Consider the following 56205-nt stretch of genomic DNA (forward strand, 5'->3'; position numbering starts at 1 on the left):
TCGGACCGGGCGCCGGCGAGCACGGCGGCGAAGTGGTCCACTCCGGCTCGCTGCAGGAACTGCTGGACAACACGCGTTCCATCACCGGTGACTACCTGTCGGGCCGGCGCCGGATCGAGCTGCCGGCCAAGCGCCGGAAGATGGACAAGAAGCGCCAAGTGAAGGTGGTCGGCGCCCGCGAAAACAATCTCCGGGGCATCGACGCGTCGTTCCCGCTGGGCATCTTCACCGCCGTCACCGGCGTCAGCGGCTCCGGGAAATCGACTCTGGTCAACGACATTCTGTACAAGGTGCTGGCCAACAAGCTCAACGGAGCCAAGCATGTTGCGGGCCGGCACACCAGGGTGGAAGGCGTGGACCAGCTGGACAAGGTCATCCACGTCGACCAGAGCCCGATTGGCCGCACGCCCCGGTCCAATCCGGCCACGTACACCGGTGTCTTCGACAACATCCGCAAGCTGTTCGCCGAGACCAACGAGGCGAAGCTCCGCGGCTACCTGCCCGGCAGGTTCTCGTTCAACGTCAAGGGCGGGCGGTGCGAGGCATGCTCCGGTGACGGCACGCTGAAGATCGAAATGAACTTCCTGCCGGACGTCTACGTTCCGTGCGAGGTCTGCCACGGTGCGCGGTACAACCGCGAGACGCTGGAAGTCCATTACAAGGGCAAGACGATCGCCGAAGTCCTGGACATGCCGATCGAGGAAGCAGCGGAATTCTTCGCCGCGTTCACCCCGATCGCCCGCCACTTGCGGACCTTGGTGGACGTCGGGCTCGGCTACGTCCGGCTCGGGCAGCCCGCCACCACGTTGTCCGGCGGGGAAGCCCAGCGCGTCAAGCTCGCCAGCGAGCTGCAGCGCCGCTCGAACGGGCGAAGCATCTACGTGTTGGACGAGCCGACCACCGGCCTGCATTTTGAGGACATCCGCAAGCTGCTGCAGGTGCTGCAGGGGCTGGTGGACAAGGGCAACACGGTGATCACCATCGAGCACAACCTCGACGTGATCAAGAGTGCCGACTGGGTTGTGGACCTGGGGCCCGAGGGCGGTTCCGGTGGCGGCCAGATCATCGCCAGCGGTACACCGGAGCAGGTAGCGGCGGCCGAGGGAAGCCACACCGGCCGTTTCCTGGCGGAGGCACTCGGCCACAAGTGAGCCTGCAGGATGGAATAAGATATTCCCCAGCAGGAATGGATTCCGGCGGATCCGCGGATCTGTGGGAAAATGCCCGGGTGACTCAATTGCCTGCGCTGGTACTTTTCGACCTCGACGGAACCCTGGTTGACCCCGCAGGTGCTATCACCACCGGAATAGCCGGCGCCCTCGCGGCGGCCGGACTGCCGGTCCCGCCGCAGAAAGGACTCGAGTCCCTGGTGGGGCCGCCGCTGGGCGAGTCCCTGCGCCGCGCCGGCGTCCCCGAGCACCGGCTCGGCGAGGTCATCGCGTTGTACAGAGCCGGCTACCGCCGGTCCGGCATGGCGGCAAGCCGCGTGTACCCGGGCATCACCGGACTGCTGGAGCGGCTCCTCTCCACCGGCGCGATCCTCGCTGTCGCCACCCAGAAGCCGACCGGACTGGCCCGGGACCTGCTGCGGCTGAAGGGCCTGGAGCAGTATTTTGCAGGAATTTACGGGGCCGAGGGCGACGATCCCGCACCGGCAGCGGGACCAGGACTGGGCAAGGTGCCGATCCTGCAGGCTGCGCTGGACGGCGTCACCGACGCGTTCGGCCCGGTGCTGATGGTGGGCGACCGTCTCTACGACGCGGCCGCGGCGCTCCAGCTCGGCATCCCCGCCATTGGGGTCGGCTGGGGATTCGCCGCCCCCGGGGAACTGGAAGCCGCGGGCGCCGCCGTCGTCGTGCACTCCGCCGAAGAACTTGAGGCCGCTATCGGGCGGCTGGCCGCCGAGCAGCCGGACGGTGTCCTGTCCGGACGCCGGGGACCGGCCGCATGAGGACGTTCGAAGCGACACGCGCCTCGTTCCGCGCCGGGTTGCGGCTCAGCTGCCGGCCGACGATTGAAGGCATTGGGAACTTTCCCGCCGCCGGGCCGGTGATTGTGGCGCCGAACCACCTGTCCTTCTTCGACAGCGTCATCATCCAGGCGATGATGCCGCGCAAAGTTGCCTTCTTCGCCAAAGCCGAATACTTCACCACCCGGGGCCCCAAGGGGGCCGCGATGCGGTGGTTCTTCCACAGCGTCGGCTCGATACCGGTGGAGCGGGGCGAACAGGCGGCCAGTGTGGCTGCGCTGCAGAGCGCTCTGGACGTACTGGAACGCAACGAGGCTTTCGGGATCTATCCTGAAGGAACACGGTCCCGTGACGGCAAGCTGTACCGGGGCCGGACCGGCGTGGGGTGGCTGGCCCTCACCACCGGGGCGCCGGTGCTGCCGGTAGGGCTGATCGGCACCGAACAGCTTCAGCCCGCCGGGAGGATGATGATCCGGCCGAACCACTTCACGGTACGGATCGGCAAGCCGTTGTACTTCCAGCGGACCGGGCCGGAGCACTCGCTGCCGGCGCGCCGGTCAGCCACCGACCAGATCATGGACGCGATTGCCGACCTGACCGGCCAGGAACGCTCGAACAGCTATAACAAAACGCCGTCGGCCTGACCGGCCGGACGGCATTAGGACCCAGGCGAGGAAGGGAGAGACCGGCCATGGCTAATCCTGTTTCCTACCGTCCGCGGACGGGGGAGATCCCGACCAATCCCGGCGTCTACCGCTTTCGGGACGAACACCGCCGCGTCATCTATGTCGGCAAGGCGAAAAACCTGCGGTCACGGCTCAACAGTTACTTCGCCAGCCCCAAGAACCTGCCGCCCAAGACCCACGCGATGGTGCATACTGCGGCTTCGGTGGAGTGGACGATCGTGGGCAGCGAATTGGAGGCCATCCAGCTCGAGTACACGTGGATCAAAGAGTTCACGCCGCGCTTCAACATCATGTTCAGGGACGACAAGTCCTATCCCTACCTTGCCGTGACCATGGGGGAGAAGTTCCCACGCGTGCAGGTGATGCGCGGCGAGCGGCGCAAGGGCGTCAAGTACTTCGGCCCGTACTACCCGGCAAAGGCGATCCGCGAGACCGTGGACACCCTGCTGCGGGTTTTCCCGGTCCGTACCTGCAGCACCGGCGTCTTCAACCGCGCCCAGCGCACCGGCCGGCCGTGCCTGCTCGGCTACATCGACAAGTGCTCGGCGCCGTGCGTGGGGCGGATCTCTCCCGAGGACCACAAGGCCCTGGCCGCCGAGTTCTGCGCGTTCATGGGCGGGGAAGCCGACCGGTTCATCCGGGCCCTGGAGAAGAAAATGGCCGCGGCGGTGGCGGAACTCGACTACGAAACGGCGGCGCGGCACCGGGACGATATCGCCGCGCTGCGCCGGGTCTTCGAACGCAATGCCGTGGTGCTCAGCGAAGACACGGACGCCGACGTGTTCGCCCTGGCCCAGGACGAACTGGAGGCGGCCGTCCAGGTCTTCCACGTCCGCGGCGGCAGGATCCGCGGCCAGCGCGGCTGGGTGGTGGAAAAGGTCGAGGACCAAAGCACCGCCGACCTGGCCGAACACCTGTTGCAACAGGTCTACGGGGACGCCGACGGGCCGGACCGGATCCCGCGCCAGGTCTTGCTGCCGCAGGAACCGGAGAACGCCGCCGAGCTGCAGGCCTGGCTCAGCGTACTCCGCGGCAGCAAGGTGCAGATCCACGTGCCGAAGCGCGGGGACAAGGCCGCCCTGGTGTCCACCGTGAGGGAGAACGCCGAGCAGGCGCTGGCCCTGCACAAGAGCCGCCGCGCCGGCGACATCACCACGCGCTCGGCGGGCCTCCAGCAGCTGCAGGAAGCCCTGGATTTGCCCGTAGCGCTGCTGCGGATCGAGTGCTACGACATCTCCCACGTGCAGGGAACCAACGTGGTGGCCTCCATGGTGGTGGTGGAAGACGGGCTGCCGAAGAAGTCCGACTACCGCCGCTTCGCGATCACCGGCGAGGCCGCCCGCGACGATACCTCGGCGATGTACGACGTGATCAGCCGGCGGTTCCGAAACTACCTGGCGGAACAAGGTCGTCAGGCCGTTCCGGCGGCAACGGGTGCAGGCGAAGCCCTCGGCGGTGGCGCGGGCATCGGCCCGGCAGGAGGAGCCGCCGCGGGGGCGTCCGGAGGCGGGCACCCCGCGCAGCCGCAAGCTGCCGCCGGCGGCGGGGACACCGCCGTCGTGCTTGAAGCGACGCTGACTCCCGCGCCCAAGACCAAGTTCGCCTACCCGCCCAACCTGGTGGTGGTGGACGGCGGGCCGCCCCAGGTGGCCGCCGCCTCCCGGGCGCTGGCGGACCTGGGCATTACCGACGTGTTCGTGGTCGGCCTGGCCAAGCGGCTGGAAGAAGTGTGGCTGCCCGACGACGATTTCCCCGTGATCCTGCCGCGCTCGTCCGAGGGGCTGTTCCTGCTGCAGCGCATCCGCGACGAGGCCCACCGGTTCGCGATTGCCTACCACCGGCAGAAGCGCGGCAAGGCCATGACGGTTTCGGTGCTGGACGGCATCCAGGGCCTGGGGCCGGCGAAACGCAAGGCGCTGCTGAAACATTTCGGCTCGGCGAAGAAACTCAAGGCGGCCAGCGTCGACGAGCTGCAGCAGGTGCCGGGCATCGGACCCGCCCTGGCGGCTTCGTTGAAGCGACAGCTGGCGGCCGGTGCCGCGGAGGAGCCCGCCCCGGCGGTGAATATGGCGACCGGCGAAATCATCGAATCTTAGTTAGGCTAGAGCTGGAATCGAGGAGTGGGGGTCGGGATGGATGGAATGACGATGACGGTGGACGAGGACTTGACGCCGGAAAAGCCGGTGGAATCCGAGCTCCTGGTGGTCACCGGCATGTCCGGCGCCGGCCGGACCACGGCGGCGCACGCCCTCGAGGACCATGGCTGGTACGTGGTGGACAACCTGCCGCCGCAGATGCTGGGCACGCTGGCCGAACTGGTTTCGCGGATGCCGCAGTCGCTGCCCAAGCTTGCCGTGGTGGTGGACGTTCGCAGCCAGAGCCTGTTCCGCGACATCCGCGAGGCGCTGCATGCCCTGGCGGCGAGCGGCATCCACTACCGGGTGCTCTTCCTGGACGCCTCCGGAGACGTCCTGGTCCGCCGCTTCGAACAGGGCCGGCGGCCGCACCCGCTGCAGGGCGATGGCCGCATTTCCGACGGCATCACCGCGGAACGGGAACTGTTGAGCAGCCTCAAGGACTCTGCCGACCTGGTGGTGGATACCACCGAGATGAATGTCCACGCCCTGGCCACCGCGATCACCGAACTCTTCACCGAATCCGGACCGATCGTCCTGCGCATCAACGTCGTCAGCTTCGGCTTCAAGTACGGGCTGCCGGTGGACGCCAACTTCGTCGCCGACGCCCGCTTCATTCCCAACCCGCACTGGGTCCCCGCGCTGCGCCCCCATACCGGGCTGGACGAGAAGGTCCGCGACTACGTGCTGGTGGACTCCGGCGCCGATGAGTTCGTCAACCGCTACGTGGACGCCCTGGAGCCCGTGCTGGAGGGCTACCGGCGCGAGAACAAGCACTACGGCACCATCGCCATCGGGTGCACCGGCGGCAAGCACCGGTCCGTTGCGGTCGCCGAGGAAATCGGGAAGCGGCTGGCCCAGTTGCCGAGCGTCAAGGTCACCGTCCAGCACCGGGACCTGGGGCGCGAATAGTGGCGATCCTGACCGGACCGATGCCGCTGGTTCCCGCCCCGGGTGCCTCCCGCAGCCGGACCGGGAAGAACGGCACGCCTCCCTCCGTCGTGGCTCTGGGCGGCGGGCACGGGCTCTCCGCCTCGCTGGGCGCGCTGCGGCTGCTCACCACGGAACTGACCGCCATCGTCACGGTGGCCGACGACGGCGGATCCTCCGGCCGCCTGCGCGAGGAATTCGGCGTGCTCCCGCCGGGGGACCTGCGGATGGCCCTCGCAGCGCTGTGCGATGACACCGACTGGGGCCGGACCTGGCGCGATGTGATGCAGCATCGCTTCAAGTCATCCCCGGGCGCCGAGCCGTCGCTGGACAACCACGCGCTCGGAAACCTGCTGATCGTCACCCTGTGGGAGTTGCTCGGCGACCCCGTTGCCGGCCTGAAGTGGGCCGGCGCGCTGCTGGGGGCCCGCGGGGAGGTGCTGCCGATGGCCACCGTGCCGCTGACCATCGAGGGCGACGTGCTGGTGGAGGGCGACGACGGCCGGCTGCGCACCGCGCTGATCTCCGGCCAGTCCCGGCTGGCAGCGGCCGGGCGGAACAGCCACGTCCACGACGTGCGCCTGCTGCCGGACGACGCCCCGGCCTGCGTCGAGGCGCTGAACGCCGTCGAGTATGCCGACTGGGTGATCCTTGGGCCCGGTTCCTGGTATACCTCGGTGCTGCCGCACCTGATGCTGAAGGAGATGCGCGAAGCGCTCTGCGACACCCCAGCGCGCCGCTGCCTGACCATGAACCTGTCGGTGGACACCAAGGAAACGTCCGGGATGACGGCGTCGGACCACCTGGCTGCCGTGAGGCGCTGTGCGCCCGGGATGCGTTTCGACGTGGTGTTGGCCGATCCGACCGTGATTGACGACAAGGGGCGTTTCGAGGATGCCGCGGCCGCGCTCGGTGCACGCGTTGTCTTCGGTAGAGTAGGGAGTTCAGGCGGACGCCCCGTACACGATCCGTTGAGACTGGCGAGTGCCTACCACGACATTTTCGGGGACAGCAAGGATTAGGTAAGGACAAGGTGCATGGCGCTGACCGCAGCAGTCAAGGATGAGCTCGCTCGCCTTGACATCAAGAAGTCCCAGGTCCGGAAGGCGGAGGTCTCGTCGACGCTCCGCTTCGCCGGCGGACTTCACATCATTTCCGGCCGCATAGTCATTGAGGCCGAAGTTGATCTGGCTGCGACCGCCCGGCGGCTGCGCACCGCAATCTCCGAAGTGTACGGCCACAGCGGCGACATCATCGTGGTCTCCGGCGGAGCCCTGCGCCGCGGGAACCGCTACGTCGTGCGCGTGGTCAAGGACGGGGAGTCCCTCGCCAGGCAGACCGGCCTGCTGGACGGCCGCGGCCGGCCGGTTCGGGGCCTGCCGTCCGTGGTTGTGAACGGTTCGGCCGCCGACGCCGAGGCGGTCTGGCGCGGCGCCTTCCTGGCGCACGGTTCGCTGACCGAACCCGGCCGCTCTTCGGCCCTGGAAGTCACCTGCCCCGGCCCGGAAGCCGCGCTGGCGCTGGTGGGTGCCGCGCGCCGGTTGGGCATCGCGGCCAAGGCCCGGGAAGTCCGTGGCGTGGACCGGGTCGTCATCCGCGACGGCGACAGCATCGCGGCGCTCTTGACCCGGATGGGCGCCCATGATGCCCTGATGGTGTGGGAAGAACGCCGGATGCGCAAGGAAGTGCGGGCCACCGCAAACCGGCTGGCCAATTTCGACGACGCCAACCTGCGGCGCTCGGCCCAAGCCGCCGTCGCAGCGGGTGCGCGCGTGGAGCGTGCCCTCGAGATCCTCGACGACGAAGTGCCCGAGCACCTGCGGTATGCCGGTGAGCTCCGGGTGGCACACAAGCAGGCCTCCCTGGACGAGCTCGGACGTTTGGCGGACCCGCCGATGACCAAGGACGCCATCGCCGGCCGGATCCGCCGCCTGCTGGCCATGGCCGACACGCGGGCGCTGGAGCTCCGCATCCCGGGCACCGAGGCCAACGTGACGCCGGAGATGCTGGACGACTAGGCACGGCACGGCGGCATGCGGGGCATCGCCCGGTACCGGTCAACGACGACCGGCCCGGGTGCTGCCGGACGGACAAGCCCGTCCGGTTGGATCATCCGACCCGGCCGCAAACAGCGGCCGGGAGAAGACGGAGGGAACCATGAGAGAGCACGAACTGCCCGGGCTCAACTACGGTTACGCGGCCCCGGGGCCGCACCTCCCGGCGGGGATCATGGAGCCGCACCGCTCCAGGCACCACGCCGCCTACGGTACCGGCGCGGACACTGCGCCGGTACCGTCAACCGGGCCGACGTCGCCGCCCGCTTCGTCGCCGCCCACACCGGCGCTTCCGCGCTGACCACCCCCGGCCACGCAGGCCAAACAACATGGCACGGACCAGCGGGGGAGAGCCCGCCGGCCACGGCCCCATCCACGAGGTAGAGGCTCATGACTACTCGAGTTGGAATTAATGGATTTGGCCGGATCGGCCGCAGCTACTTCCGCGCCGCCCTGGCGCAAAACACGGACCTGGAAATCGTGGCGGTCAACGACCTGACCGATGCCCACACTCTGGCCCACCTGCTCAAATACGACAGCGTCCTGGGCGTGCTGAAGGAAACGGTTGAGGTGGATGCCGGCAACCTGATCGTCGGCGGCCGGAAGGTCAGCGTCCTGTCCGAAAAGGAACCGGCCGACCTGCCGTGGAGCGACCTCGGCGTCGAGATCGTGATCGAATCCACCGGCAGGTTCAACAAGGGCAGCGGCGCCCGCAAGCACATCGACGCCGGGGCGAAGAAAGTCCTGATCTCGGCCCCGGCCAAGGACGAGGACATCACCATTGTGATGGGCGTCAATGACAGTGAGTACGACGCCGGTAACCACCACCTGATCTCGAACGCCTCCTGCACCACGAACTGCCTGGCGCCGATGGCGAAGGTGCTGCACGAGACGTTCGGCATCGAGCACGGACTCATGACCACCATCCACGCCTATACCGCCGACCAGAACCTGCAGGACGGGCCGCACCGGGACTTGCGGCGCGCCCGGGCGGCGGCCATCAACCTCGTGCCGACATCGACCGGCGCAGCGAAGGCCATCGGGCAGGTCCTCCCGGAACTGCAGGGCAAGTTGGACGGCTTCGCGGTCCGTGTGCCGGTGCCGACCGGCTCGATGACCGACCTGACCGTTACCGTGTCCCGCGAAACCGATGTGGACGAGGTCAACGCGGCGTTCAAGGCGGCCGCCGGCGACCCGCACTGGGCCGGGATCATCGCGTATACCGAGGACCCCATCGTGTCCTCCGATATCGTCACAGACCCGGCCTCTTCGATCTTCGACTCGGGACTGACTAAGGTAATGGGTAATCAGGTGAAAGTTGTCGGCTGGTACGACAACGAGTGGGGCTACTCCAACCGCCTGGTGGACCTGACGGCTCTGATTGCCTCAAAGCTGTCCTAGGTCCGGCCCGTCCCGTCCTCCGCACGAAGGAAAAAATGACTGCACATTCTCTTGATGCCCTGCTGGCCGCCGGGGTCCGCGGACGCCGCGTGTTGGTCCGCTCGGACCTGAACGTCCCCCTGGAGGGTGAACTCCCGGAGCTGAAGGTGTCCGACGACGGGCGCATCCGGGCGTCCCTGCCGGTCATCTCCAAGCTCGCGGAAGCCGGAGCGCGGGTCATCGTGACGGCCCACCTCGGCCGCCCCAAGGGCGCACCCGAGGAGAAGTTCTCGCTGCGCCCCGCTGTCGCACGGCTGAAGGACCTGGCACCGGTCACGGTCAAGTTCGCCGCGGACACGGTGGGCCCGGCCGCCCGGGAGGCGGCCGCCGGCCTGCAGGACGGGGAAGTGCTGGTGGTGGAGAACGTGCGGTTCGATCCCAGGGAAACCAGCAAGGACGACGCCGACCGGGAGGCCTTTGCTGCCGAACTCGCCGCCCTGACCGGTGACGACGGAGCCTACGTGGACGACGCCTTCGGTGCCGTCCACCGCAAGCATGCTTCGGTCTTCGACATCGCCCGCCGGCTTCCGGCCTACCAGGGCGACCTGGTCCGCACGGAGCTGCAGGTCCTGAACAGGCTCACCGAGGCCCCGCAGCGGCCGTACGTGGTGGTCCTGGGCGGTTCCAAGGTCTCGGACAAGCTGGCCGTGATCGAGAACCTGCTGGGCAAGGCCGACTACCTGCTGGTCGGCGGCGGCATGGTTTTCACCTTCCTGGCGGCCCAGGGCTACAAGGTCGGCTCCAGCCTGCTGGAGCAGGACCAACTGGACACCGTCCGCGGCTACCTCGCACGTGCCAAGGAACTGGGCTGCACGTTCATCCTGCCGACCGACATCGTGGTCGCCGAGAAGTTCGCCGCCGATGCGGCCTGGGAAGTGGTTCCGGCGGACAACATCGAGGCGGCATCGTTCGGCTCCAGCGGCATCGGCCTGGACATCGGCCCGGAGTCGGCCGAAGCCTTCGCCCACCAGATCCACTCGGCGAACACCGTCTTCTGGAACGGCCCGATGGGCGTGTTTGAGTTCGCCGCGTTCGCCAACGGCACCCGCACGGTAGCCAAGGCCCTCACCGGGAGCGACGGCTTCACCGTCGTCGGCGGAGGCGATTCCGCCGCCGCGGTACGTGCCCTCGGCTTTGACGACGGCGCCTTCGGACACATTTCCACCGGCGGCGGCGCCAGCCTCGAATACCTTGAGGGCAAGGAACTGCCCGGCCTGGCAGCACTGGAGGACTGATCGCAGGCACCCCTCCCGCTTCGGGCGGCAGGGGCTGCCGGTACCGCCCAAGCCCGACGGCGCCGCCCCGCAGCGCAGCACGGCGTCCACCGCGACGCCCACAACAGATGGAGACCTCAGTGACCACCTCGACCAACGGCAAGTTCGACCGCACCCCGCTGATCGCCGGCAACTGGAAGATGAACATGGACCACGTCCAGGGCATCACCCTGTTGCAGAAACTGGCGTGGACGCTGAGCGATGCCCGGCACGACTATGCCCGGGTCGAGGTCGCCGTTTTCCCTCCGTTCACCGATCTGCGCGGCGTGCAGACGCTGGTCAACGGCGACGACCTGAAGCTTGTCTACGGCGCCCAGGACCTCTCGCCGCACGATGCCGGCGCCTACACCGGTGACATCTCCGGACAATTCCTGGCCAAGCTGGGCTGCCGGTACGTGCTGGTCGGGCATTCCGAGCGGCGCGAGATCCACGGCGAGGACGACGCGTTGCTGAACGGGAAGCTGAAGGCGGCCTACCGGCACAAGCTGACCCCGGTGCTGTGCGTCGGCGAAGGCCTCGCCGTGCGCCAGGCCGGGAACCACGTGGAGCACACGCTCGGTCAGCTGCGCGCGGATGTAGCAGGCCTGGAGGCCGGGCAGGCGGCCGGGTTGGTCATCGCCTACGAACCGGTGTGGGCGATCGGCACCGGGGAAGTGGCCGGCCCCGAGGATGCCCAGGAGATGTGCGCCGCCATCCGCGCGGAGATGGCCGTCCTCTTCGATGACAGCGTGGCAGCCGGGGTGCGTTTGCTCTACGGCGGCTCCGTGAAGGCGGCAAACGCGGCCGCGATCCTGAACGAGCGCGACGTGGACGGCGTGTTGGTCGGCGGCGCCAGTCTGGATGCAGGCGAATTTGCTAATATTGTCAGGTTCGAACACCACCTGCTGACAAAGTGATGTCTGCCCGCCACTGGGATATCCCGACAGCTGACGAAAGGCCACTGTGGAAGCTCTGAAGATCACGCTGCAAATCCTGCTCGGCATTACGAGCCTGCTGCTGACCCTCCTCATCCTGCTCCACAAGGGGCGCGGCGGCGGTATGTCCGACATGTTCGGCGGCGGCATGACCACCAGCCTGGGCTCGTCCGGCGTCGCGGAGCGCAACCTCAACCGGTTCACCGTCGTCCTGGGGCTTGTCTGGGGCGCGGTCATCGTGGCCCTCGGCCTCATGATGCGTTTCAGCGCGGAATCCTGACCGACGCTTCCGGCGCCCGGCTCCGCTGTCTGGGCCCGACGGACCGACGACTTCGGCCTACCCCTTAACCCATCGCTGTTCGACCCGTAGACTGGTGCCCGATGCAGGGGGCATCGATTCTTCTCAGCGGGGAGCAAACATGGTTGATCCGTCGAATTCTTTCCGCGCGGTACGGGTGGGTTCCGAGTCGGGTGCCGGGCTTGCGGGCTGGCAGGCCGTGACCGGGCGGACGGTAGTTCCGGTGACCAAGGTTCCCGTCACGTATTGGTGTCCGAAGGGACACCAGACCACACCGGTCTTCGCCAATCTGAGCGAAGCCGACATCCCGCCGTCGTGGGACTGCCCGCACTGCGGCCAGACCGCAGCCAGGGAACCGGGCGGGTACACCACCGAAGCCCGCAGCAGCGACGAGCCCTACAAGAGCCACCTCGAGTACGCGAAGGAACGGCGCAGCCCGGACGAGGCGGAGGCCGTCGTGGAACAGGCGCTCGAGAAGCTGCGGCGACGGCGTCGAGAGGCGCGCTAGCGGGCCGAACCCACCGGCAATGCCGGGCGCCGGAGGAACCGCTGTTAGCCGTCGCCTCTTTCGGCCGCGGACAGCAGCGCGTGCGGCAGCTTGGACGCGGCGTCCTGGTCCAGCAGCCACACGGTGCGCTTGCGCCCGCGCGCACCGGCGGCGGGAACCTGCACCGGGTTGGCGCCGGCCAGGGCCAGTCCCACGGCACCGGCCTTGTCCTGGCCGCCCACCACCAGCCAGACCTCGTCCGCCGAGTTGATCGCCGGCAGCGTCAGGGACACGCGCTCCGGCGGGGGTTTCGGCGCATCGGTCTCGCCGACCACCGAACGCTCTTCCTCGCGGATGCCGCCCATCTCGGGAAACAGCGATGCGATGTGGGCATCAGGACCGACGCCCAGCAACAGCACGTCGAATCTGGGCACCGGGCCGCTCGTGCCCTCTTCGGCCGCGGCCTGCCGCAGCGCGGCGGAATAGGCCGCGGCTGCAGCGTCCGGGTCGGCGTGTTCGCCGGCCGCGCCGAAGGGGTGCACCCGGTGCGGGTCCAGGGGGAGCGCGTCCAGCAGCGCTTCGCGGGCCTGCCGTTCGTTGCGGTCCTGGCTGTCCTGGGCGACGAACCGCTCGTCGCCCCACCAGATGTTGACCTTGGACCAATCGAAGCCGGCGGGGGCGTCGACGGCGGCGACCGCCTTTAACGTGTTGATGCCCAGGCTGCCGCCGGTGAGCACCACGGTGGCATCGCCGCGCTCGGCCTGGACCGCCGCCAGGCGCTCCACCAGCCTCCGGGCAGCCGAGCCGGCGACGGCGGCGGTGTCGGAATGGACTACGACGTGTGGGTCAGCGGTCACTGCGGCGCACGCTCCTCAAATTGGTCCGGGGCAATCCATGAATCAGCACCTCGCCGAACACTTCGTCCGGGTCCAGCCGGCGGAGTTCTTCGGCCAGGCATTCCTCCAGCGGACGGCGCGGCAGCGTAATGCGCTGCACCGGCAGGCCGGGCATGATGAGTTCGGCCACGGACGGGCCGGGACGCAGGATCCGGATGTCGCCGGTCGTCCGGGAGATGCGCACGCCCCGGATGCCGGTCCCCGCCGTGTCCTCCACGATGGTCACCGGCGCGTTCAGGGCCAGCGTCAGCCACGCCGCCAAGAGGACGGTGCTGGGGGAGTCGGAGGCGCCCTCCACGGCAACCGAGGTGACCGGGGCGGGTTCCAGTTGATCAAAGACGGCGGCCAACTGGACGCGCCAACTGGTCAACCGCGTCCAGGCCAGGTCCGTGTCCCCGGCGGTATAAGTCTCGCGCAGGCTGAACAGTGCCTGCTGCGGGTCGGGCTCCCTGTCGGAATCGGTGATGCGGCGGTGCGCAATCCGGCCGATGGACGTGCGCGAAGCATCCTTCGGCATGCCGTGCGGCCACCACGCGACGATCGGGGCATCGGGCAGCAGCAGGGCAGCCACGAGGGACTCGCTTTCGGCTGCCAGCTGGCCGTAGCCGTACAGCACCACCACTTCGGCTGCTCCGGCATCGCCGCCGACCCGGATTTGGGCATCCAGCCTGGTCTTCGCCTCCGACCCCGCATCGACCAGGGCAATGATCCGGCAGGGATGTTCCCGGCTGGCGGCGTTGGCGGCGAAGATGGCCTCTTCTTCGTAACCCAGCGAGGTCACGACCACCAGGGTCAGCACGCGCCCCAGGGCCACCACGCCGCCTTGCTCCCGCATGGCCACGATTTCCTTCGAGACCTTCGACGTGGTCGTGTCCTTGAGCTCTTTAATCACGGCCTTCTCCAAGTGCGTCCGTCACGGGCCAACAGCTCATCGGCCGACGCCGGTCCCCAGCTGCCGGGGGAGTACGGTTCCGGCCGGGTGCGGCTGTTGGCCCAGTACTCCTCGAACGGGTCAAGGATCTTCCAGGACAGTTCGACTTCCTGGTGGCGGGGGAACAGCGGCGGCTCGCCGAGCAGGACGTCCAGGATCAGCCGTTCGTACGCCTCCGGACTGGACTCGGTGAACGCGTGCCCGTAGCCGAAGTCCATGGTGACATCCCGGACTTCCATCTGCGTGCCGGGCACCTTGGAACCGAAGCGCATGGTGACCCCTTCGTCGGGCTGGACGCGGATCACCACCGCGTTCTGGCCGAAGTCGTCCTCATGATGGTTGGGGAACAACAGGTTGGGCGCGCGTTTGAACACCACCGCAATCTCTGTCACCCGGCGGCCCAGCCGCTTGCCGGCACGCAGGTAGAAGGGCACTCCGGACCAGCGCCTGGTGTGGATGTCCAGCCGCAGCGCCGCGTAGGTCTCGGTGACCGAGTCCGGGTTGAAGCCTTCTTCCTCCAGATAGCCGGCGACTCTCTCGCCGCCCTGCCACCCGCCGGTGTACTGGCCGCGGGCCGAATGGGCCGACAGGTCCTCGGGAAGCTTGACGGCGGCCAGCACCTTTTCCTTCTCCGTCCGCAGGTCCTCCGCGTCGAAGGAAATGGGTTCCTCCATGGCCGTCAGGGCAAGCAACTGGAGCAAGTGGTTCTGGATGACGTCGCGCGCCGCCCCGACGCCGTCGTAATAGCCTGCCCGGCCGCCGATGCCGATGTCCTCCGCCATGGTGATCTGCACGTGGTCCACGTAGTTGGCGTTCCAGAGCGGCTCGAACAGCTGGTTTGCGAAGCGCAGGGCCAGGATGTTCTGGACCGTCTCCTTGCCCAGATAGTGGTCGATCCTGAACACTGCGTCCGGCGGGAAGACCGATTCGACGATGTTGTTCAGTTCACGGGCGGACTGAAGGTCGTGCCCGAAGGGCTTCTCGATGACCACCCGCCGCCACGGCATGCCGTCTGCTTCATCGGTTGCCTGGGCCAGGCCGTGCGACGAGAGCATCTTGCACACCTGCTCGAAGGCGTTGGGCGGAATCGAGAGGTAGAAGGCGTGGTTGCCCTGGGTCCCGCGGTGCTCGTCCAGCTCTTCCAAGGTGCCGCGGAGCTGCTCAAAGGCGGCCTCGTCGTCGAAAGCGCCCTGGACGAACCGGATGCCGGCCGCCAGGTGCGTCCAGACGTCCTCGCGGAACGGGGTGCGGGCGTGCCGCTGCACGGATTCCTTCACCTGGGCGGCGAACTCGTCGTCGTCCCAGGGCCGGCGGGCGAAGCCGACCAGCGCGAAGCTGGGCGGCAGCAGCCCGCGGTTGGCCAGATCGTAGACCGCCGGCATGAGCTTCTTGCGGGCCAGGTCTCCGGTGACCCCGAACAGCACCAGGGAACAGGGCCCGGCAATGCGGTCAAGCCGGCGGTCGCGCGGGTCACGCAGTGGGTTGGCCGGACGTTGTCGTGCGGAAGGGGCCATTACTGCTTTCCAGCCAGTCGGGACACGGCGTCCATCACCTGGCGCACGCCGGCCGCCCGGTCGGCCAGATGCAGGCGCAGGACGGGGCGGCCGCCCTCCCGCAGGACGTTGGCGTCGCCGGCTGCCTGGGCATCGATGAGTTCGCCGAAGCTGAACTCGCGTCCGGGGATGGGGATGTCCGCCGCGGCCTCGCCGGTCAGCTGCAGGTAGACGCCAATGCCCGGTCCGCCCTTGTGGAACTGCCCGGTGGAATGCAGGAACCGCGGGCCCCAGCCGAAAGTCACGGGCCGTCCGGTCGCTTCGGCCAGCAGGGGCCGGATGCGTTCCAGCTCGGCCTGGCCAAAGCGGTCGAGGTAGGCCTGGACGCTCACATAGCCGTCCGGTCCCAGTTTGCCCAGCAGGTCGCGCAGCGCGTCGTCCAGCGACGCGCCCATGGCCAAGCCGCTGCCGCGCACCTGGACGGCGCCGTCGGTGAAATCGGGCAGCGCCGCCGCCGGACGTTCGTCCAGCAGCCCGCGTGCCGCGACCTTCGCCGCCTCGACATCCGGCTGGTCGAAGGGATTGATGCCCAGCAGGCGGCCGGCTACGGCCGTGGCGTACTCCCACAGCAGCAGTTGGCTGCCCAGGCTCCCGCCCACGGCAACCTCGTCGGCTCCGACCGTCACCTCGTGATCGGGGGAGACGAGCCGGACCACCAGCACGTCCTTGGCTCCGGAGACGGTCTCCGGGTCGCCGGCGTTGACCACCACCGGCAGCAGTCCGGTCCCCAGCTTGCCGGTGGACTCGGCGACCAACTGCTCGGCCCAGTCGGCGAAGCCGACGATGCCGGACCCTTCGTCGGCGATGGCTACCTTGTTGCGCAGCGGCTCGGTGCCGGCCAGCGCCGCGCCCAGGGCCAGGGCCATGTTGTCGGCGGAATCCTCGGAGAGCACCTCGGCGGCCTCTTCGGCGTCGTCAAGCAGCCGTTCGATGTCCACGCCGGCCAGTCCGGCGGGAACCAGGCCGAAGGCGGTCAGCGCGGAGTACCGCCCGCCGACGTTGGGGTCGGCGTTGAACACCGCCCGGTACCCGGCTTCCCGCGACGCCTCATCCAATGGGGAGCCGGGATCGGTGACCACGATGATCCGCGAAGCGGCATCCAAACCGGCGTCCGTGAAGGCCTGCTCGAAGACACGGCGCTGCGAATCGGTTTCCAGCGTGGAACCGGACTTGGACGACACGATGATGGCCGTGTCGGCAAGCCGTTCTGCCAGCGCGGCACCCACCTGCTGGGGATCCGTGCTGTCCAGCACGGTGAGCTCTACGCCGGCGGTGTTGGCGATCACTTCGGGCGCCAGGGAGGAGCCGCCCATCCCGGCCAGCACAAAGCGGGACACGCCCTCGGCCGTAAGCTCCTTGCGCAGCTCCAGGATCTCCGGGACCAGCGGCCGGGACAGCGCCGCGGCGTCCACCCAGCCGAGGCGGACGGCCGCCTCGGCTTCTGCCTCCGGGCCCCACAGGGTATTGTCCTGGGCCGCGATGCGGGACGCGACCCGGTCGTCCACCAGGGTAGCGATATGACGGCGGACGGCGGCCAGTGCGGCTCCCGACGCTTCGAAAGCCAGCGAACTCATGACTTCCGGGCTCCGGGCACCGACTCGAGGGCGTTTTGGACGGTCTCTCGCAACTCCTGCCAGCTGGCCACGAACTTCTCCAGGCCCTCGTCCTCGAGCAGCTCCACCACCTCGTTGTAGGAAATGCCGGCCTGCGCGATGTCGTCGAGCACCTTGTTGGCTTCCGCGTAGGTGCCGGTGATCCGGTCTCCCTCGACCTTGCCGTGGTCGGCGACGGCTTCCAGCGTCTGCTCCGGCATGGTGTTGACCACGTTCGGGGCGACGAGTTCGGTGACGTACAAGGTGTCCGGGTAGTCCGGGTTCTTCACGCCGGTGGAAGCCCACAGGGGCCGCTGCGGCCGGCCGCCGGCAGCCGCCAGCACCTGCCAGCGTTCGGTCGCGAACTGCTCCTCGTAGATCTGGTAGGCCAGGCGTGCGTTGGCGACGCCGGCCTTGCCCTTCAACGCGGCGGCCTCCTCGGTCCCGGCGGCGTCCAGGCGCTTGTCAATCTCGGAATCCACGCGGGAGACGAAGAACGAAGCCACCGAGTGGATGGTCGCCAGGTCCTTGCCGTTTTCCTTGGCCTGTTCCAGCCCCAGCATGAACGCGTTGATCACTTCGCGGTAGCGCTGCAGCGAGAAGATCAGGGTCACGTTGACGCTGATGCCGAGCGCGAGGGTCTCGGTGATGGCCTCCAAACCTTCGCTGGTGGCCGGGATCTTGATGAAGGCGTTGGTGCGGCCCACGGCCTTGTGCAGATGCTGGGCCTCGGCGGCCGTGCCGTGCGCGTCACGGGCCAGCCGGGGGTCCACCTCGATCGACACACGGCCGTCCACGCCTTCGGTATCGGCGGCGAGCGGGGAGAACAGGTCGCAGGCCTCGGCCACGTCGGAGGTCGTGATGGCGAAGACCGCCGAGTCCACGTCCGCGCCGTCGGCGGCCAGCTGCTGAACCTGCGCCTCGTAGCTGCGGCCGTCCTGCAGGGCCGCCGCGAAGATGGAGGGATTGGTCGTGACGCCCACCACGTTCTTTTCGTCGATCAGGGCCTTCAGGGTTCCGGAGTTGATCCGCTGGCGCGAAAGGTCGTCGAGCCAGATGGAAACGCCGGCGTCGGAGAGTGCCTGGGTATTCGCGTTGGACATTGCGTCCTCCTTAGGAATTGGTGGTCTGGGAGAGAGAGTCGCGGGCGGCCTCGACAACAGCCTCGGCCGTGAGTCCGAACTCGCGGAACAGGGTCTTGTAGTCCGCGGAGGCGCCGTAGTGCTCCAGGGACACGCTGCGGCCGGCGTCGCCGACCAAACCGTCCCAGCACTGCGCAATGCCGGCCTCCACCGACACGCGGGCCTTGATGCCGGCCGGAAGCACCGACTCGCGGTAGGCGGCGTCCTGCCGGTTGAACCACTCGAGGCAGGGAACGGAAACCACGCGGGTGGCGATCCCGTCGGCCTGCAGCGTTTCGCGGGCCTGGACGGCCAGCTGCACTTCGGAACCGGTGGCGAGCAGGATCACCTGCGGGGTCGTGTCCGAGCCGCCGGACTGCGCCTCGGCCAGCACGTACGCCCCCTTGGCCACGTTGTCGGCGGAGGCGAAACCGCCTTCGCCGCGCTCGTAGACCGGCAGGTTCTGCCGGGTGAGCACAATGCCGGCCGGGTTGCTGTGGTTCTCCAGCATCGTCTTCCAGGCCTGCGCCACCTCATTGGCATCGGCCGGGCGGACGACGTCGAGGCCCGGGATCGCGCGCAGGCTCGCCAGCTGTTCCACCGGCTGGTGGGTGGGTCCGTCTTCACCCAGGCCGATGGAATCGTGCGTCCACACGTAGATGGAGGGAACGCCCATCAGGGCGCCCAGCCGGATGGCCGGCCGCTGGTAGTCGCTGAAGATCAGGAACGTGCCCGAGAAGGCGCGGGTGTTGGAGCTGAGCACAATGCCGTTGACGATGGCGGCGGCGGCATGCTCGCGGATGCCGAAGTGCAGCACCCTGCCGTACGGCCCGCCGGACCACATGTCGGTCTGCCGCGACTCGGGAACGAAAGACGGGGAGCCTTCGATCGTGGTGTTGTTGGATTCGGCCAGGTCCGCCGAACCGCCCCACAGCTCCGGCAGCACCGGGCCGATGGCGTTGAGCACCTTGCCGGAGGCGGCCCGGGTGGAGACGTCCTTGCCGGCCGGGAACTCGGGCAGCGCCGCCTCCCAGCCTTGCGGCAACTCGGAAGCCTGCACACGGTCCAGCAGTGCGGCGTTCTCCGGGTTGGCCTCGCGCCACGCCTGGTAGCCGGTCTCCCAGTCCGCGCGGGCCTGCTTGCCGCGCACGGCTACCTGCCGGGCGTGGTCCAGAACCTCCGGCTCGACGGCGAAGTGCTGCTCCGGATCGAAGCCGAGCACCTCCTTGACGGCAGCAACTTCCTCGGCGCCCAGGGCGGAGCCGTGGATCTTGCCGGTGTTCTGCTTCTTGGGGGCGGGCCAGCCGATGACGGTGCGCAGCGAGATGATCGAGGGCCGGGAGGTCTCGGCCTTTGCGGCTTTCAACGCCTCGAACAGGGCCGGGACGTCTTCGACGTACTCGCCGGTCCGGGTCCAGTCCACCCGCTGGGTGTGCCAGCCGTACGCTTCGTAGCGCTTGAGCACGTCTTCGGTGAAGGCGATGTCGGTGTCGTCTTCAATGGAGATCTTGTTGTCGTCGTAGAGCACCACCAGGTTGCCCAGCTCCTGGTGGCCGGCCAGGGAGGAGGCCTCCGAGGTGACGCCTTCCTGCAGATCGCCGTCGGACGCGATCACCCAGACGGTGTGGTCGAACGGGCTCTCGCCGGCGGCAGCATCGGCGTCGTACAGGCCGCGGGTGCGGCGCTGGGCATAGGCGAAGCCGACGGCGGAGGCGAGCCCCTGGCCCAGCGGTCCGGTGGTGATTTCAACGCCCGGGGTGTGCTTGTACTCCGGGTGGCCCGGCGTGAGCGATCCCCAGGTCCGCAGCGCCTTCAGGTCCTCCAGTTCCAGGCCGTAGCCGGAGAGGAACAGCTGGATGTACAGCGTCAGCGAGGTGTGGCCGGGGGAGAGGACGAACCGGTCGCGGCCCACCCAGTGCGGATCGGTCGGGTCGTGGCGCATGAACTGCTGGAAGATCAGGTACGCGGCCGGGGCCAGGCTCATGGCGGTGCCGGGGTGGCCGTTGCCGACCTTCTCCACTGCGTCGGCGGCGAGGACACGCACCGTGTCCACCGCCCGCTGGTCCAGCGATGTCCAGGACAATTCCTGATCTTCCATGTGTGGCACCGGGTGGGCCCCTTTCTGATACGTCCAGGTGGCAGCCGACGGTCCGGAAAACAGCCGCAGCCGCGGACCGAGTGGACCATTCGCCGTTGATACTGCCTCGAGCTTGTTGCGCCCCATCACCGCGGGTTGGCGCTTGTTCCCCACTCTATCCGTTGAGTCTGCAATGCGCAGGACGTGCTGCAGTGCCCGCAGTCACAGGCAGCCATTGTTTGACGGCCGCCGGAGCGGGCGGGCCTGCGCAGGTTTCGGCGGGGGCCGGCAAAACCGGTTTCTACGAGAGATAGAAGGAGTATGATGTAGGTGCACCTTGGCCCGTCCTTTAAGGCTGGGCGCTTTCGTGTGTCAGACGAACTCCAGCAGAACTGAGTGGTTTTTCCTTGAATATCCAGACCGTTCCGGACCAGGCGTTGGCCGTTCCGGCCAAGCCCGGCTTCTCGCGCAAGGCCAAGGCCTACATAGCGCTCACGAAGCCCCGCGTGATGGAACTTCTGCTGGTGACCACGCTGCCCACCATGATCTTCGCCCAGGGCGGCTTTCCCGACCTCTGGCTGATGGCTGCCACGATGGTCGGCGGTGCCCTGGCTGCCGGAGCGGCCGGATCCTTCAACTGCTACATCGACCGGGACATGGACAAGCTCATGCACCGGACCGAGAACCGCCCGCTCGTGACCGGGGAGCTGACTCCGCGCGAGGCGCTGGTGTTCTCCTGGGTGCTCGCCGTGGTGGCCGTGGCGCTCCTCTGGTTCGGGGCGAATCCGCTGGCCGGCATGCTGGGCGTCGGCGCGATCTTCTTCTACGTCGTGATCTACACGCTGATCCTTAAGCGCCGCACCTCCCAGAACATCGTCTGGGGCGGCGCCGCCGGGTGCTTCCCGGTGCTCATCGCCTGGGCTGCCGTGACCAACACGGTGGCGTGGCCGGCGGTGATCCTGTTCATGGTCATCTTCCTGTGGACGCCCCCGCACTACTGGCCGCTGTCCATGAAATACAGCGACGACTACAACGCCGCCAACGTGCCGATGCTGGGCGCCATCGCCAGCGCCCGGCAGGTTTCCGTGCAGGTCGTCCTCTACGCCTGGGCCACCTTGGTCTGCTCGCTGCTGCTGGCTCCGGTCGGCGGCGCCGGCTGGGTGTACACGATCGTGGCACTGCTCAGCGGTTCCTGGTTCGTCTACGAATCGCACCGGCTCTACGCGCTGACCAAGCGCGGAACCGAAAGCACCGCCGTCACGAACAAGAGCGCCATGCGCGTGTTCCACGGTTCCATCAGCTACCTGACGGTGCTGTTCCTTGCCCTGGCCCTGGACCCCTTTATCGGCGGTCCCGTCTTCGGCTAGGCGCCACCCGCCCGCGCCGGCTTGATCTTTTCGGCAGGCCCCGCCGTCGGGCTGTCCTGCCCGCGCTGCCCTAAGATTGCGGCATGAATCCCTTCCGCGGCCTGATTGCCTATCCGGTGACCCCCTTCCATGACGACGGCGGTGTCAACCTTCCCGAGCTGATTCGCCATATCGCCGCCGTGAGCGAGGCGCCCGTCGACGCGATAACGGTGCTCGGCAGTTCGGGCAACTTCGCCTATCTGGACCGCGCGGAGCGACGGGATGTCGTCATAGCGGCGGTGGAGGCGGCCAGGGCGGTCCGGCCCGGGCTGCCGGTGTGCGTCGGCGTGAGCGCGGTGGGCACCCGTGAACTCCTGCAGAACATCGACGACGCCAATGCTGCCGGCGCCGACGGCCTCCTGGTCTCCACGGTCTCCTACTATCCCCTGACGGACGAGGAAGTAGCCGCCCAGTGTGTTGCGGCGGCCCGGCAGTCCGGCCTCCCCGTCTGCCTGTACAGCAATCCCCGCACCACGCAGTTCAGCTTCAGCCTGGAGCTCGTGGCCGAACTGGCCGCGGAACCCCACATCGTGGCCGTGAAGGAATCGGCCCCCAATGCCGAAGTATTCCGCGAGCGATATGAAGAACTCCGCCGCCTGCTGCCGGTCGAAGCGGACGATTTCAGCCATGGCATGAGCGGTGACGCGCTGATCGCCGAGGCCGGCTTCGCCGCCGATGCCTGGCACGGCGGGCCGATCGCCGTGCTGCCGGCGCACTACCGGGTGCTGCGCGACGCCTTGCTGGCCGGCGATGAGGAAACTGCCGCCGCGGCACGCGCCGCGTTGGCTCCGCTCATGGCCTACTACGGCTCGCTGCGCCCGCTCAGCAATCTCTACTCGTTGGCCAGGGCCGCCGGGATCGACGCCGGTGATCCGCGGTTGCCGCTGCACCCCTTGCCCGGGAGCAGCCGCCGCGAACTCGCCCGCCTCCTCGAAGGCATCGAGGCGTTCCGCCCGGCTGATCGGGCCTCGGCGGGACAGTAGCGACAGCCCGCCGCCTGACCGGACTACAGCGGGAATTTGCCGGTGGAACGGTCCCAGACATTCGTGGCCGCGACGGTCAGCAGGGCGGAACCGAGCATGTGCAGCAGCACGAGGCCGACCGGCAGCCCGGTGAAGTGCTGCAGGTAGCCGATGCCGCCTTGGAGCAGGACCACGGCGGCCAGCCACCAGAGAGCGGTACGGAGTTGCGGGGAGGTGGCGTGGCGGTAGGCGAGCACCAGCGCCAGCACGATGGCCGCGACCAGCAGGTAGACCGGCACCACGTGGATCCGCGTCACCAGGTCCGCGCTGAAGTTGTGCCGCGGGGCACTGGCGTCACCGGCATGCGGGCCGGTGCCGGTCACGATCGTGCCCAGCACGATGGAGGCAGCAGAGGTAGCGGCGATGGTCCAGCCCAGGGTTGCCTGGATGCGCGGGACCGGAGCGACGGCGACGGCGGTGCCGCCGCGCAAGTACATTCCGGTGCGGTTCACCAGCAGCGTGGCGACAGCGACCAGTGCCGCCGAGGCCAGGAAGTGCAGGCTCACCACCCACGGATTCAGATCGGTCCACACGGTGATGCCTCCGATCAGGGCCTGCACCGGGATGACGCACAGCAGGGCCACCGCCAGGCCGAACAGGGTGCGGTGTGACCGGCGCATCCGCCACAGCGACACGAGCATGGCCACGGCGATGATGACCAGGATGAACGTCAGCGTTCGGTTGCCGAATTCGATCAGCCCGTGGATGCCCATCTCGGGCGTCGGCGTCATGGAACCGGGTACGCAGTTCGGCCACTCCGAGCAGCCCAGGCCGGACTTGGTCAGCCGCACGGCGCCGCCGGTGATGATGATGCCCATCTGCGATACAAGTGAGGCAATGGCCAGCCCGTGCACGGTCCGGTTGACCGAGACGGGCAGCCGATCCTGGAGGCCGCGGGACTTCGGGGTGGCGGTGGTCATTGACTTAGCTCCATTTGAACCAGCGGATGGCGGCAAGGCTGGCCACTACGGTCCAGGCCAGCAGCACGATTGATGCGGTGAGATTGAACTGCGCGTCGATCAGCGCGCTGCGCAGGGCGTCGCCCAAAGCAGTCGAGGGTAGCACATGGGCGGCCGGCTCGAAAACGTCGGGCCAGCTGGCCACCGGGAAGAGGATACCGCCGGCGGCCGCCAACAGCACCCACAGCAGGTTGGTGATCGCCAGCGTGGCTTCCGGCCGCACGGTCCCGGCGATCAAGAGACCAAGCGAGGTGAAAGCCGCGGCACCGAGCACCAGCTGCGCGGCTGCCGGCGCGATGCCGCCGAGTGCGGGCTGCCAGCCGAGGAACAGGAGGGCAGTCCCGCCCACCACCACGACTTGGATCACCATGATGGCCAGCACGGCGAGAATCTTTCCCAGGATCAGGCCGCCCTGTCCCAACGGAGTGGTGGACAGGAACCGCAGGACGCCATAGCGGCGGTCAAAGCCGGTGGCGATTCCCTGGCCTGTCAGGGCGGTGGATACCGTGCACAAGGCCAGGACGCCCGGGGCCGCCATGGCGATCCGGTTGTCCGTGAACGTGTCCAGCAGCGGTGTGACGGTCAAGCCGATGAGCGCCAGCAGCGGCAGGATGATCGCAATCAGCAACTGCTCGCCGTTGCGCAGCATGCCCAGGGTCTCGTAGCGGCCCTGGAGGGCGATCCTGCGGATCAAGGGGGCGGGCGCGCTCATCGCAGGTCCTTCCCGGAAATATCGAGGAAGACATCCTCCAGCGAACGCGGTGCCATGTGGATGGACGCCGGCATGACATTGTGGGCCGCCCACTCCGCCGCCAACGCGGCCAGCACCGCGGGGGTAATTTGGCCTGCCACCATGTAGCGGCCGGGAACGTTCTCGACGGCGGTGAACGGCTCGGGCAGGGCGAAGGACAGGCCCGGAGCGGCATCGAAGGTCAGCAGGCGTTCGACGCCGGCGCTCTCGTCCGTGGCCGCCGTGAGTTCGGCGACCGTGCCGTGCACTACCGTCCTGCCGGCATCGATGATGAAGACATAGTCGGCCAGCCGCTGGGCGTCGTCCATGAGATGCGTGGTGAGGATGATGCCCAGCCCCTCGGCCCGCAGTTCCTGGATCAGGTCGAACACCACGGCCCGGGACTGTGGGTCCAGTCCGGCGCTTGGTTCGTCCAGGAAAAGGATCTCCGGATCGCCGACCAAGGCGGCGGCCAGGGCGACCCGCTGCTTCTGGCCGCCCGAGAGCCTGCGGATGGGTGTGTTGGCGAATCCGTTGATGCCCAGCCGCTCCGCCAGCTCGTCCACGCTGCGGGGGTCCTGGTACATTCCGGCAACGTGCTGGAGCAGGGCCAGCGGCCGGATGGCCTGCGGCAGGCCGCCTTCCTGCAGCATGACGCCGACCCGGCTCCGGAGCTCCGCGCCCGCCTGGTAGGGGTCCTGACCGAGGAGCCGAACGGTGCCGCCGTTGGGACGCATGAGGCCCTGCGCGCAGGCTAAGGTGGTGGTCTTGCCCGCGCCGTTAGGTCCGAGCAAGGCCGTGACCTGCCCGGGGTAGGCGCGCAGATGGACCCCGTCGATGACGCGGACCATCTTGTTGTCCAGGGCCTCCACCGGTCCCAGATCTTTCACGAGTCCCTGGATATCCAGGCAGGGTTCGGAGGTAGGCACCCGAACATTCTACGGGACGTAGAGCGGTCCACGCAGGGATGCTCCGCTAAGGCGTGCCTTACTGGTAGGGCGGAATAGAATACGTCATGATTGTGTTGTGTATTCCATGACCAGTAGTGCTTCTTTGCGTGCCCAGGCACCGGAGTCCGAGGAGCGGACCCGGGACCGGGTGTTGAATGCCGTCTTGGAACACGGACCCGTCAGTGCCGCCGGGCTCGGCGAGATACTGGGCTTCACTCCCGCGGCCGTGCGGCGCCACTTGGATGCCCTCTCCCGCAAGGGCTTGATCGAGGTCAAGCTCACTGCGAATTCGGCCACCGGAGCCGGCCGGCCGGCCCGGAAGTACGTGCTGAGCCGGCAGGGCCAGACACGGCTCGGCAACGACTATCTGGATATCGCCCGTACCGCGTTGGCGGCCTTGGGCGAGGCTGCCGGCCGCGAGGCGGTTGCTGAGTTCGCGCGGAACCGCTACCGGGACATGGAAGAACGCTACCGTCCGGTAGTGGAGGCAGCAGGGCCCGGAATCGAAGAGCGGGCCAAGGCGCTGGCGGAGGCGCTGAGCGCCGACGGCTTCGTTGGCTCCACCAACGTGGTGGGATCCCAAGCGCCGCACAGCACCATGCTGGCCGTCCAGCTGTGCCAGGGGCACTGCCCGGTGCAGCAGCTGGCAGCAGACTTCCCCGACTTCTGCGACAGCGAAACTGAAGTTTTCTCCCGGCTGCTCGGGGTGGATGTCAGGCGACTGTCCACGCTGGCCAGCGGGGGACATGTTTGTACGACCCACATCCCGGTGGGTCGAACAAGGTCTGCGGTTCGACCCGTCGAACCGGCGACAGGCACGAGACGAGTATCCATCAATCTGCAAGAGAGGCCGTGATGACGGACCAAGTGGATCAGAGCATGAGGAACGCGGTCGGGACGACCGACGTAGCCGACACCACCATTTCCGAAATCCTGGAAAAGAACCCCGAGCTGCATGGCATCGGGACCTACGAATACGGCTGGTCCGACGCCGACACCGCCGGCGCCAACGCCCGCCGCGGTCTGAATGAAGAAGTGGTCCGCGACATCTCCGCCAAGAAGGGCGAGCCGCAGTGGATGCTGGATCTGCGTTTGAAGGGCTTGAAGTACTTCGACCGCAAGCCGATGCCCACCTGGGGCGCCGACCTGTCCGGCATTGACTTCGACAACATCAAGTACTTTGTCCGTTCCACGGAGAAGCAGGCCAAAACGTGGGAGGACCTGCCCGAGGACATCCGGGTCACCTACGAAAAGCTGGGCATCCCCGAGGCCGAGCGTGAACGCCTGGTCTCCGGTGTTGCCGCCCAGTACGAGTCCGAGGTGGTCTACCACCAGCTTCGCGAAGACCTGGAAGCCCAGGGCGTGATCTTCCTGGACACCGACACCGGCCTGAAGGAACACCCGGAGATCTTCCAGGAGTACTTCGGTTCGGTCATCCCGGTGGGCGACAACAAGTTCGCCTCGCTGAACACCGCCGTCTGGTCCGGCGGGTCCTTCGTCTACGTCCCGAAGGGCGTCCACGTGGACATCCCGCTGCAGGCCTACTTCCGGATCAACACCGAGAACATGGGCCAGTTCGAGCGCACGCTGATCATCGCCGACGAAGACTCCTACGTGCACTACATCGAGGGCTGCACGGCGCCGATTTACAGCTCCGACTCGCTGCACTCCGCCGTCGTCGAAATCATCGTGAAGAAGGGCGCGCGCGTCCGGTACACGACGATCCAGAACTGGTCCAACAACGTGTACAACCTGGTCACCAAGCGGGCCATCGCCCATGAGGGCGCCACCATGGAGTGGGTCGACGGCAACATCGGCTCCAAGGTCACCATGAAGTACCCGGCGGTCTACCTGACCGGCGAGCACGCCAAGGGCGAGACGCTGTCCATCGCCTTCGCCGGTGCGGGCCAGCACCAGGACACCGGCTCGAAGATGGTCCACATCGCGCCGAACACTTCCAGCGCGATCGTGGCCAAGTCCGTGGCCCGCGGCGGCGGCCGCTCGGCCTACCGAGGCCTGGTCCAGGTCCGCGAAGGCGCGAAGAACACCAAGAACAGCGTGGTTTGCGACGCCCTGCTGGTGGACACGATCTCGCGGTCGGACACGTACCCGTACATCGATGTCCGCGAGGACGACGTCACCATGGGCCACGAGGCGACCGTGTCCCGCGTCAGCGAAGAGCAGCTGTTCTACCTGATGACGCGCGGCATGGCCGAAGACGAAGCAATGGCCATGATCGTGCGCGGTTTCATCGAGCCGATCGCCCGCGAGCTGCCGATGGAATACGCCCTCGAGCTGAACCGCTTGATTGAACTGCAGATGGAAGGATCCGTAGGTTAATGACTGAGATCACTGAGAAGGCACGCATCGGTGCTCCGGCCATCGACGGATTCACGGAGGAAGGCGAAAATCTCTCCCCGGCCAACGCTGACGCAGGTCCGCTGGCCGGGGCCAGCGCCAAGAGCCACAGCCACGGAGGCGGCGTCGGTGTTCCGGACAGCTCCCGCGCCGGCCGCCTGACCTCGTACAAGGCAGAAGACTTCGGCCCGCTCACCGGACGGGAGGAAGACTGGCGGTTCACTCCGCTCAAGCGCCTGCGCGGCCTGCAGAGCGACGCGCTGACCGGTACCGCACCGGCCGTCACCGTCACCGGGCCCGAAGGCGCCGACCTGCCGGCCGGCGTCCTGGTCGAGACCGTGGGCCGGGGCGATGCACGCATCGGTGTTGCGGGCATCCCCGAGGACCGCGTCTCGGCTGCGGCCTGGGAGGCGTTCACCGAAGCGACCGTGGTGACCATTCCGGCCGAAGCCCAGCTGGATTCCGGCGTCGCCGTGGTCGTGGAAGGCAACAGCACCGAGCTGTCCGCGCAGCACCTGGTCATCGTGGCCGAAAAGTTCTCCAAGGCCGTCGTCGTGCTGGACCACAAGGGCAGCGCAACGGTCTCGCAAAACGTGGAGATCGATGTGCAGGACGGCGCCGAACTCACCGTCGTCTCGGTGCAGGAATGGGCCGACGACGCCGTTCACGCCTCCTCGCAGCAGGCCCGCGTGGGCCGCGACGCGAAGTTCAAGCATGTGACCGTCAGCCTGGGCGGCGACCTGGTCCGCGTCACGCCGTCCACCCGTTTCACTGCCACCGGCGGCGATGTGGAAATGTTCGGCCTCTACTTCGCCGACGCCGGACAGCACCTTGAGCACCGCCTGTTCGTGGACCACGCGATGCCGAACTGCAAGTCGCGGGTGCTGTACAAGGGCGCCCTGCAGGGCAAGAACGCGCACACCGTCTGGGTGGGCGACGTGCTGATCCGCAAGGAAGCCGAGGGCACCGACAGCTACGAGGCAAACCGGAACCTGGTGCTGACCGACGGCGCGCGCGCCGACTCGGTGCCGAACCTCGAAATCGAGACCGGACTGATCGAAGGTGCCGGCCACGCCAGCACCACCGGCCGCTTCGACGACGAGCACCTGTTCTACCTGATGGCGCGCGGCATCCCCCAAGACGTCGCCCGCCGCCTGGTGGTCCGCGGTTTCCTCAACGAGGTCATTCAGCAGATCCGGGTTCCCGCCCTCGAAGAGCGGCTCAACGCCGCACTGGAACGCGAGCTCGAGGCGGGCAACCTCTGATGAGCGGGACTCCGCGCGGCGAACTGGTGTGCCAGGCCTCTGACGTACAGGTCAATCAGGCAGTGCGCATCCTGATCGATGACTACCCGGTAGCCATCGTCAGGGACTCGGAAGGCGAACTCCACGCCATCGGAGACACCTGTTCGCACGCGGACGTTTCCCTCTCCGAAGGCGACGTCGAAGGCTGCGCGATCGAATGCTGGGGCCACGGCTCCCAGTTCGATCTGCGCACCGGCGAGCCGCTGAGCCTGCCGGCGTTCGAGCCCGTCCCGGTGTTCGCGCTGACGCTCGACGGCGACGGCGTCTACGTGGACGTCACGAACGTCCTCAACGGGGCGCCCGCCCCGGACCTCAACTAAAAACTTCAATTACGTGAACGGCGCCCGCTCCCACCGGGCGCAAAGGAGAAAGCAGACAGATGTCTACTCTTGAAATCAAGGACCTGCACGTCAGCATCGACACCGAGCAGGGCAGCAAGCAGATCCTCAAGGGCGTGTCCCTGACGATCAACACCGGCGAAATCCACGCCATCATGGGCCCGAACGGTTCCGGCAAGTCCACCCTGGCGGCCACCATCGCCGGGCACCCGCGCTACAACGTCGACTCCGGCTCCATCACCATGGACGGCGAAGATGTGCTGGCCATGAGCGTGGACGAGCGCGCCCGCGCCGGCCTGTTCCTGGCCATGCAGTACCCGGTCGAGGTACCCGGCGTGACCATGACCAACTTCCTGCGCACCGCCAAGACCGCCCTCGACGGCGAGGCCCCGAGCCTGCGTACCTGGACCAAGGACGTCAAGGAAGCGATGAGCCAGCTGCGCATCGACGCCGACTTCGCCCAGCGCAACGTGAACGAAGGCTTCTCCGGCGGCGAGAAGAAGCGCGTGGAGATCCTCCAGCTCGAACTTTTCAAGCCCAAGTTCGCCATCATGGACGAAACCGACTCCGGCCTGGACGTGGATGCGCTCAAGGTGGTCTCCGAAGGCCACAACCGGGTGCATGCCGGGGGCGCGATGGGCACCCTGCTCATCACCCACTACACGCGCATCCTGCGCTACATCAAGCCCGACTTCGTGCACGTCTTCGTGGATGGCCACATCGCCGAAGAGGGCGGCCCCGAACTGGCCGACCGTCTCGAAGAAGAGGGCTACGACCGCTACCTGACAGCAGCAAAGGCCTGATCATGACTGAAGCCAAAGCCCCGCAGACGTCCCTGGAGGACGTCGAGGAAGCGCTCAAGGACGTCATCGACCCGGAGCTGGGCGTCAACATCGTGGACCTCGGCCTGCTGTACGGGCTGAAGTACGCCGACGACGGTGCCCTGCTCATCGACATGACGCTGACCACCGCAGCCTGCCCGCTCACCGACGTCCTCGAGGAGCAGACCGGCCAGGCGCTGGACGGCGTGGTGGACGAGTGGCGCCTCAACTGGGTATGGATGCCGCCGTGGGGTCCGGAACGGATCACCGACGACGGCCGCGACCAGATGCGCGCCCTCGGCTTCAATATCTGAGCCCGGCGAAGCGACGACGGCGGACCGGTCACCTTCGGGTGGCCGGTCCGCTTCTGTGTTGGCACCGGCCCGCGGGGCTAGGATCATGTCATGGGAGTGTCGAGGGCGGCATTAAAGCGGCGGCGGGGACGCTATGACGAGGTCCACGTCGCTGCGGCCTACCACGGCCTGACTGCGCTGCTGGCCGTAGTGGGCCTCGTCGTCGGAATCACCGCCGTGCCGGCGGCGCCCGGCTATGCCGCCGCCGCCGCGCATGCCTGGTGGAACTACGCCAGCGCGCCGGGGGTGCAGGCCGCGCTGCTGGTCTTTGTGGTGAGCCTGACGCTGTTGATGGATTCGACCATGGCCGGGGGACGGCTCTGGCGGGCAGCCCGGACCGCCACCCTGGCGGCCATGCTGCTGGTCTTCCTGGCCCAGTTCACCCGGTTCCGCGGTTTTCCCGAAGCCGCCGGGCTGACCGCGGCAGGGGTGATGGCGGACCGGCTCCTGCATTACGTGCTGCCCGTGGTCGTCCTGACCGGCTGGCTCATCTTTGGTCCGCGGCCCCGCATCGGCGCCGGGGCGGTGACGCTCGGCCTGGCCTTCCCGGTTTTCTGGCTGCTCTGGACGGGGGTCAGGGGCGCCGCGACGGGCTGGCTGCCGTATGGTCAGGGGACGGCGGGGCCGGGGGAGTTGCTGATGACGGGGATCGGCCTGATCCTGGTCTGGCTGGGAGCGGGCATGGTCTTCCTGCTGCTGGACACAACGATGGGCCGCGAGCCCGACGGCTATCTGCCGGGATTCGGACCCGGCGATCCCGACGGCGGCAGGGCCGGGACCTCCGGGGGCGCACCGCCGTTCGCCCCAGGCATCCGCGAGACCGACCCGGTGGACCCGCGCGACCTGTAGCTTTCACAGCCTGCGTCAGGCGGGGCGGTCGAGGTCCGGGGCGGAGAAGGTGTCGCACCGGCCGGCGTCCCCGGTCCGGTAGCCGTGCAGGAACCAGCGCTGCCGTTGCTCGCTGGAGCCGTGCGTCCAGGTGTGGGGGTTGACCTGCCCCGCGGCGGCTTGCTGGATGCGGTCGTCGCCCACGGCGGCCGCGGCGGAGAGGGCGTCCTGCAGGTCCCGCTGGGTCAGCGGCTGCATGAACGGTTCTCCGGTCCTTTCGTCGATCTGCTCCGTGGCATTGCCCGCCCACACGCCGGCATAGCAGTCCGCCTGCAGTTCCACCCGGACTGCACCGGACTCGGGACCCTGGGGATCCTGCCGGGCGTAGCCGATGGCGCCGGTCAGGTTCTGGATGTGGTGCCCGAACTCGTGCGCCACCACATACTCCTCGGCCAGCGGCCCCCCGCTCCCACCAAAGCGGGTGGTCAGCTCGGTGAAAAAGGACGTGTCAAAGTACGCGGTCTGATCGGATGGACAATAAAACGGGCCCACCGCGCTGCTGGCCCTGCCGCAGCCGGTGCTGACGCCGCCGTCGAAAAGGACGGTCTGCGGGGCGGGATACTGCATGTTGTAGCGGGGGAGGTAGCCGGCCCAGAAATCGTTGAGGCTGTTGACGGTACCCACGATGCGGCAGTCGGTGCGCTCGTTGGCGTCGGCGCCGGTGCGGCACTCTTCCTGCAGGACGGAACCTCCTGCCTGCTGCTGTTCCTGGCCGCCGCCCACGCCGAAGCCCTCCAGCACTTCGGGCGGAACACCCAGCAGGCTGGCAATGAGGACCAACAGGCCGCCGCCGCCGATTGCGAGCTTGCCGCCCAGGCCGCCGCGGCGGTCCTGAACCTGTGACGTATCCAGCTGGGAGCCGCGGGAGAAACTCATTCGCCAAGGATAACCGTCCGATCATACCGGCGGAGGGGGTGGGGACGGCCTTTTGTTGCCGGTAGACTGGAAAGGTTGATTTCCGCCCGTCCCGTCTGGACGGCGCCCGGGTATCCCCTCTCCGCACCCCTTCGAAAGGCTTCCACTGTGATTACCGTCAACGATCTTGAGCTGCGTGCCGGGGCCCGTCTGCTCATGGAGGCGGTGTCCTTCCGTGTGGACAAGGGCGACAAGGTGGGGCTGGTGGGCCGCAACGGCGCCGGCAAGACCACGCTGACCCGCGTCCTGGCCGGAGAAGGCATGCCTGCCGCCGGGACTGTGGTGCGCACCGGTGAAATCGGTTACCTGCCCCAGGACCCCCGCACCCCCGACATGGAACAGCTGGCCCGCGACCGCATCCTCTCGGTGCGGGGCCTCGACGTGGTGACCCGCAAGCTGAGGGAAACGCAGTCGGAAATGGCCAGCACCGACGCCGACGTTCAGGCCAAGGCGATGCGACGCTATGACCGGCTGGAGGCCGAGTTCATCTCCGGCGGCGGCTACGCGGCCGAGGCCGAGGCCGCCGCCATTTCCTCCAACCTGGCCCTGCCGGAGCGGATCCTGAACCAGCCCCTGCGGACCCTGTCCGGCGGCCAGCGCCGCCGCGTCGAGCTGGCCCGGATCCTGTATTCCGGTGCGGACACCATGCTGCTCGATGAGCCGACAAACCACCTGGACGCCGACTCGATCAGCTGGCTGCGCGAGTTCCTGAAAAACCACCAGGGCGGCCTGATCGTGATCAGCCACGACACCGGGCTGCTGGAAGCGACCGTCAACAAGGTCTTCCACCTGGACGCCAACCGCGCCACCATCGACATCTACAACATGAACTGGAAGCGCTACCTGTCCCAGCGCGAGACCGACGAGCGGGCCCGCAAGCGTGAGCGCGCCAACGCCGAAAAGAAGGCCCAGGTTCTCATGGACCAGGCGAACAAGATGCGCGCCAAGGCCACCAAGGCGGTGGCGGCCCAGAACATGGCCAAGCGGGCGGAACGCTTGCTCAGCGGCTTGGATGAGGTGCGCGCACAGGACAAGGTGGCGGCGCTGCGCTTCCCCGATCCCGCACCCTGTGGCAAGACTCCGCTCACCGCCGAAGGCCTCAGCAAGTCATATGGCTCATTGGAGATCTTCACCGATGTGGACCTGGCCATCGACCGGGGCTCCCGCGTGGTGATCCTGGGGCTGAACGGCGCCGGCAAGACCACGCTGCTGCGCATGCTGGCCGGGGTGGACACCCCCGACACCGGCGATGTGCTGCCCGGCCACGGACTGAAGATCGGCTACTACGCGCAGGAACACGAGACGCTGGACGTGGACCGGACCGTGCTGGAGAACATGCGCACGGCCGCCCCCGACCTGCAGGATGCCGAGGTGCGGAACATCCTCGGTTCCTTCCTGTTCTCGGGGGACGACGTGAACAAGCCGGCGGGGGTGCTCTCCGGTGGCGAAAAGACCCGGCTCGCCCTGGCCACCATCGTCGCGTCATCGGCCAATGTGCTGCTGCTGGATGAGCCGACGAACAACCTCGACCCGGCCAGCCGGGCGGAAATCCTGGGCGCACTGCGCAACTACAGCGGCGCCGTCGTCATGGTGAGCCACGACGAAGGGGCGGTGGCCGCCCTGAACCCGGAGCGCGTCGTGCTGCTGCCGGACGGCGTCGAAGACCTCTGGAACGAGGACTACCTGGACCTGGTCACCTTGGCCTGATTCCGGGCGCGGCCTCGAACCGCAATTGCGCGGCGCTTAGACACCTCCCTCGTTCCTCGGTCGGCGATGCGCGCCTTGGCAATTCCGGTTCCGGCAGAGCCGTAACTAGTCGTCGCGGCTGAGCAGGGTGCCGTCGGTGCGGAACCCCTGGGCGTCCAGCAGGGCGTCTTCCTCTTCTTCGGCCGTCGGCCGCTTGCGCCGGCGTTTCGGGGCCGCGGCACGCGGTGCCGGATTCGCCTGGTGGTAACCGCTGAGCGCCTCCTCTTCCTCCGCGTACCGGCTCTGGTGCGCCTGCTGGCGTGCGGCATAGCCGTAGCCGACGAACAGCAGCACGCCGAAGGCGTACCACTGCATGGAGTACGACAGGTGCGGGCCTTCGTCGATGGCCGGCTTGGGGATCTGCACGGGTTGCACGGGAGCAGCGGGAGATTCCGCCGCCATCAGCCCGTAGCTGCCGGTATGGACGGGGTAGCCCAGTTCTGCCGCATAGGCGTCCAGTTGGATGGACGCGAGCTGGCCCTCCGGGGCCCCGCGGCTGACCGGGCCTTCGCCTGGCTTGACGCGGGCGACGACGGTGACGTCGCCGTCCGGGGCGGCGGGAATGGTGTCCGGGTGGCCGGCCTGGTTGTTGCCGATCGGGAGCCAGCCCCGGTTGATCACCACGGCGCTGCCGTCCTGGAGGCGCAACGGGACAAGCACCTCGTAGCCCGGCCGGCCGTTCAGGGGACGGTTCCGCACGATCCGCTGCCCGGCGTCGTCGTACTCGCCGGTGAGGACCACCGGCGTCCATTCCATCGAGTCATCGGCGGTGGCGAAGATGTCCGGCACCTCGCCGAACGGCACCGGGTCGGCGTCGTAATTGTTCTCCACCGCCGCGATGACGTCGCGGGCCTGGTCCCGGCGTTCCATCTGCCAGTTGCCCAGCACCACGCACAGCGCGGCCAGCAGGGCAACGATCAGCAGCCAGCCCAGCCACTTGCCGCTGAGCAGGAATCGGTAGGACATTCAGGCACCTTCCAAGGGGAGCGTTTCGCGCCAGAGGCTGCGCTGGATCAGATAGTCCTGCAGCCATTCCCGGTGACCGCCGCACGCGAGCCAGATTTTGCGGCGCTCGGGGGTATGGATTTTCGGGTTGTTCCACAGCAGCTGCCACTGCGCATCCTGGCGGCAGCCCTTCCGCGAACAGACGGGGGAGGCGGCCGCCGTCCCGCCGCCGAGCTGGTCCAAAAGGTTCACGCGGCCGCCTTCCGCCAGCGCCGCTTGGTGACGGGGCTCAGGTTTCCGGTGAATTCGGCCGGCTGGTCGTCCACGCGGGGATCCTCCGGCGGGGTAGCGTCCGCAACGGCGGGCCCGTCGGCCGCTGTCGCAGCCGGACCCGGCGGCTCGGATCGGTCGGAGGCGGGGCGGACGGGCGGGGAGGACGCGTTGGGGATGCCGGCCGATGCCGGCTCGGCGTCGTCGATAAGCTCCCCGCTGAGGACCTGGTCGGTGTCTGCCCCGGCGTTTGCCGTGCGGGCGGAGGGGGCCTCCAGCTCCGGCTGCGGCGCCTGGTCCAGCAAGGCGGTGCTGTGCTGCAGGTTCGATTTGTCGCTGCCGCCATTGGCGATGATCACGGCGATCCACGGCAGGAAGACGGCGCCGGCCACGAAGAACCAGCGGAACCAGCTGTCGATGAAGAAGAAGAGCAGCAAACAAGCCAGCCGGATACCCATGGCGAGCGTGTACTTGACCATGCGCCGGTGCATTTCATCGGTATGGCTTTCAGGGACGTCCGTAATGCTCAGGACTTCCGGCTTCTCGTCAGGCTGCTTGCTCATCACACTCCATCAGGGCTGTATCAATTCTCCCACGCTGGCCGGAATGTCTAAAGCCGCGCGACGATGACCGACCGACGGATATCCCGGGCTAGGATTCCATAGGAAAACAGCAGCTTGATGGAGGTAAGAGTGAGCAACGAACAGCAGTCCGGCCGAAGCGTGCTGGTCACCGGCGGCAACAGGGGAATCGGGCTTGCGATTGCCCGGGCCTTCGAAGCGAACGGCGACAAGGTGGCGATCACCTACCGCAGCGGCGAGGTTCCCGACGGACTCCTGGGCGTGAAGGCCGATGTGACCGATGCCGCGTCCGTGGACGCTGCCTTCACCGAAGTCGAGGCCGCCCACGGCCCCGTGGAGGTCCTGGTCGCCAACGCCGGCGTCACCCGTGACACGCTGCTGCTGCGGATGAGCGAAGAGGACTTCACCAGCGTGGTGGATACCAACCTGTCCGGCGCGTTCCGGGTGATCAAGCGCGCCTCCAAGGGCATGATCCGGCTGCGGAAGGGCCGCGTGGTGCTGATCTCCTCGGTGGTGGGTCTCTACGGGTCGCCGGGCCAGATCAACTATGCCGCGTCCAAGGCCGGCCTGGTGGGCATCGCCCGGTCGCTGACCCGCGAGCTCGGATCCCGCAACATCACCGCCAACGTCGTGGCTCCGGGCTTCGTCAACACGGAAATGACGGCAGTACTGCCGGAGGACACCCAGAAGAACTACCTGGCTTCCATCCCGGCCGGCCGCTTCGCCGAACCCGAAGAAGTTGCGAACGTGGTCCGCTGGATTGCCAGCGACGAAGCCGCCTACATCTCCGGCGCGGTGATTCCGGTGGACGGCGGACTGGGAATGGGCCACTAGGCAGGTCAGGCAGGTGTTCGGGCCTGCGTTTTGTGGGCTCTCTACAACGGATAAGGCTTCGGGGACTGGCAAGATGGAACCCGAAGCCTTTTCCGGTTGAGCGTTTCCTACAACGGGCCGACCGGACCACCACTCAGAACCTCGAGGAGCAGCCATGGGCGCACTGGACGGCAAAGCAGCAATCGTAACGGGATCATCGCGCGGCATCGGCGCCGAGGTGGCCAAGCTCCTGGCCGCCGAGGGAGCGTCGGTGGTGGTCAACTACCGCCAGAAGGCACCCCGCGCGAACAAGGTAGTGGCGCAGATCGAAGAAGCCGGCGGCCGCGCCGTCGCCGTTGCCGCCGATCTGACCGCGGCAGAGGGCTCGCAGGCACTGGTCGAAGCCGCCCGGCAGAACTTCGGCGGCGTCGATGTGCTGGTGCTCAACGCGTCCGGCGGCATGGAGTCCAGCATGGGCGAGGACTATGCCCTGCGCCTGAACCGCGACGCGCAGGTGAACATGCTCAAGGCGGCGGCCGAGGTGATGCCGGCAGGGTCCCGGGTGGTGTTTGTCACCAGCCACCAGGCCCACTTCATCCGTACCGTACCGACGATGCCGGAGTACGAGCCGGTGGCCCTGAGCAAGCGCGCCGGCGAAGACGCGCTGCGCGAACTGCTGCCGGAGCTGGACGCCAAGGGCATCTCGCTGGTGGTCGTATCCGGCGACATGATCGAAGGCACCGTGACCGCGACGCTGCTGGACCGTGCCCGCCCCGGCGCGATCGAGGCCCGCCGCGCAGAGGCCGGCAAGCTTTACTCGGTGGAAGAGTTCGGCGCGGAAGTGGCCAAGATGGTCACCGCCGACGTCCCCTCCGGCCACACGGAATACGTCGGCGGCGCCGAGTCCTTCCTGCAGGCGCAGGACTAAGAGGCCGCCGCGCCGGTTTGCCGGCCGGCGCCCGGCCCCACGCCCGGCCCGGCGCAGCGCCCGGACTACTCCCGAACCAGTCGGCGCGCCGCCTCAACAATATGTCGCGCGGAGATGCCCGCGGCGTCCAGCAGGTCGTGTGGCGCGCCGGACGTCGGCAAACCTTCCACGGCCAGCCGGACCAGTTTAAGGTCCGGTACCCGCGCCTGCGTCAGGGAACCGGCGACGGCTGACCCGAGCCCGCCTTCGGGATAGTGGTCCTCCACCGTGACGATCCGGCCTCCGGTGGCCCGGCACGCTGCCAGCAGCGTCTCCTGGTCGATGGGCTTGATCGAATAGAGGTCAATCACCCGCGCGGCGATGCCTTCGCCGGCGAGTTGGGCGGACGCGGCCAGGCACTCGTGCAGGGTGACGCCCGCGCCGACGAGGGCGACGGCGTCGTCGTCAGTGGCCCGGTGCACCTTCGCCCCGCCGATGGGGAACTCTTCGCCTTCTTCGTACAGCACGGGGTAGTCGCCCCGGGTTGCCCGGAGGTAGCAGATGCCGGAAGTGTCAGCCATGGTGCGGACCAACCGGGCGGCCGAGGGCGCGTCGGCGGGGTAGAGGACGGTCGAGGTGTGGATCGCCCGCATGGCGGCCAGGTCCTCCAGCGCCATCTGCGAAGGCCCGTCCTGGCCGATTTCGACACCGGCATGGGTTCCGACCAGGCGGATGTCCACCTCGGATACCCCCGCCATCCGAATGAAGTCGTAACCGCGGGAGACGAGGAACGCTGCAAAACTGGCGGCGAACGGCACATACCCGCGCACCGAGAGCCCCGCCGCGGCAGCCACCATCTGCTGTTCGGAGATGAACATTTCGAAGAAGCGTTCCGGTGCGGCCTTGCTGAATTCCCCGGCCTTGGTGGAGTTGCCCACCTCTCCATCGAGGACCACCACCTCGGGCCGGGCGGCGAGGGCAGCCACCGCGTCGCCGAAGGCGGTCCGGGTGGCGACGGAATCGCCCACCGTGTAGGCGGGAAGCTCGACGGCGGCCGTGGGGTCTGGCGTGATGGCAGGATCGCCGGGTTCCGGTGCAAGGGTGGCGATCCGGAGGTGCGTGGGGCCGCCCAGTGCGTCGATGGCGGGTCCGGCGACGTCCTCCGGCAGTGCCTTGCCGTGCCAGCCGTCCCTGTCCTCCACCGCGGGAACGCCTTTGCCCTTGACCGTGCGGGCCAGGATGACGCTGGGCCGATCGGTGGTGGCACGCGCCGTGGAGAAGGCTTCGTTGATGGCTGCCAGGTCGTGGCCGTCAATCGGCAGCGGTTGCGCGCCGAAGGCCCGGATCCGTGCGGCGTACCGGTCCAGGTCCCAGCCCAGTGCGGTCGGTCCGTTCTGGCCCAGCCGGTTCACATCCACGATCGCCGTCAGATTTCCCAGCCGGTAATAGGCGGCCTTGTCCAGCGCCTCCCACATGGATCCTTCGGTCATCTCGCTGTCCCCGCAGAGGACCCACGTCCGGTAGGGGAGCCGGTCCAAGTACTTGCCGGCCATGGCGATGCCGACGGCGACGGGCAGCCCCTGGCCGAGCGATCCGGTTGCCACGTCCACCCAGGGCAGGGCAGGCGTGGGATGTCCTTGCAGCCGGCCGCCGAACTGCCGGTACGCGTCGAGCAGTTCCGTTTCGTCAATCACTCCGGCGGCCCGGAACATGGCATAGAGCAGCGGCGAGGCGTGCCCCTTGGAGAAAACCAGATGGTCGTTCGCCGCCAGCTCCGGCCGCTGCCAGTCATAGCGCAGGTGGTTCGCCAAGAGCACCGCCATGAGGTCGGCCGCCGAGAGCGACGAGGTGGCGTGGCCGGAGTCGACCCGGGTGGTGGTCCGAATGGAGTCGACCCGCAGCTGCGCCGCCAGGCGGCGGCACGTCTCGGCCACGTCCGGATCCAGGCTTGTGGTCGTTGTGGAGTGCGTGCTCATCGCTGATTCTCCTTCACGGCAGGTTCCGGGAATCCTGCCCGTAGGCCGGCAGCCGGGACGCTGTCCGGGGGAGGTTCAACCGACCCTACTCCGGCACATGGCCCGGCGGTAGGGGCCTCGTCCGGCGAAAATCAACACGCCTAAGATTGCGGGTCCGGCCGCCGCGAAAGCGTCAGACGCCGGCGAAGTAGCGGGCCACATCCAGGTAGGGAATGTTGATGGCGGCGTCGGCGGCCGCCCGGACGGCAGGCTTGGCGTTGAACGCAACGCCCAGGCCGGCGGCGGCGAGCATGTCCAGGTCGTTGGCGCCGTCACCGATGGCAATGGTCTGCGCCAGGTCGATCGCCTCCGCCGCGGCCCATTCGCGCAACGCTGCCTCTTTCACCGCGCGGTCCACCACGTCGCCGTCCACCTTGCCGGTCAGCGTCTCCGCGTCGATGCCCAGGAGGTTGGCGCGGTGGTAGGTCAGCTTGAGCTCGGCGGCCAGCGGGTCCAGGATTTGGCTGAAGCCGCCGGAGACCACGGCTACCGCGTGGCCGGCGGCCAGGAAGGCCTCCACCAGTTCCCGGGCCCCGTCCGTCAGCCGCACCGCGGCACGGACGCGGTCGATCACGTCGAGGGGAAGGTCCTTCAGGGTTGCCACCCGGGCGTGCAGGCTCTCGGCAAAGTCCAGTTCGCCGCGCATTGCCGCTTCGGTCACGGCGGCAACCTCGTCCCGCTTGCCGGCATGCTCGGCGAGCAGTTCGATGACCTCCTGCTGGATGAGCGTGGAGTCCACGTCCATCAGCAGCAGCTTGCGCTGCGGCCCGGCCAGCGACGCATCCATCACGGCCGTGCCCAGGTCATCCGTGAGGACGGGGGCCAGCGCCGCCCTTAAGGCTGCGACGCCGTCGGAGGCACCGCCGTCGTACTCCACCGTCAGGACGGTGACCTGGAAACGGTCGTTGGCCGCGTTCTCCAGCTCGATGATGCTCCCGCCGGCTCCGGTGATCGCGGCCTGCACGGCAGCGAGATAGGCATCGGGGAGTTCCCGGCCGTAGGAGACGACACGGAGGAGCGAGGGCATGGTGATTCCGTTCTGCGCAAAGCTGGAGGGAGGGCCGGATCCATCATGGCAGGCTCCGGCGTCGCGTTTGGCGAATGCTACGCGTTTTAGCCTACTGTCTACTGATATGAGCGATGTACTTGAATTTGCCGGGGTCACTGTTGTCCGCGGGCGGAAAACCCTGCTCGACGGCATTGACTGGCAAGTCAAGGAGGGGGAGCGCTGGGTAGTGCTCGGCCCCAACGGGGCGGGCAAGACCACGCTGCTGCAGATCGCCGGCGCACGCCTGCACCCCACCCGCGGGATCGCTGGGATCCTGGACGAGACCATGGGCAAGGTCGACGTGTTCGAGCTGCGGCCGCGGATCGGCCTGGCCTCCTCCGCGCTGGCGGGCCAGATCCCTGAGCACGAGCAGGTGCTCAATGTGGTGGTCACCGCCGCCTACGGGGTGACCGGCCGCTGGCGCGAACAGTACGACAAGATGGACGAGCGCCGCGCCTTCCGGCTGCTGGATGCCTGGGGCATGTCCACCTTCATGAACCGCCCCTTCGCCACGCTGAGCGAGGGCGAACGCAAGCGCGTGCAGATCGCCCGGGCCCTGATGTCCGACCCTGAACTGCTGCTGCTGGACGAGCCGGGTGCCGGCCTGGACCTGGCCGGCCGCGAGGATCTGGTGCGGCGGCTGAGCGAACTGGCCCAGGACGAGGAAGCGCCGGCGCTGGTGCTGGTCACGCACCATTTGGAGGAAGTGCCGCCGGGCTTCACGCACGCCATGCTGCTGCGTGAAGGCGGGGTGGTGGCCCAGGGGCCCATCGCCGAGGTGCTGACCGAAGAGAACCTGAGCAGCGCCTTTGACATGCCGCTGAGCGTCAAGCACGACGGCGGCCGCTACACTGCCGTAGCCAAGCGCGCCTAAGCGGCGCCTGCCTCATGGATGTGCTGAACGCTGCCCTGATCGGGTTGGGCGGGCTGTGGGCCGGGACCATCAACAGCATTGTTGGCTCCGGAACGCTGGTCACGTTCCCCATTCTCGTGGCACTGGGCTATGCGCCGGTGACCGCGACCATTTCGAACGCGATGGGCCTGATAGCCGGCAACGTAGGCGGCGTCTACGGCTACCGGAGGGAACTGGCGGGACTGCGCCGCACCCTGTCCATCCTGCTTCCGGCCTCGCTGCTGGGCGGGATCACCGGTGCCTGGCTGCTGCTGCACCTGCCGGAGGAAGTCTTCGGCGTGGCGGCCCCGTTCCTGATCGTGGTGGCGCTGCTGTTCGTGGTGTTCCAACCGAAGCTCCAGGCCTGGGTGCGCGACCGCCAGGCCGCGCAGGCCCGCACCCGGCCGCGTCCGTGGCTGCTGCTGGGGCTGGTCTATTTTGCCGGCGTCTACGGCGGCTACTTCGTGGCCGCCCAGGGCGTGCTGCTGGTGGGAATCCTCGGGGTCTTCCTGCACGGCACCCTGCAGCAGGCCAACGCGGTGAAGAATGTGCTGGTGTTGGGCGTTAACATCATCGCCGCCATCTCCTACATGCTCTTCGCGTTCGACCGGATCGAATGGCCGGTGGTGCTGGTCATCGCCATCAGTTCGCTGATCGGCGCGCTGATCGGATCCGCGGTGGGACGCCGGCTGAAGCCGGTGGTGCTTCGCGGCGTTATTGTCACCCTTGGCCTGGTGGCGTTGTTTGTGCTGGTCAGGAACCTCTTCGCATGAACCTGGTGCGGCTGGACTCCGCCGACGACCCGCGGGTGGCCGACTACGCGCAGCTGACGGACACCGCGCTGCGCCGGCGCCGCGAGCCCGCCGAGGGCCTGTACATCGCGGAAAGCTCCAAGGTGCTGCGCCGGGCCATCGCCGCCGGCCACACCCCGCGGTCGTTCTTCCTGACCGACAAGTGGCTGGACGACCTGCGCGACGTCATCGGCCGGTTCCCCGACGTGCCGGTGTTCGTCGGGACGCCCGAGGTGCTGGAGGCGATCACCGGATTCCACCTGCACCGCGGGGCGATGGCCGCCATGCACCGGCCCGCGCCGCTGCCCGTCGAGGACGTGCTGGCCGGCGCCCGCCGGGTGGCAGTGCTGGAAGACATCGTGGACCACACCAACGTGGGCGCGATCTTCCGGTCCGCTGCCGCCATGGGCATGGACGCGGTGCTGCTCAGTCCACAGTGCGCCGACCCGTTGTACCGGCGCAGCATCCGGGTCTCCATGGGCACGGTCTTCCAGATTCCGTGGGCCCGGCTGCCGGAGTGGCCGGAGGGCGTCGCCGCGCTGCGCGAGGTCGGTTTCACGACGGCGGCGTTGGAGCTGACCGAGGACGCCATCACCTTGGATGAGTTGGAGCGGCGCAGCTACGACAGGCTGGCACTGGTGCTTGGCACCGAGGGTGCAGGCGTGAAACAGCAAACGCTCGACCAGGTGGACCTGACCGTGATGATCCCCATGCGGCCCGGAGTGGACTCCCTGAATGTTGCGGCCGCCAGCGCGGTGGCGTTCTGGGCTTGCCGTGTCACTTCGACGTGAGCCCGCCGAATGCGGTAGAGTTGTGTGCTGGCCCTAATGGGGCTGCCATCTTTCCATCCTTCTAGCCGCTGGCAAAATCCAGGGGCGCGTAGAAAAGGTACAACTATGAAGTCTGATATCCATCCGGCATACGCCCCGGTTGTTTTCCGCGACCTGGCCTCCGGCGTTTCCTTCCTGACCAAGTCCACCGCGACGTCCAAGCGGACGGTGGAGTGGGAAGACGGCAACAGCTACCCGCTGATCGAGGTTGAAATCTCCTCGGAGTCCCACCCGTTCTACACCGGCAAGCAGCGCATCATGGACAGCGCCGGCCGCGTGGAGCGCTTCAACGCACGCTTCAAGGGCTTCGGCGGCAAGAAGTAACCCTTCGCCCGCAAGCCTTCAGCGAAGCCCGCACCGTTCGGTGCGGGCTTTGCCGTTTAATGCTCCGGCTTATCGGATCGACTTAGGGCCCGGGCTTGGCGCGTGGTGCAGCGGGTCCTGACGTCCACGCCCGGTGGCGACGTTAGGCTGCTGGCATGGCGTCAACTCCACACCATGAAGCGGTCCGCACGGGGCGGCACCGGGACCATCGCCGCCCGCGGGTGGCCGGGGGCCCGGTCACGCTGGCCGTTTCCGCCCTTTTGCTCACGGGATGTGCGGGAACGTTCCAGCAGCTGCCGGCCGAGATCACCTGCACCACGCAGTACCGTCCGGACTTTGGCAGCAGCGCCGGAGAGGAGGCCGGCGAGTTGGTCCTGCCCAGGGTCGACGGCCCGACGGCGGACCGGCAGGAGTTGATTGCTGGCTCGTTCCGGCTGTCCGGAAGCTACATAGGGGAGGCCCCGGACGGACGCGCCGTCTCGCTGGCCATCACCGACGAGGCCGGCAACGCGCTGGCGAACATGCTGTACCAGCTGGAGGACGGCGCCTCCCTGCAGTCTCGCTTCGCCGGGGGACACGGCTTTACCGGGCTGCACTACATCCGCGACGGGGACGCTGAACTGCAACTGTTCTGCGCCACGGACGGGTAGGTTGCCGGGCGGGAGTTGATCGCGTCATCAGGGGCGTAGCTCATTCCGTGCCGGCGCCAGCTGGTTCATGGCGCGGTCGGCGGTGATACCGGAGACCAGCAGCCGTCTTGCGACGCGCGATGCCAAATCTGCCGGGGCCCTTCCCCTTCGCGTGCGACGTCGGCGAGCCAGATCGTGGTGTCGGGGTTCCACCCGGCGATGACGCTTGCCGTGCCTGAATCAATCTGAAGCGGGCGCGTAGCGCCGTTGAGATATGCGAAAACAGTTAGGTGGACGGCATCCCATTCCTGCGCAACTTGTTCCCAGTTAGGAATCACCCATCGGCCGGCCCGTCCGGTAGTGCGGTACCAGTCGTGCCGGCGGGAGGCGGTGACGTCCAGGGGGAAGGCGCGGCACAAGCGGATCCAGTCATCCCCCGTGTGGATCTCATAGGTCCGGCCCACTCCACGGACCGGGATCGTGGTGGCATCTTCCCAGCCAAGGCTGTCTTCGACGAGGTCCAGGCCTGCCGGAATCTGCCCGACGGTCTGGAGCAACCCATGCGGGATCGACCACCACGTGCCGGACCAGGGTGCCCCGGGGTCATCGGGCCGATCTTTCGCAGCCCGAGCTTCTTCGGCTCGCTCTCCACGTCCCCACTTAGCCAAAGTTCGCTGCGGGTCCTTGGGCAGCGGCGACGGTTCCCCCGCTGATCGCCAGTCAATTGCCCACTGCCCGGTCCGGCGAGGCTGACCCCATTGCCGCCTCGTCGACGAATCCATGACCTGTTCGGCCACGGGGTAGAGGGCGGCAACGACGGCGGGATGCCCGGCGAGCACGTCTTCACCCTCCGGTTCCTGCCAGTACCTGGTCGACGCAACGGCTAGTTGCAGCGCCGATTGAATGAGTACATCGTTCAGGGCACCCGGATCGAGGGAAGCAATCGCTGCCGCAAACTCTTCCGGTGTTGCAGGGGCGGAAGCAACACCTTGACCGGCGGTCAGCAGGACTGTGGAGGAGCCCTTTCCAGGGTCCAGTTCGTATGCCAGCCCGGAGGCGCCCGTTCTCACGTCCGAACTGACCTCCTTCGCCAGCTCGAAACATAGGCGTCGCCCGCGCGGTCCCTCAAGGAGCAAGTCAGCCCTGTTCTGCATTCGATCATCGTCGCACCCTTCCTTTCCTCCTGCCTCCCCCCAATCAGGCCCGCCAGCGGAGGCGGCTCTCCGTGGAGGACGCCTTGCAGGTGTAGGTCTTGCCATTGGTCTTGCCGATGCCCCGCTTGCCCTTCAGGGACGAGGCGCAGAAAGTACCGGGGGAGACCTTCAACGCAGTGGAGGGCTTGGCGGCCTTCGTCGGCGTTGCCTTTCCGGCGGGCTTGAGTGCGGTGACCTTCACGGTCTTCTGGCCAGGGCAGGAGGTGAGAACCTTCTTCATGGCGGCCTTCTCGGCGGGAGTGACCGACAGGGCGTACTTCTTCTTGACCGCGATTTGGGTGGCAACGAGGGGACAACGGAAGGACTTGTTCCTGGGCAGCCACGCGCTGGTTTTAAAGCCGCCCCGTGTCTGTGTCAGTCATGCTGTGTCAGCCACGCGCGAATTGCAGCACTCGCATGATGAATGGCTCCTACGTCCGTCGGAGTCGGTATGTGCGACGACGCCGAGGTGGGTGTGTGTCAGTTTCACCGGGTCCCTTGGCTGCGCGATCCGTGATTACTGTCGGTGTTTTCCCAATCTGTTGTTCCAACGTTCGGATCCATTTGCGCTGGGATTCAATGACTTCTGTGAGCTTTGCGATCGTGTCGAGCAACTCCGAGATAGCTGCCTGAGGGTTTGCCCTGAGGGGATCTGGATCGACCTCCATGGAGTCTGTCGGGCGACTGCGGTCGACAATAGCTTCTGCGAGTTCGAGCTGTTGTTTCACTTCAGGATGGTCTGCTAGCACCCTGTAAAAGGTCTTGTGGGCGACGCCTGCTTCAGCGATGATTTCAGCTTTCGCTGGCCGAGTGGCACCGCACCTGTGATAGACGGTCCTGATAGCCGCGATAACGGCGTCGACATTCTCCTGTCGCGCCATGGTCAATCTCCGTCGGTCCTCAGCTGGGCACGTAGGTTGTCTGCCCTATCCTCTAATACTTTCCGTTGTTGTGAAGGCATGACGGGCATGCCGAGCCACTCTTTAGTCTGTTGAAGTCGATATTGGAACACAATCTGCTGAAGGGGATCGAGAAGTACATTCCCGCAGGTCTCGGGATGGCACAGCCCCTGTTCGGGTTCGCTTTTGTCGGTGCATTCCATTTGCTGCAGGTACCGCAGGCAATGGGCGACGGTCCCCGGGTAAAGAATTTGTGCGGTCGATTTGATCGCTGCCGCCAGTTCAGGGACTGACATTACCTGGGTCATGAACTGTTCGACTTCGGCACCCTCTGCATCGGGATCGAAGCGCGCGACAGGCAGGTTTTCCAGCAGGTCCTTCACACTGCGCATGAATGTCCGGCCGGCGTGGCCCGCAAGCTGGTTCTCGCCGGTCCACACGCCGATGAACAAGTCAACGGCTTCGGCTGTGCGGTGCTGGGCTTCCTCATTGGCGAAGGTGTTAAGGATGGTTTCGGTCCATGCATCAGTGCCGCCATTAGCCTGATAGGAGTGACTCATCGCGATCTTTGCATGTTTTGCCTGTTGTTGGAATGCCGCATCTCCTAGGGCTACGAAGTTGGAGATGGACGCGAGGGTGAAGCGGAACTGACGGTTACTGATGGACGGCTTGGAGGCATCACTGCCTATCCTGCGGCTACCGATTTTGCGCCATCCGGCGTCGATCGAATGGAAGCCGTGGATGTGCTGGTCAGTGTTCATGCGCCAGACAAAGATTTGCATGGCCGGGTACGATCCTGCGTTGACCAGTGTTCGCTCACTAACAGAACGTACGGCGCTGCGTCCTTTGCTGACGAGGAGGAATTGCGCGTCAGGCGCTGCCAGCTGTTCGAGTATTTCGCATGCCCGCAGAACGGCAGGCGTAGCCCACCACTTCATCGGTTCACCGTAGGCGTTCTTTACGAGGGGGGCTGTTACGGCATCTGCCCCCATCCACGTTGTGCGCCAGTCCCGGATCGGAATGCGTGCCAGTTCGCTGTCCCGCATCGCGGTAAACGCCGCCAGTATGATGTGGCAGGAATGGCGAAGGGTTTCTTCCTCCACCGCGATAGCCTGCCAGCACCATGGGTCCCGCCAGGGTCCAGTTGTGCCGTCCGGGCGCTGAATCTCTTTGACCGGTATCGGCAGGCCACCGGCCACTTTGGGCGTTCCTGCGGCAATCCGCCCCTGGATGAACTGATGGTCCAGTGCGCCGTGCCCTCGCAGGTTCAGTCCGGCAGCTGTTCTCAAAGTTGCCAGGCAAACATCGCTGACCGGGGCCGGCAAGAACGGCGTCACCTACACCAAGACGTACGCCGGGACGAACCAGAACGAGATGCTCACCCAGAAAACCATTAGCGACGGCAACTACGCCTTCACCTACGGACGTGCCGACGCCCAGGGTCTGCCCATCATCGAACAGGTCAAGCAGGGCGCGGAGACGGCCTACATCGAACACGACCCGGTCACCGGGGCCCCGCTGATGCTGCGCACCAGCACCGGAATGCAGTCCTTGTACATCTTTGACGGCACCGGCAACCCCGCAGCACTGGTCACCAGTGGCGCGTACACCGCCTTCGCCTACACTTTCGACCCGTACGGAGTGCCAACGCTCACCAAGGACTCCGGCGGACGCGGTAAAACCCAAAACCCCTACACCTTCAAGGCCGGCATACAGGACCGCTCCACGGGGTGGGTCAAATTCGGTGCCCGCTGGTACGATCCCGCCACGGGCAGGTGGACCCAGCAGGACACCCTCGACGCACCCCTCGACCCTAAGAACGCCAATCGCTATGCCTACGCCGCCTGCGACCCCATCAACAACTGGGACCCAACGGGACACGTAACCGACGCCGAGCTGTGCGCGCTGGGTTACATAGGGCTTGGGTTGGGCCTCATCGCCTGGGTGGCTACAGCTCCCGTAAGTGCTCCCGTGACGGCTTTGGGCGCGGTTGGCCTCGGTTCTGGGTACGCTGCCCTTGTAGCCGGAGGAACGGCTACCGTCTTCGCGTGTAGTTAATCCAGCGGTGAACACAATGAGGTGAGAATATGAAGAGCGCAATTTCCATCGTGAGTTTTGGACTTCTAATCCCTATTGGCATCATATTGGCGGGCAACGCGAATTCCACTGGACTCTTCTGGAGCGGTGCCGCCATGGCATTCTTCGGGTTCACCGGTTCGGTCGCAGGCATCTACCAAAGGCATGTGGAACTCAAGGCTAAGCAGGACGGTAAAGGGCCCTCGGGTTCAGCCGAATGACAGATTGAAGCATCCTGTGCGCAGCTTGGTTTGGAGTCGGTTTGTTTGTGGGTAGCGATGCAGTCGGCCTCGACGCACCCCTCGACCCTAAGAACGCCAATCGCTATGCCTACGCCGCCTGCGACCCCATCAACTTTTCAGATCCGACCGGCATGAGTTGCGCCGGAGACATCTTCGGCCTTACAGCATCCTCCGTGCTGTTCGTTGCCAGCGCAGCGGTCACAGCCAAAGCGGCCATAGCTGCGGTGCCAACTGGAGGCTTGTCGGCCGGTGTTGCTGCAGCGGGGGTCATTGCAACAGGGGCGTTCTTCTCGGGCATCATCCAGAACGGACTGAATGCTGCAGAGTCATGCAGGTAGCAATAGAACAGCGAAGGGAACGACATGAAGAACGCCTCATCCGGACCGGCAACCTTGACTGTTCTGTCATGGATCCTGCTGCTCGTAGGCATCGCTCTCGGAATTCTTGGTATTACGCAAATGGTCTCAGAAGGTTGGCTCTCCGGACTCTTAAATACGGTCTTAGGTGTTCTGGCCGTCTTTTTATCTGTCAGAACATTCCGCAATCGGAACAATGCAAAAAATTGAGTTTCAAAATGAGCTCGCCGGCGGCGGTGAGGTTGAGTTTATTCTTCAGGACAGCGGTGCCTGGGATGAAGTAATCGTCCCAGGAGCGGAGCTTGACGGCCCTCATTGCTTGCCGGTGACGCGGGCGATTAGCACAGAAGAGCGGTACCGGAGAGCCATGATAAGCCCGTCACGGCTTTTTTTTCATGGCTCGCAGGGAGCAAAGACAAGCGGCACCAGGGCGGGGCCATTGGGGTCCGCCAACAGAGCAGCAGGAGCTGTCTCGGCAAGTGCGTCCATGGCACGCTTCTGACGCATTTAGTCCAGTCTGATCTCCGCCTCGAGGACCGCAGCGTTTACTTGCGCTTCCATTCCTGTAACGGGACCGGTTGGACTAGGCGCTATCGTTGGTTTGGGCACGACCATTACTGGGGGTGCCCTTTCAGGCGCAGGAGTAGTGTTGGCATGCAGCTGAACCGAACATTCATTGTCGTCATGTCGTTGTTAATCGTTGCCGGCGTCATGCTAAGTGTCGCCGCAGAGACGACGGAACTACTTGTCGCAGGCATTGCCATAGCTGTCTGTGGCTTGGTCGGTGTCAGTGCTGCCATTCTATCCCGGAATCGCCGATGAAAGACGGTACTCTCATCGCTACGCTTACGCCGCCTGCGATCCCATCAACCTCTCAGACCCCCTGGGCCTGGAAACATACGGTGAATGCGTTGGCAGCACAGTTATTGACAGCACGCAGCAAGGTATTCTCTTCCTTACCGTAGGCGGAGCTTTCACAGGCGCATTGGCTGGGGGAGTCGGGGTGTTGCCGGGTGCTGTGATGGGTGCGATGAGTGGGGCACTCACCGGTGCCACTGCCGGCGCGATTTGGGGCTCAATATCATGTACTTGGAAGTGATGAACATGAAACCAATCTATGAATTGAACGAGACATACTACAGCAAACTGGGGATACAGCAGGCGATCGACGCATTATCTGCCCACATGCGCCAAGCCGGATACAAACCAGAAGTTCTCGATTCAGCACTCGTAGTTGAGGTTGGATCTGACATGCTCGTTCGCTTATTTGGGACGATGTTGCCATGGGGCCGGACCAGCGTCCCAGTCGGCATGACCGTAACTTTTACACCAGAAGCCGAAGGGTCAAAAGTTAGCGCCCATGCCTACGACCGACTTGGGTGGTATCTAGACGCCAAGACCAACAAGACGTTTGAGCAAGAATCAGAGAAAAAAATTGGCGCACTAATGGGTCATGTCCGAAAGGTATTCGGCGGCTAACAAGTTTAGCCCGTACATCTACGACCCCTATGGCCTGCCGGCCTCCAAGGAGCGGCCGCGGCAAAACCCAGAACCCCTACACCTTCAAGGCCGGCATCCAGGACCGCTCCACGGGGTGGGTCAAATTCGGTGCCCGCTGGTACGACGCCGTCACAGGACGCTGGACACAGCAGGACTCCCTCGACGCGCCTCTGGACCCCGCCAACGCCAACCGCTACGCCTTCGCAGCCAATGACCCAATGAACAACGCTGACCCGACCGGACTATTTTATTGGGAGGTTTCCATCGGTGTATGCTTCGGCATCTGCCTTTCTGTTGGAGTAGCGTATGAAGCCGGAACCGGGGCACTAGTCGGAGCTAGTGCAGGGATCGGTCTCCGAGCCGATATTGGCCTCAATGTAGGGGCTGGGAGCGGGACGATTAGTGGAACTTCTCAATCTGCGGAATGTGCATTATCAGCCGGACCCGGCCTCTACGGCGGCGTGGGCCTAAACGCCCCCAATATCTATGGAGGCTTTGCGCCCGGCCTCGGCGGGGGCTGTTCACTCATGCATTCTGACTACGTCCCTCTCCGCTAGAATCCTCTGATGAGCGACTCTTCAGGACTCATCCTCTTCGGTATCTGTTCATGGCTGGCAGCACTTTTGCTATTCACCGTTAGGAAGCCGCTAGCCAGGGCAGCAACCAAGGTTTTCCCCATCATGAATGAGGATAAACACTACGACTGGCAAGTTAAAGCAGCGATTGCGGGAAGCGTCTTTATCTTTGTTTTCGGCGTGGTCTTCGTTGTTGCAGGTGTCGTGTCCAATGCGAATGGATGAAACATGAGTGGCACTACAGCTGGCGTAGTTGTCTTGGCCCTCGGGGTAACGGTGCTCTTGATCAGGCGGAGCCTTGCTCGTTTCAATACTGCAACGAGCATGGTTCTCTTTGGATTCAAAGATGAATCGGAAGCCATACTCCTGAAAGTGTTCACTGGGCTCGGTGTGCTGTTTGGGCTAGCATGCATTTCTATCGGCATCTTCATGATCCTAAGCCCCCCTTTTTAGTCTTGCGCTTCGCTGCTGGGCGGTGTTTCGATCAGGGTAATCGCCACGATCGTCGCAGAGGTCGCGGCGGGGGTGACTGCATTTCTTCTGGACCGCCGGTTGAGACAGTAACGTGCGGTTCCGAGTGCGGCCGCGGCTGGAACGGGAGTGGGATGAGAGTGACCCTACTCCGGCTGAGCGGAGATGGATCCGAGCTTCTTTTTATCGGATCAGCCTAGGATTTAGCGGGCACCGCCTACGGGATGGTAGCGAGATTGCAGACGATTTCTTCATCGTCACCCCTGAGACCACGTACCACCCTTACCGAATTCCGCCGCGCTGCCGGAAGCCGCGCCCGGTCCCGGGAACCTTCACACAACACGTGAGCATTCTGACGGTCACAGGGGATGACCCACCGGTTGCGGTCCGCCTTCCCGGAGCCGCGAAATGATTGGTGCTACCGAGGCTTTCGCCCAAGGCATTTACGCCTCTTGACCCCTGTCCGCAGGCAGCTATTGAAAATCGCTGCCACTGGACAGGGCCGTGTGTGCTCACCAGTTGATGCCGAATGCGTTTCGCGCCCGTTCGGCGACGAATTCGGGTTTGTCGAGGTGGTCGACGCCCCGTTGGTCAGGTTCGGGAAAGTATGTCGACTGGGCGGTCAGCCACATGAGCGCGTCTCGTTCAGACCATCCGTTGGCCCGGGCGGCCTGAAAGAGCAGCCGGATCGTTTCCTCAGCTTCGGGCACGGGTGCCGGCGGTGGTTGCGGCGCGGGGCTGGCGGGGACCTTGTTTTCGGACCATCGGTTGCGGTCCCGGTTCTCCTGGATCCGGGTCAGCGCCGCGAGGAGCTCATCGTCCTCGATGTTGTACGCGTCCCGGTCTTGGAGCCCGAGGTAGTAGGGGAGGTTGGCTACGAACTGGAAGAACCGCTGATCGCTGCCGCGGGCGCGCCATTCCTCGCCCAGGCGGAAGATGATGACACCGATCCGGCGCCAGTCCCGCGGTGGAAGTCCCGCAAACGGCTCTTGGGCGCGTTCGAGCACGGCTTCCCGGGAATCCCAGGGCTTGGGGGGCGTGAGGGGGGCGAGAGTTTCGTCGAGTCGCTCAGAGTCCCCGTCGCGGCCGATTGGGCGTCCTGGTGTCAGATGGTCGTGCCAGACGAGGATGGCTTGAGCTAGCTGGTCAGTGTCACTCCCGGCAGCGGCGTCGCGGGCCCGGAGCAGGATTTCGCCGGTGGCCTCGCTGCGGGCGCTGCTGCCCATCCACGTTAACCAGGGCAGCATCTGTTCCAGAGCCCCGAGCGGATCCGTGGTGTCTTGGAGAGCGCCGAGCAGTTCGGTCGCTAGTTGCCTCGGGGTTGCTTCAGCCATCATTCCTCCAGTGTTGTTCGGATGATCGTAGCCGGTGCTCGTTTGCAGATGTATCGGCGCCGATTCTGGCGGGCGAGAGGCGGCGTTACAGCACTATCACTATGGCCTTTTGGCGCTGCTGGAATCGCCTTGGAATGCTAACTGGAAGGACGGTACACCTTATGCTGAGCCGCACTTATTTGGTGGCCATGGGACTCTCACGACACCGAACCCCAATCCTATTCAACTTACGACACATTCTCCCGTGACGAGCCCGAGGGGATCTGAGAGGTTGATGGGATCGTTGGCGGCATAGGCATAGGCATAGGCATAGGCATAGGCATAGGCGTAGCGGTTGGCGTTGGCGGGGCCGAGGGGCGCGTCGAGGGTGTCATGCTGGGTAAAGCGCCCGGTATCAGGGTTGTATTAGCGGGCACCGAACTTGAGCCAGCCGGTGGTCCGGTCCTGGATGCCTTGTTTGAAGGCGTACGGGTTTTGGGCGATGGCGATGGATGCCTGGAGTGTCACCTTCGTCGAACGTTCATCACGTATCCCCAAACTGCAGTCGCGAGCAACACAACAGCGCACAGAAGGATAGCTGCTCTAGGAACGGTTTGACTCGAATCCAAAACGAGCGCGGCGTATAGCGCCGCCAACAGTGCGAAGATCGCCATGGACATATATACAGCGATGTGCCGCCTCTTACGCATGCCCTGCCTCGATTCGATTGGGCTTACTGCACTTCAACAAGAGTCCGCAGCTCCTATGGCCCAAAATACACCGGTGCCCGCAGAGACCACGGCCCCAACCACTAGCGGAGCCGCAGCAGCCCCCACTCCGCCGGTTGCGGCGGTCACGGTTGTTGAAGGGGTCGTTGGCTACCAGATGGGCGTGTCACTCTTGTAAGACGAACAATATGAATGCAACGAGCAGCATTACGGCGCCCACCATGGCTAGGGCCAGGACCATCATCCGCATCCCAGTGAAGGGTTCCCCTTGTTGCCTCGGATTTTTGATGCTGTAGACGGCCGCCGGGATACCAAAGAGGATGCCGGCTATTACCAAGATTGCGACGGGCCGCACAGCTACTCCTCTCGTTCTCGTAGGTCGGTGGAAACAAAACTCGGGGAGCGCCGACAGCGGGGGTGGAAAGGGAACTCGCCCTGGCCCGCGAGGCTTTTCCCTGCTCATCCCCCGCTGACTACGGCCGCACGGGGTCAATGGCCATTGACTCTAACAGTTCCGCCAGATCCTTCCCGCATTGACCGTAATCATAAAGTGTCGACTTCACTCGCGGACTGCATCTAGCTGAAACCCTCAGAGGGGGAGCCGACGATTGATATGACAGGTCAATCACCTCTCCCCAAGACCAAAAACTGCCCTTGACCTGGATTTCGAGTCCCGAGTCTGTCGTGGTGATTGATTTGTACTTGCGATTTGCCTGGACTATTCCAGTTACTCGCTCCACCAATGCCTCGACGCTTTGGTGCCAATCAAATGCAGTCGACGCCGACGCCCCCTGGACCTTAATGCCTGTCATGCTTGTTTGCTCGTTGGTCTTTCGCGTCCGATGTGCCAAGAACCACAGGAAAACGACAATCGCGACGAAGCCGATTACCAGGGCAACTGCTACGAAAATCAGTCTTTGATCAGCCATCACTGAGTCACCTTTCTAACAGTTCGGGGCCGTGGTCTCTGCCTCAGCCGACTACCCAGCCTAGGCCCGGTACCCTGCACCCTGTATTGCCTAATACCACAGCATGCACGGCCTGTGTGGTGCCTCCAACAACACCACCTATAACTGCGCCACTAAGAGCGCCCACTAAACCGCCAGCCGGGCCAGCAACGATTCCAGCGGCGGCTCCGCCTACCGCCCCGCCCAGGGCTCCTATAGTGAGGCCGCTCATAAATTCTTCGGTAATGAAGCCTTGGACGCAATCGTCAGCAGCAGCGAGACCTGTTGGATCGATGTTGTTGATGGGGTCGCAGGCAGCGTAGGCGTAGCGGTTGGCATTGGCTGGATCGAGGGGTGCGTCGATGGTGTCTTGCTGGGCGAATCGGCCGGTCTCAGGGTTGTAGTAGCGGGCGCCGAATTCGACCCAGCCGGTGGTGCGGTCTTGGGTGCCTTGTTTGAAGGCGTACGGGTTTTGGGCGATGGCAGCGCCGCCGGAGCCTTTGGTCAGGGGCGGCACGCCGTAGGGGTCGTACGTGTAGGCGAACTCGATGTGCGGCCCGGAGCTGACGAGGGCTGCGGGGTTGCCGGTGCCGTCGTAAATGTAGAGCGCGTCAAGGCCGGCGGCGGTGCGAAGCACGAGCGGCTCTCCGGTGACCGGGTCGTGTGCCTGCACTTTCCTAACACCGTTACCTGAACCCGGCGAGTTTTGGACGCGGCACCGTCCGGTTGAGCCCACGATTGGTCTGGCGATACTGCCCGGTTTCTTAGCTTCTCGGGCGGTCGATTGATACTTCGCCCGTGTGTAGGGTCTGTCTCAGAGAGTCTGCCTCCGCTGAGCATCTTCCTCTTTCGCCGATTTCTTGAGTTTGATGCCCAAGTGCGAGGAGGGCGTGTCAGCGGACTGCCAGGCCTCTACAACGCTTGGGTCGTTTGAGCATGGTCGTAGGGTCCGCTTCGCGGACCGACCACCTCTTCATGCCACCGGTCCGTTATCCCGTGCGATTGTCCAACAACAGATCACTAACCGGAAAGTATTTGAGCCGATAGTTAACACCAGATCCAAGAATCACTATGCGAGCCCAACGTCGACTTGGCTGAACCCGAGATAGAACAACTCTCAGACGGCCGGGGACGAAAACTTCCATGTGTGGCTGAAAACAACCACGACCAGAACTAGAACGGAGCAGATCATTGGGGGATCAGCAAGAACCAGATTTCCAGGCATACCTGGGCCAGGCGGGAGCACCAGGTCTGGACGGATTCGGTGCCCGCCCGGGCACCCGCGAAATGACCGTAATTGACGCTGCGGGAGCGGTCGTTCATAGGGCGCGAATCGCTGATGACGCGACTGCAGCTGACCGGCACATCAAGATCGCCGGCTTCCAGCGCACAGGGCCGTGGGGGAACGGTACTGCTCCGCTCGAGCAGATCCCTGCCGCCCAAAAGGCGCGCAAGCGCCTCGCAGTCATCGCTGGAGTCGCGGCAGTAGTCCTTGCAGTGGCAATCATCGGCGCCAACGGCAAGGCGCAGAAGGACAAAAAGGCAGCGGCTGAAGCGCAAGCACTGGCTGCACAGATAGCAGCACAAGCCCCATTCACTGCCAGGGGTGACCTAATCCTCGAATCCAGAGAATCAATCAAGGGGCTGTACAACGTCTACACGCAGGACGAGACCTCGTGCACGGGAACGGGCGGATACGGTGACCTGACAAAT

The 56205-nt window shown here is 66.1% G+C and carries 58 protein-coding genes (2 of these 58 running past the window's edge); 37 read left to right on the forward strand and 21 right to left on the reverse strand.

Annotation, left to right across the window (positions count from 1 at the left end):
• From uvrA to AC5RVS_RS15555, 13 genes are all read left to right on the forward strand, one after another.
• A protein-coding gene (gene uvrA, locus AC5RVS_RS15495; RefSeq protein ID WP_494108858.1) for an excinuclease ABC subunit UvrA crosses the window boundary here: on the forward strand, nt 1–1151 show its final stretch. Its footprint begins 1696 nt before the window's first position; the window shows 1151 of its 2847 coding nt (coding positions 1697–2847); its start codon lies off the left edge, out of view; the stop codon is at nt 1149–1151.
• A 77-nt stretch (nt 1152–1228) separates the two neighbouring features.
• Nucleotides 1229–1951 carry an HAD hydrolase-like protein gene (locus AC5RVS_RS15500; RefSeq protein WP_494108797.1) on the forward strand — a complete coding sequence of 241 codons (723 nt, stop codon included), beginning with the start codon at nt 1229–1231 and terminating at the stop codon, nt 1949–1951.
• The gene (locus AC5RVS_RS15505) at nt 1948–2613 is read left to right on the forward strand and encodes a lysophospholipid acyltransferase family protein (RefSeq protein WP_493987303.1); all 666 of its coding nucleotides are present in this window, start codon (nt 1948–1950) and stop codon (nt 2611–2613) included. Before AC5RVS_RS15500 ends, AC5RVS_RS15505 begins: the two co-directional genes overlap by 4 nt.
• 47 nt (nt 2614–2660) lie before the next feature.
• On the forward strand, nt 2661–4751 hold the full coding sequence (gene uvrC, locus AC5RVS_RS15510; protein ID WP_494108798.1) for an excinuclease ABC subunit UvrC: 2091 nt from the start codon (nt 2661–2663) through the stop codon (nt 4749–4751).
• Between the two features lie 36 nt (nt 4752–4787).
• Complete coding sequence (rapZ, locus tag AC5RVS_RS15515; protein WP_493978538.1) at nt 4788–5702, forward strand: RNase adapter RapZ; 915 nt, start codon at nt 4788–4790, stop codon at nt 5700–5702.
• Nucleotides 5702–6742: a gluconeogenesis factor YvcK family protein gene (locus AC5RVS_RS15520; protein ID WP_494108799.1), complete on the forward strand. Its 1041-nt coding sequence runs from the start codon at nt 5702–5704 to the stop codon at nt 6740–6742. Before rapZ ends, AC5RVS_RS15520 begins: the two co-directional genes overlap by 1 nt.
• Before the next feature lie 15 nt (nt 6743–6757).
• Nucleotides 6758–7738: a DNA-binding protein WhiA gene (gene whiA, locus AC5RVS_RS15525; protein WP_494108800.1), complete on the forward strand. Its 981-nt coding sequence runs from the start codon at nt 6758–6760 to the stop codon at nt 7736–7738.
• 139 nt (nt 7739–7877) lie between these two features.
• Nucleotides 7878–8075 carry a hypothetical protein gene (locus AC5RVS_RS15530; RefSeq protein ID WP_494108801.1) on the forward strand — a complete coding sequence of 66 codons (198 nt, stop codon included), beginning with the start codon at nt 7878–7880 and terminating at the stop codon, nt 8073–8075.
• An 89-nt stretch (nt 8076–8164) separates the two neighbouring features.
• The gene (gene gap / locus AC5RVS_RS15535) at nt 8165–9175 is read left to right on the forward strand and encodes a type I glyceraldehyde-3-phosphate dehydrogenase (protein ID WP_494108802.1); all 1011 of its coding nucleotides are present in this window, start codon (nt 8165–8167) and stop codon (nt 9173–9175) included.
• A gap of 35 nt (nt 9176–9210) precedes the next feature.
• On the forward strand, nt 9211–10449 hold the full coding sequence (locus AC5RVS_RS15540) for a phosphoglycerate kinase (RefSeq protein WP_494108803.1): 1239 nt from the start codon (nt 9211–9213) through the stop codon (nt 10447–10449).
• 119 nt (nt 10450–10568) lie between these two features.
• Nucleotides 10569–11384 carry a triose-phosphate isomerase gene (tpiA, locus tag AC5RVS_RS15545; protein ID WP_494108804.1) on the forward strand — a complete coding sequence of 272 codons (816 nt, stop codon included), beginning with the start codon at nt 10569–10571 and terminating at the stop codon, nt 11382–11384.
• 46 nt (nt 11385–11430) lie between these two features.
• Nucleotides 11431–11682: a preprotein translocase subunit SecG gene (gene secG / locus AC5RVS_RS15550; RefSeq protein WP_493938941.1), complete on the forward strand. Its 252-nt coding sequence runs from the start codon at nt 11431–11433 to the stop codon at nt 11680–11682.
• A gap of 139 nt (nt 11683–11821) precedes the next feature.
• The gene (locus AC5RVS_RS15555) at nt 11822–12208 is read left to right on the forward strand and encodes an RNA polymerase-binding protein RbpA (RefSeq protein WP_493987294.1); all 387 of its coding nucleotides are present in this window, start codon (nt 11822–11824) and stop codon (nt 12206–12208) included.
• 44 nt (nt 12209–12252) lie between these two features.
• On the opposite strand, the gene pgl is transcribed toward AC5RVS_RS15555, so the two are convergent.
• From pgl to tkt, 6 genes are read right to left on the reverse strand one after another with little or no spacing between them, the layout of a single operon-like run.
• Nucleotides 12253–13044 (reverse strand): 6-phosphogluconolactonase, encoded by a 792-nt coding sequence (gene pgl, locus AC5RVS_RS15560; protein ID WP_494108805.1) that lies wholly within the window; start codon nt 13042–13044, stop codon nt 12253–12255.
• Nucleotides 13034–13918 (reverse strand): glucose-6-phosphate dehydrogenase assembly protein OpcA, encoded by an 885-nt coding sequence (locus AC5RVS_RS15565; RefSeq protein WP_494108859.1) that lies wholly within the window; start codon nt 13916–13918, stop codon nt 13034–13036. The genes pgl and AC5RVS_RS15565 overlap by 11 nt, the downstream gene beginning before the upstream one ends.
• Nucleotides 13919–13971: 53 nt before the next feature.
• Complete coding sequence (gene zwf / locus AC5RVS_RS15570) at nt 13972–15528, reverse strand: glucose-6-phosphate dehydrogenase (protein WP_494108806.1); 1557 nt, start codon at nt 15526–15528, stop codon at nt 13972–13974.
• Nucleotides 15528–17141, reverse strand: coding sequence for a phosphoglucose isomerase-related protein (locus tag AC5RVS_RS15575; protein ID WP_494108807.1), 1614 nt, complete (start codon nt 17139–17141; stop codon nt 15528–15530). The genes zwf and AC5RVS_RS15575 overlap by 1 nt, the downstream gene beginning before the upstream one ends.
• Nucleotides 17138–18262 (reverse strand): transaldolase, encoded by a 1125-nt coding sequence (tal, locus tag AC5RVS_RS15580; RefSeq protein ID WP_493987290.1) that lies wholly within the window; start codon nt 18260–18262, stop codon nt 17138–17140. The genes AC5RVS_RS15575 and tal overlap by 4 nt, the downstream gene beginning before the upstream one ends.
• Nucleotides 18263–18272: 10 nt before the next feature.
• Nucleotides 18273–20378 carry a transketolase gene (gene tkt / locus AC5RVS_RS15585; RefSeq protein WP_494108808.1) on the reverse strand — a complete coding sequence of 702 codons (2106 nt, stop codon included), beginning with the start codon at nt 20376–20378 and terminating at the stop codon, nt 18273–18275.
• Between the two features lie 386 nt (nt 20379–20764).
• On the opposite strand from tkt, the gene AC5RVS_RS15590 reads away from it, so the two are divergent.
• Together AC5RVS_RS15590 and AC5RVS_RS15595 are read left to right on the forward strand one after the other, a co-directional pair.
• A complete protein-coding gene (locus AC5RVS_RS15590; RefSeq protein WP_493987289.1) occupies nt 20765–21724 on the forward strand; it encodes a heme o synthase in 960 nt (319 codons plus the stop codon).
• Between the two features lie 83 nt (nt 21725–21807).
• Complete coding sequence (locus AC5RVS_RS15595; protein ID WP_494108809.1) at nt 21808–22746, forward strand: dihydrodipicolinate synthase family protein; 939 nt, start codon at nt 21808–21810, stop codon at nt 22744–22746.
• 23 nt (nt 22747–22769) lie between these two features.
• Here AC5RVS_RS15595 and AC5RVS_RS15600 read toward each other — a convergent pair whose 3' ends face one another.
• The 3 genes from AC5RVS_RS15600 to AC5RVS_RS15610 are packed head-to-tail and all read right to left on the reverse strand — an operon-like array spanning nt 22770 to nt 25403.
• Nucleotides 22770–23705, reverse strand: coding sequence for a COX15/CtaA family protein (locus AC5RVS_RS15600; protein ID WP_493987287.1), 936 nt, complete (start codon nt 23703–23705; stop codon nt 22770–22772).
• Between the two features lie 4 nt (nt 23706–23709).
• Nucleotides 23710–24456, reverse strand: coding sequence for an ABC transporter permease (locus AC5RVS_RS15605; RefSeq protein ID WP_493987286.1), 747 nt, complete (start codon nt 24454–24456; stop codon nt 23710–23712).
• Nucleotides 24453–25403, reverse strand: coding sequence for an ABC transporter ATP-binding protein (locus tag AC5RVS_RS15610; protein WP_494108810.1), 951 nt, complete (start codon nt 25401–25403; stop codon nt 24453–24455). The genes AC5RVS_RS15605 and AC5RVS_RS15610 overlap by 4 nt, the downstream gene beginning before the upstream one ends.
• Nucleotides 25404–25509: 106 nt before the next feature.
• Between AC5RVS_RS15610 and AC5RVS_RS15615 the strand changes: the two genes are divergently transcribed.
• From AC5RVS_RS15615 to AC5RVS_RS15645, 7 genes are all read left to right on the forward strand, one after another.
• Entirely contained in the window at nt 25510–26280 is a 771-nt protein-coding gene (locus tag AC5RVS_RS15615; protein ID WP_493987537.1) for a helix-turn-helix transcriptional regulator, read from the forward strand.
• Nucleotides 26280–27764 carry a Fe-S cluster assembly protein SufB gene (sufB, locus tag AC5RVS_RS15620; RefSeq protein ID WP_493987285.1) on the forward strand — a complete coding sequence of 495 codons (1485 nt, stop codon included), beginning with the start codon at nt 26280–26282 and terminating at the stop codon, nt 27762–27764. Before AC5RVS_RS15615 ends, sufB begins: the two co-directional genes overlap by 1 nt.
• The gene (gene sufD, locus AC5RVS_RS15625) at nt 27764–29047 is read left to right on the forward strand and encodes a Fe-S cluster assembly protein SufD (RefSeq protein ID WP_494108811.1); all 1284 of its coding nucleotides are present in this window, start codon (nt 27764–27766) and stop codon (nt 29045–29047) included. Before sufB ends, sufD begins: the two co-directional genes overlap by 1 nt.
• Nucleotides 29047–29406 carry a non-heme iron oxygenase ferredoxin subunit gene (locus AC5RVS_RS15630; protein WP_493987283.1) on the forward strand — a complete coding sequence of 120 codons (360 nt, stop codon included), beginning with the start codon at nt 29047–29049 and terminating at the stop codon, nt 29404–29406. The genes sufD and AC5RVS_RS15630 overlap by 1 nt, the downstream gene beginning before the upstream one ends.
• A 59-nt stretch (nt 29407–29465) precedes the next feature.
• Nucleotides 29466–30227 (forward strand): Fe-S cluster assembly ATPase SufC, encoded by a 762-nt coding sequence (gene sufC / locus AC5RVS_RS15635; RefSeq protein WP_493987282.1) that lies wholly within the window; start codon nt 29466–29468, stop codon nt 30225–30227.
• A gap of 2 nt (nt 30228–30229) precedes the next feature.
• Nucleotides 30230–30559, forward strand: coding sequence for a metal-sulfur cluster assembly factor (locus AC5RVS_RS15640; RefSeq protein WP_493978517.1), 330 nt, complete (start codon nt 30230–30232; stop codon nt 30557–30559).
• Nucleotides 30560–30649: 90 nt separating this feature from the next.
• Nucleotides 30650–31447 (forward strand): Pr6Pr family membrane protein, encoded by a 798-nt coding sequence (locus AC5RVS_RS15645; protein ID WP_493987281.1) that lies wholly within the window; start codon nt 30650–30652, stop codon nt 31445–31447.
• Nucleotides 31448–31462: 15 nt separating this feature from the next.
• Here the strand turns inward: AC5RVS_RS15645 and ypfJ are convergent, their stop codons facing one another.
• Nucleotides 31463–32362, reverse strand: a complete 900-nt coding sequence (ypfJ, locus tag AC5RVS_RS15650) for a KPN_02809 family neutral zinc metallopeptidase (protein ID WP_494108812.1) — start codon at nt 32360–32362, stop codon at nt 31463–31465.
• Nucleotides 32363–32509: 147 nt separating this feature from the next.
• On the opposite strand from ypfJ, the gene abc-f reads away from it, so the two are divergent.
• Nucleotides 32510–34108 (forward strand): ribosomal protection-like ABC-F family protein, encoded by a 1599-nt coding sequence (gene abc-f / locus AC5RVS_RS15655; protein WP_494108813.1) that lies wholly within the window; start codon nt 32510–32512, stop codon nt 34106–34108.
• A gap of 105 nt (nt 34109–34213) precedes the next feature.
• On the opposite strand, the gene AC5RVS_RS15660 is transcribed toward abc-f, so the two are convergent.
• The 3 genes from AC5RVS_RS15660 to AC5RVS_RS15670 are packed head-to-tail and all read right to left on the reverse strand — an operon-like array spanning nt 34214 to nt 35925.
• Nucleotides 34214–35113, reverse strand: a complete 900-nt coding sequence (locus AC5RVS_RS15660) for an SURF1 family cytochrome oxidase biogenesis protein (protein WP_494108814.1) — start codon at nt 35111–35113, stop codon at nt 34214–34216.
• A complete protein-coding gene (locus AC5RVS_RS15665) occupies nt 35114–35344 on the reverse strand; it encodes a hypothetical protein (protein ID WP_493987277.1) in 231 nt (76 codons plus the stop codon).
• Nucleotides 35341–35925 (reverse strand): DUF3099 domain-containing protein, encoded by a 585-nt coding sequence (locus tag AC5RVS_RS15670; protein ID WP_494108815.1) that lies wholly within the window; start codon nt 35923–35925, stop codon nt 35341–35343. The genes AC5RVS_RS15665 and AC5RVS_RS15670 overlap by 4 nt, the downstream gene beginning before the upstream one ends.
• 117 nt (nt 35926–36042) lie before the next feature.
• Between AC5RVS_RS15670 and AC5RVS_RS15675 the strand changes: the two genes are divergently transcribed.
• The gene (locus tag AC5RVS_RS15675; RefSeq protein ID WP_494108816.1) at nt 36043–36777 is read left to right on the forward strand and encodes a beta-ketoacyl-ACP reductase; all 735 of its coding nucleotides are present in this window, start codon (nt 36043–36045) and stop codon (nt 36775–36777) included.
• 154 nt (nt 36778–36931) lie between these two features.
• Nucleotides 36932–37684, forward strand: a complete 753-nt coding sequence (locus AC5RVS_RS15680; RefSeq protein WP_493987274.1) for an SDR family oxidoreductase — start codon at nt 36932–36934, stop codon at nt 37682–37684.
• Nucleotides 37685–37749: 65 nt separating this feature from the next.
• Here the strand turns inward: AC5RVS_RS15680 and AC5RVS_RS15685 are convergent, their stop codons facing one another.
• Nucleotides 37750–39639 (reverse strand): transketolase, encoded by a 1890-nt coding sequence (locus AC5RVS_RS15685; RefSeq protein ID WP_494108817.1) that lies wholly within the window; start codon nt 39637–39639, stop codon nt 37750–37752.
• A gap of 172 nt (nt 39640–39811) precedes the next feature.
• The gene (gene serB, locus AC5RVS_RS15690) at nt 39812–40705 is read right to left on the reverse strand and encodes a phosphoserine phosphatase SerB (protein WP_494108818.1); all 894 of its coding nucleotides are present in this window, start codon (nt 40703–40705) and stop codon (nt 39812–39814) included.
• Between the two features lie 106 nt (nt 40706–40811).
• Here serB and AC5RVS_RS15695 point away from each other — a divergent pair, with 106 nt between their 5' ends.
• The 5 genes from AC5RVS_RS15695 (at nt 40812) to AC5RVS_RS15715 (ending at nt 44213) form a co-directional block, all read left to right on the forward strand.
• Nucleotides 40812–41600, forward strand: coding sequence for an ABC transporter ATP-binding protein (locus AC5RVS_RS15695; protein ID WP_494108819.1), 789 nt, complete (start codon nt 40812–40814; stop codon nt 41598–41600).
• A gap of 14 nt (nt 41601–41614) precedes the next feature.
• Nucleotides 41615–42391 carry a sulfite exporter TauE/SafE family protein gene (locus AC5RVS_RS15700; RefSeq protein ID WP_494108820.1) on the forward strand — a complete coding sequence of 259 codons (777 nt, stop codon included), beginning with the start codon at nt 41615–41617 and terminating at the stop codon, nt 42389–42391.
• Nucleotides 42388–43200 (forward strand): TrmH family RNA methyltransferase, encoded by an 813-nt coding sequence (locus tag AC5RVS_RS15705; RefSeq protein ID WP_494108821.1) that lies wholly within the window; start codon nt 42388–42390, stop codon nt 43198–43200. The genes AC5RVS_RS15700 and AC5RVS_RS15705 overlap by 4 nt, the downstream gene beginning before the upstream one ends.
• 105 nt (nt 43201–43305) lie before the next feature.
• Complete coding sequence (locus AC5RVS_RS15710) at nt 43306–43563, forward strand: type B 50S ribosomal protein L31 (RefSeq protein WP_493978504.1); 258 nt, start codon at nt 43306–43308, stop codon at nt 43561–43563.
• A gap of 155 nt (nt 43564–43718) precedes the next feature.
• Nucleotides 43719–44213: a hypothetical protein gene (locus tag AC5RVS_RS15715; RefSeq protein WP_494108822.1), complete on the forward strand. Its 495-nt coding sequence runs from the start codon at nt 43719–43721 to the stop codon at nt 44211–44213.
• A 65-nt stretch (nt 44214–44278) separates the two neighbouring features.
• On the opposite strand, the gene AC5RVS_RS15720 is transcribed toward AC5RVS_RS15715, so the two are convergent.
• The 3 genes from AC5RVS_RS15720 to AC5RVS_RS15730 all read right to left on the reverse strand — a co-directional run bounded on the left by AC5RVS_RS15720 (nt 44279) and on the right by AC5RVS_RS15730 (nt 47621).
• A complete protein-coding gene (locus tag AC5RVS_RS15720; RefSeq protein WP_494108823.1) occupies nt 44279–45262 on the reverse strand; it encodes a hypothetical protein in 984 nt (327 codons plus the stop codon).
• A gap of 127 nt (nt 45263–45389) precedes the next feature.
• Nucleotides 45390–45626 carry a hypothetical protein gene (locus AC5RVS_RS15725; RefSeq protein WP_494108824.1) on the reverse strand — a complete coding sequence of 79 codons (237 nt, stop codon included), beginning with the start codon at nt 45624–45626 and terminating at the stop codon, nt 45390–45392.
• Nucleotides 45627–46268: 642 nt separating this feature from the next.
• Nucleotides 46269–47621, reverse strand: a complete 1353-nt coding sequence (locus AC5RVS_RS15730) for a hypothetical protein (RefSeq protein WP_494108825.1) — start codon at nt 47619–47621, stop codon at nt 46269–46271.
• A 37-nt stretch (nt 47622–47658) separates the two neighbouring features.
• Between AC5RVS_RS15730 and AC5RVS_RS15735 the strand changes: the two genes are divergently transcribed.
• Nucleotides 47659–48342 (forward strand): RHS repeat-associated core domain-containing protein, encoded by a 684-nt coding sequence (locus AC5RVS_RS15735; protein WP_494108826.1) that lies wholly within the window; start codon nt 47659–47661, stop codon nt 48340–48342.
• Nucleotides 48343–48371: 29 nt separating this feature from the next.
• Complete coding sequence (locus AC5RVS_RS15740) at nt 48372–48581, forward strand: hypothetical protein (RefSeq protein WP_494108827.1); 210 nt, start codon at nt 48372–48374, stop codon at nt 48579–48581.
• Between the two features lie 109 nt (nt 48582–48690).
• On the opposite strand, the gene AC5RVS_RS15745 is transcribed toward AC5RVS_RS15740, so the two are convergent.
• Nucleotides 48691–49032, reverse strand: a complete 342-nt coding sequence (locus tag AC5RVS_RS15745) for a hypothetical protein (RefSeq protein ID WP_494108828.1) — start codon at nt 49030–49032, stop codon at nt 48691–48693.
• Between the two features lie 1021 nt (nt 49033–50053).
• On the opposite strand from AC5RVS_RS15745, the gene AC5RVS_RS15750 reads away from it, so the two are divergent.
• From AC5RVS_RS15750 to AC5RVS_RS15765, 4 genes are all read left to right on the forward strand, one after another.
• A complete protein-coding gene (locus AC5RVS_RS15750) occupies nt 50054–50437 on the forward strand; it encodes a hypothetical protein (RefSeq protein WP_494108829.1) in 384 nt (127 codons plus the stop codon).
• Nucleotides 50438–50466: 29 nt separating this feature from the next.
• Nucleotides 50467–51015: an RHS repeat-associated core domain-containing protein gene (locus tag AC5RVS_RS15755; RefSeq protein WP_494108830.1), complete on the forward strand. Its 549-nt coding sequence runs from the start codon at nt 50467–50469 to the stop codon at nt 51013–51015.
• Between the two features lie 9 nt (nt 51016–51024).
• Nucleotides 51025–51258 (forward strand): hypothetical protein, encoded by a 234-nt coding sequence (locus AC5RVS_RS15760; RefSeq protein WP_494108831.1) that lies wholly within the window; start codon nt 51025–51027, stop codon nt 51256–51258.
• Between the two features lie 352 nt (nt 51259–51610).
• On the forward strand, nt 51611–51916 hold the full coding sequence (locus AC5RVS_RS15765) for a DUF8359 domain-containing protein (RefSeq protein ID WP_494108832.1): 306 nt from the start codon (nt 51611–51613) through the stop codon (nt 51914–51916).
• Between the two features lie 100 nt (nt 51917–52016).
• Here the strand turns inward: AC5RVS_RS15765 and AC5RVS_RS15770 are convergent, their stop codons facing one another.
• Nucleotides 52017–52841 carry a hypothetical protein gene (locus AC5RVS_RS15770; protein ID WP_494108833.1) on the reverse strand — a complete coding sequence of 275 codons (825 nt, stop codon included), beginning with the start codon at nt 52839–52841 and terminating at the stop codon, nt 52017–52019.
• Between the two features lie 1676 nt (nt 52842–54517).
• Complete coding sequence (locus tag AC5RVS_RS15775; protein WP_494108834.1) at nt 54518–55165, reverse strand: RHS repeat protein; 648 nt, start codon at nt 55163–55165, stop codon at nt 54518–54520.
• A 614-nt stretch (nt 55166–55779) separates the two neighbouring features.
• On the opposite strand from AC5RVS_RS15775, the gene AC5RVS_RS15780 reads away from it, so the two are divergent.
• A protein-coding gene (locus tag AC5RVS_RS15780) for a hypothetical protein (RefSeq protein ID WP_494108835.1) crosses the window boundary here: on the forward strand, nt 55780–56205 show its 5' portion. The gene runs 216 nt beyond the window's last position; 426 of the gene's 642 nt are visible here — the first part of the coding sequence; it begins with the start codon at nt 55780–55782; the stop codon falls past the right edge of the window.

It is taken from the genome of Arthrobacter sp. Y3221048 (assembly GCF_059092685.1).

Coding starts and splice junctions, on each gene's coding strand:
- AC5RVS_RS15505 (WP_493987303.1), top strand. CDS start 1,948: ATGAGGACGTTCGAAGCGACACGCGCCTCGTTCCGCGCCGGGTTGCGG.
- uvrC (WP_494108798.1), top strand. CDS start 2,661: ATGGCTAATCCTGTTTCCTACCGTCCGCGGACGGGGGAGATCCCGACC.
- rapZ (WP_493978538.1), top strand. CDS start 4,788: ATGGATGGAATGACGATGACGGTGGACGAGGACTTGACGCCGGAAAAG.
- whiA (WP_494108800.1), top strand. CDS start 6,758: ATGGCGCTGACCGCAGCAGTCAAGGATGAGCTCGCTCGCCTTGACATC.
- AC5RVS_RS15530 (WP_494108801.1), top strand. CDS start 7,878: ATGAGAGAGCACGAACTGCCCGGGCTCAACTACGGTTACGCGGCCCCG.
- gap (WP_494108802.1), top strand. CDS start 8,165: ATGACTACTCGAGTTGGAATTAATGGATTTGGCCGGATCGGCCGCAGC.
- AC5RVS_RS15540 (WP_494108803.1), top strand. CDS start 9,211: ATGACTGCACATTCTCTTGATGCCCTGCTGGCCGCCGGGGTCCGCGGA.
- AC5RVS_RS15555 (WP_493987294.1), top strand. CDS start 11,822: ATGGTTGATCCGTCGAATTCTTTCCGCGCGGTACGGGTGGGTTCCGAG.
- AC5RVS_RS15565 (WP_494108859.1), bottom strand. CDS start 13,918: ATGCGGGAGCAAGGCGGCGTGGTGGCCCTGGGGCGCGTGCTGACCCTG.
- zwf (WP_494108806.1), bottom strand. CDS start 15,528: ATGGCCCCTTCCGCACGACAACGTCCGGCCAACCCACTGCGTGACCCG.
- AC5RVS_RS15575 (WP_494108807.1), bottom strand. CDS start 17,141: ATGAGTTCGCTGGCTTTCGAAGCGTCGGGAGCCGCACTGGCCGCCGTC.
- tal (WP_493987290.1), bottom strand. CDS start 18,262: ATGTCCAACGCGAATACCCAGGCACTCTCCGACGCCGGCGTTTCCATC.
- tkt (WP_494108808.1), bottom strand. CDS start 20,378: ATGGAAGATCAGGAATTGTCCTGGACATCGCTGGACCAGCGGGCGGTG.
- AC5RVS_RS15595 (WP_494108809.1), top strand. CDS start 21,808: ATGAATCCCTTCCGCGGCCTGATTGCCTATCCGGTGACCCCCTTCCAT.
- AC5RVS_RS15600 (WP_493987287.1), bottom strand. CDS start 23,705: ATGACCACCGCCACCCCGAAGTCCCGCGGCCTCCAGGATCGGCTGCCC.
- AC5RVS_RS15605 (WP_493987286.1), bottom strand. CDS start 24,456: ATGAGCGCGCCCGCCCCCTTGATCCGCAGGATCGCCCTCCAGGGCCGC.
- AC5RVS_RS15615 (WP_493987537.1), top strand. CDS start 25,510: ATGACCAGTAGTGCTTCTTTGCGTGCCCAGGCACCGGAGTCCGAGGAG.
- sufB (WP_493987285.1), top strand. CDS start 26,280: ATGACGGACCAAGTGGATCAGAGCATGAGGAACGCGGTCGGGACGACC.
- sufD (WP_494108811.1), top strand. CDS start 27,764: ATGACTGAGATCACTGAGAAGGCACGCATCGGTGCTCCGGCCATCGAC.
- AC5RVS_RS15630 (WP_493987283.1), top strand. CDS start 29,047: ATGAGCGGGACTCCGCGCGGCGAACTGGTGTGCCAGGCCTCTGACGTA.
- sufC (WP_493987282.1), top strand. CDS start 29,466: ATGTCTACTCTTGAAATCAAGGACCTGCACGTCAGCATCGACACCGAG.
- AC5RVS_RS15640 (WP_493978517.1), top strand. CDS start 30,230: ATGACTGAAGCCAAAGCCCCGCAGACGTCCCTGGAGGACGTCGAGGAA.
- AC5RVS_RS15645 (WP_493987281.1), top strand. CDS start 30,650: ATGGGAGTGTCGAGGGCGGCATTAAAGCGGCGGCGGGGACGCTATGAC.
- ypfJ (WP_494108812.1), bottom strand. CDS start 32,362: ATGAGTTTCTCCCGCGGCTCCCAGCTGGATACGTCACAGGTTCAGGAC.
- AC5RVS_RS15660 (WP_494108814.1), bottom strand. CDS start 35,113: ATGTCCTACCGATTCCTGCTCAGCGGCAAGTGGCTGGGCTGGCTGCTG.
- AC5RVS_RS15670 (WP_494108815.1), bottom strand. CDS start 35,925: ATGAGCAAGCAGCCTGACGAGAAGCCGGAAGTCCTGAGCATTACGGAC.
- AC5RVS_RS15675 (WP_494108816.1), top strand. CDS start 36,043: ATGGAGGTAAGAGTGAGCAACGAACAGCAGTCCGGCCGAAGCGTGCTG.
- AC5RVS_RS15680 (WP_493987274.1), top strand. CDS start 36,932: ATGGGCGCACTGGACGGCAAAGCAGCAATCGTAACGGGATCATCGCGC.
- AC5RVS_RS15685 (WP_494108817.1), bottom strand. CDS start 39,639: ATGAGCACGCACTCCACAACGACCACAAGCCTGGATCCGGACGTGGCC.
- serB (WP_494108818.1), bottom strand. CDS start 40,705: ATGCCCTCGCTCCTCCGTGTCGTCTCCTACGGCCGGGAACTCCCCGAT.
- AC5RVS_RS15695 (WP_494108819.1), top strand. CDS start 40,812: ATGAGCGATGTACTTGAATTTGCCGGGGTCACTGTTGTCCGCGGGCGG.
- AC5RVS_RS15700 (WP_494108820.1), top strand. CDS start 41,615: ATGGATGTGCTGAACGCTGCCCTGATCGGGTTGGGCGGGCTGTGGGCC.
- AC5RVS_RS15705 (WP_494108821.1), top strand. CDS start 42,388: ATGAACCTGGTGCGGCTGGACTCCGCCGACGACCCGCGGGTGGCCGAC.
- AC5RVS_RS15710 (WP_493978504.1), top strand. CDS start 43,306: ATGAAGTCTGATATCCATCCGGCATACGCCCCGGTTGTTTTCCGCGAC.
- AC5RVS_RS15715 (WP_494108822.1), top strand. CDS start 43,719: ATGGCGTCAACTCCACACCATGAAGCGGTCCGCACGGGGCGGCACCGG.
- AC5RVS_RS15725 (WP_494108824.1), bottom strand. CDS start 45,626: ATGAAGAAGGTTCTCACCTCCTGCCCTGGCCAGAAGACCGTGAAGGTC.
- AC5RVS_RS15735 (WP_494108826.1), top strand. CDS start 47,659: ATGCTCACCCAGAAAACCATTAGCGACGGCAACTACGCCTTCACCTAC.
- AC5RVS_RS15740 (WP_494108827.1), top strand. CDS start 48,372: ATGAAGAGCGCAATTTCCATCGTGAGTTTTGGACTTCTAATCCCTATT.
- AC5RVS_RS15745 (WP_494108828.1), bottom strand. CDS start 49,032: ATGCCTACGAGCAGCAGGATCCATGACAGAACAGTCAAGGTTGCCGGT.
- AC5RVS_RS15755 (WP_494108830.1), top strand. CDS start 50,467: ATGGCCTGCCGGCCTCCAAGGAGCGGCCGCGGCAAAACCCAGAACCCC.
- AC5RVS_RS15760 (WP_494108831.1), top strand. CDS start 51,025: ATGAGCGACTCTTCAGGACTCATCCTCTTCGGTATCTGTTCATGGCTG.
- AC5RVS_RS15770 (WP_494108833.1), bottom strand. CDS start 52,841: ATGATGGCTGAAGCAACCCCGAGGCAACTAGCGACCGAACTGCTCGGC.